55 protein-coding genes, 1 tRNA gene, 1 pseudogene and 1 riboswitch (2 of these 58 cut by a window edge) are annotated in these 55,610 nt (G+C 72.0%); of the genes and pseudogenes, 34 read left to right on the top strand and 23 right to left on the bottom strand.

All coding sequences use genetic code 11. The annotated features are described in order from the left end of the window. The 5 genes from ACFYZJ_RS07765 to ACFYZJ_RS07745 form a co-directional block, all read left to right on the top strand. Positions 1-575, top strand: the 3' portion of a protein-coding gene (locus tag ACFYZJ_RS07765) for a LysR family transcriptional regulator (protein ID WP_388563980.1). 331 nt of this gene lie to the left of the window's left edge; 575 of the gene's 906 nt are visible here — the last part of the coding sequence; its start codon lies beyond the left edge, outside the window; the stop codon is at positions 573-575. A 101-nt stretch (positions 576-676) separates the two neighbouring features. Beyond that, the gene (locus tag ACFYZJ_RS07760) at positions 677-1,249 is read left to right on the top strand and encodes a helix-turn-helix domain-containing protein (RefSeq protein ID WP_388563978.1); all 573 of its coding nucleotides are present in this window, start codon (positions 677-679) and stop codon (positions 1,247-1,249) included. Then, positions 1,246-1,776, top strand: coding sequence for a GNAT family N-acetyltransferase (locus ACFYZJ_RS07755; RefSeq protein WP_388563976.1), 531 nt, complete (start codon positions 1,246-1,248; stop codon positions 1,774-1,776). The genes ACFYZJ_RS07760 and ACFYZJ_RS07755 overlap by 4 nt, the downstream gene beginning before the upstream one ends. Before the next feature lie 42 nt (positions 1,777-1,818). Then, complete coding sequence (locus ACFYZJ_RS07750; protein ID WP_388563975.1) at positions 1,819-2,190, top strand: MmcQ/YjbR family DNA-binding protein; 372 nt, start codon at positions 1,819-1,821, stop codon at positions 2,188-2,190. A 92-nt stretch (positions 2,191-2,282) separates the two neighbouring features. Beyond that, a tRNA-Pro gene (locus ACFYZJ_RS07745) sits at positions 2,283-2,356 on the top strand. A 257-nt stretch (positions 2,357-2,613) separates the two neighbouring features. Here ACFYZJ_RS07745 and ACFYZJ_RS07740 read toward each other — a convergent pair. The 9 genes from ACFYZJ_RS07740 to ACFYZJ_RS07700 form a co-directional block, all read right to left on the bottom strand. Next, positions 2,614-3,930 (bottom strand): hypothetical protein, encoded by a 1,317-nt coding sequence (locus tag ACFYZJ_RS07740; protein ID WP_388563973.1) that lies wholly within the window; start codon positions 3,928-3,930, stop codon positions 2,614-2,616. 225 nt (positions 3,931-4,155) lie between these two features. Beyond that, complete coding sequence (locus ACFYZJ_RS07735; protein ID WP_388563971.1) at positions 4,156-5,367, bottom strand: amidohydrolase family protein; 1,212 nt, start codon at positions 5,365-5,367, stop codon at positions 4,156-4,158. A 132-nt stretch (positions 5,368-5,499) separates the two neighbouring features. Further along, a complete protein-coding gene (locus tag ACFYZJ_RS07730; protein WP_388563969.1) occupies positions 5,500-6,903 on the bottom strand; it encodes a glutamine synthetase family protein in 1,404 nt (467 codons plus the stop codon). Positions 6,904-7,187: 284 nt separating this feature from the next. Next, positions 7,188-7,940 carry a GntR family transcriptional regulator gene (locus ACFYZJ_RS07725; RefSeq protein ID WP_388563967.1) on the bottom strand — a complete coding sequence of 251 codons (753 nt, stop codon included), beginning with the start codon at positions 7,938-7,940 and terminating at the stop codon, positions 7,188-7,190. 191 nt (positions 7,941-8,131) lie between these two features. Next, on the bottom strand, positions 8,132-9,133 hold the full coding sequence (locus ACFYZJ_RS07720; protein ID WP_388563965.1) for a proline racemase family protein: 1,002 nt from the start codon (positions 9,131-9,133) through the stop codon (positions 8,132-8,134). Positions 9,134-9,146: 13 nt separating this feature from the next. Continuing rightward, positions 9,147-10,043: a dihydrodipicolinate synthase family protein gene (locus ACFYZJ_RS07715; RefSeq protein ID WP_388563963.1), complete on the bottom strand. Its 897-nt coding sequence runs from the start codon at positions 10,041-10,043 to the stop codon at positions 9,147-9,149. A 33-nt stretch (positions 10,044-10,076) separates the two neighbouring features. Then, positions 10,077-11,483, bottom strand: coding sequence for an FAD-dependent oxidoreductase (locus tag ACFYZJ_RS07710; RefSeq protein ID WP_388563961.1), 1,407 nt, complete (start codon positions 11,481-11,483; stop codon positions 10,077-10,079). After that, positions 11,473-11,772, bottom strand: a complete 300-nt coding sequence (locus ACFYZJ_RS07705) for a (2Fe-2S)-binding protein (protein ID WP_388563959.1) — start codon at positions 11,770-11,772, stop codon at positions 11,473-11,475. The genes ACFYZJ_RS07710 and ACFYZJ_RS07705 overlap by 11 nt, the downstream gene beginning before the upstream one ends. After that, entirely contained in the window at positions 11,769-12,920 is a 1,152-nt protein-coding gene (locus ACFYZJ_RS07700; RefSeq protein ID WP_388563957.1) for an NAD(P)/FAD-dependent oxidoreductase, read from the bottom strand. Before ACFYZJ_RS07700 ends, ACFYZJ_RS07705 begins: the two co-directional genes overlap by 4 nt. A gap of 161 nt (positions 12,921-13,081) precedes the next feature. On the opposite strand from ACFYZJ_RS07700, the gene ACFYZJ_RS07695 reads away from it, so the two are divergent. The 3 genes and pseudogenes from ACFYZJ_RS07695 (at position 13,082) to ACFYZJ_RS07685 (ending at position 15,847) form a co-directional block, all read left to right on the top strand. Further along, positions 13,082-14,020: an alpha/beta hydrolase gene (locus tag ACFYZJ_RS07695; protein WP_388563955.1), complete on the top strand. Its 939-nt coding sequence runs from the start codon at positions 13,082-13,084 to the stop codon at positions 14,018-14,020. 10 nt (positions 14,021-14,030) lie between these two features. Further along, positions 14,031-14,750: a helix-turn-helix transcriptional regulator gene (locus ACFYZJ_RS07690; RefSeq protein ID WP_388563954.1), complete on the top strand. Its 720-nt coding sequence runs from the start codon at positions 14,031-14,033 to the stop codon at positions 14,748-14,750. A 70-nt stretch (positions 14,751-14,820) separates the two neighbouring features. Next, positions 14,821-15,847 (top strand): annotated as a pseudogene (locus ACFYZJ_RS07685) (aldo/keto reductase). Between the two features lie 341 nt (positions 15,848-16,188). Here the strand turns inward: ACFYZJ_RS07685 and ACFYZJ_RS07680 are convergent. The 3 genes from ACFYZJ_RS07680 to ACFYZJ_RS07670 all read right to left on the bottom strand — a co-directional run bounded on the left by ACFYZJ_RS07680 (position 16,189) and on the right by ACFYZJ_RS07670 (position 19,221). Next, a complete protein-coding gene (locus ACFYZJ_RS07680; protein WP_388563952.1) occupies positions 16,189-16,725 on the bottom strand; it encodes an NUDIX hydrolase family protein in 537 nt (178 codons plus the stop codon). A gap of 145 nt (positions 16,726-16,870) precedes the next feature. Then, entirely contained in the window at positions 16,871-17,560 is a 690-nt protein-coding gene (locus tag ACFYZJ_RS07675; protein WP_388563951.1) for a response regulator, read from the bottom strand. Next, the gene (locus ACFYZJ_RS07670) at positions 17,560-19,221 is read right to left on the bottom strand and encodes an ATP-binding protein (protein ID WP_388563949.1); all 1,662 of its coding nucleotides are present in this window, start codon (positions 19,219-19,221) and stop codon (positions 17,560-17,562) included. Before ACFYZJ_RS07670 ends, ACFYZJ_RS07675 begins: the two co-directional genes overlap by 1 nt. Positions 19,222-19,506: 285 nt before the next feature. Between ACFYZJ_RS07670 and ACFYZJ_RS07665 the strand changes: the two genes are divergently transcribed. The 3 genes from ACFYZJ_RS07665 (at position 19,507) to ACFYZJ_RS07655 (ending at position 22,420) form a co-directional block, all read left to right on the top strand. Continuing rightward, entirely contained in the window at positions 19,507-20,382 is an 876-nt protein-coding gene (locus tag ACFYZJ_RS07665; protein WP_388563948.1) for an ABC transporter ATP-binding protein, read from the top strand. Beyond that, the gene (locus ACFYZJ_RS07660; RefSeq protein ID WP_388563946.1) at positions 20,379-21,257 is read left to right on the top strand and encodes an ABC transporter permease; all 879 of its coding nucleotides are present in this window, start codon (positions 20,379-20,381) and stop codon (positions 21,255-21,257) included. The genes ACFYZJ_RS07665 and ACFYZJ_RS07660 overlap by 4 nt, the downstream gene beginning before the upstream one ends. A 65-nt stretch (positions 21,258-21,322) precedes the next feature. Beyond that, complete coding sequence (locus ACFYZJ_RS07655) at positions 21,323-22,420, top strand: ABC transporter substrate-binding protein (protein WP_388563944.1); 1,098 nt, start codon at positions 21,323-21,325, stop codon at positions 22,418-22,420. A gap of 63 nt (positions 22,421-22,483) precedes the next feature. On the opposite strand, the gene ACFYZJ_RS07650 is transcribed toward ACFYZJ_RS07655, so the two are convergent. Next, on the bottom strand, positions 22,484-23,290 hold the full coding sequence (locus ACFYZJ_RS07650; RefSeq protein ID WP_388563942.1) for a hypothetical protein: 807 nt from the start codon (positions 23,288-23,290) through the stop codon (positions 22,484-22,486). Positions 23,291-23,533: 243 nt separating this feature from the next. Here ACFYZJ_RS07650 and ACFYZJ_RS07645 point away from each other — a divergent pair, with 243 nt between their 5' ends. The 11 genes from ACFYZJ_RS07645 (at position 23,534) to ACFYZJ_RS07595 (ending at position 33,668) form a co-directional block, all read left to right on the top strand. Then, a complete protein-coding gene (locus ACFYZJ_RS07645) occupies positions 23,534-23,656 on the top strand; it encodes a hypothetical protein (RefSeq protein ID WP_388563940.1) in 123 nt (40 codons plus the stop codon). Positions 23,657-23,769: 113 nt separating this feature from the next. Beyond that, positions 23,770-24,654, top strand: coding sequence for a glutathione S-transferase C-terminal domain-containing protein (locus ACFYZJ_RS07640; RefSeq protein ID WP_388563938.1), 885 nt, complete (start codon positions 23,770-23,772; stop codon positions 24,652-24,654). A gap of 87 nt (positions 24,655-24,741) precedes the next feature. Further along, a riboswitch (SAM riboswitch) is annotated at positions 24,742-24,851 on the top strand. A 330-nt stretch (positions 24,852-25,181) separates the two neighbouring features. After that, on the top strand, positions 25,182-26,162 hold the full coding sequence (locus ACFYZJ_RS07635) for an amino acid ABC transporter permease (RefSeq protein ID WP_388563936.1): 981 nt from the start codon (positions 25,182-25,184) through the stop codon (positions 26,160-26,162). After that, the gene (locus ACFYZJ_RS07630; protein WP_388563934.1) at positions 26,159-26,944 is read left to right on the top strand and encodes an amino acid ABC transporter ATP-binding protein; all 786 of its coding nucleotides are present in this window, start codon (positions 26,159-26,161) and stop codon (positions 26,942-26,944) included. Before ACFYZJ_RS07635 ends, ACFYZJ_RS07630 begins: the two co-directional genes overlap by 4 nt. A gap of 77 nt (positions 26,945-27,021) precedes the next feature. Then, positions 27,022-28,047, top strand: coding sequence for an ABC transporter substrate-binding protein (locus ACFYZJ_RS07625; protein ID WP_388563933.1), 1,026 nt, complete (start codon positions 27,022-27,024; stop codon positions 28,045-28,047). Between the two features lie 41 nt (positions 28,048-28,088). Next, on the top strand, positions 28,089-28,592 hold the full coding sequence (locus tag ACFYZJ_RS07620) for a hypothetical protein (RefSeq protein ID WP_388563931.1): 504 nt from the start codon (positions 28,089-28,091) through the stop codon (positions 28,590-28,592). Next, positions 28,570-28,725: a putative leader peptide gene (locus ACFYZJ_RS07615; protein WP_388563929.1), complete on the top strand. Its 156-nt coding sequence runs from the start codon at positions 28,570-28,572 to the stop codon at positions 28,723-28,725. The genes ACFYZJ_RS07620 and ACFYZJ_RS07615 overlap by 23 nt, the downstream gene beginning before the upstream one ends. A 78-nt stretch (positions 28,726-28,803) precedes the next feature. Further along, positions 28,804-30,045, top strand: coding sequence for an LLM class flavin-dependent oxidoreductase (locus tag ACFYZJ_RS07610; protein WP_388563927.1), 1,242 nt, complete (start codon positions 28,804-28,806; stop codon positions 30,043-30,045). A 20-nt stretch (positions 30,046-30,065) separates the two neighbouring features. After that, on the top strand, positions 30,066-31,439 hold the full coding sequence (locus ACFYZJ_RS07605) for an NtaA/DmoA family FMN-dependent monooxygenase (protein WP_388563925.1): 1,374 nt from the start codon (positions 30,066-30,068) through the stop codon (positions 31,437-31,439). After that, a complete protein-coding gene (locus tag ACFYZJ_RS07600; RefSeq protein ID WP_388563923.1) occupies positions 31,436-32,527 on the top strand; it encodes an LLM class flavin-dependent oxidoreductase in 1,092 nt (363 codons plus the stop codon). The genes ACFYZJ_RS07605 and ACFYZJ_RS07600 overlap by 4 nt, the downstream gene beginning before the upstream one ends. After that, positions 32,520-33,668 carry an LLM class flavin-dependent oxidoreductase gene (locus ACFYZJ_RS07595; RefSeq protein ID WP_388563921.1) on the top strand — a complete coding sequence of 383 codons (1,149 nt, stop codon included), beginning with the start codon at positions 32,520-32,522 and terminating at the stop codon, positions 33,666-33,668. Before ACFYZJ_RS07600 ends, ACFYZJ_RS07595 begins: the two co-directional genes overlap by 8 nt. Positions 33,669-33,771: 103 nt before the next feature. On the opposite strand, the gene ACFYZJ_RS07590 is transcribed toward ACFYZJ_RS07595, so the two are convergent. The 5 genes from ACFYZJ_RS07590 to ACFYZJ_RS07570 form a co-directional block, all read right to left on the bottom strand. Further along, the gene (locus ACFYZJ_RS07590) at positions 33,772-35,991 is read right to left on the bottom strand and encodes an NADP-dependent isocitrate dehydrogenase (RefSeq protein WP_388563919.1); all 2,220 of its coding nucleotides are present in this window, start codon (positions 35,989-35,991) and stop codon (positions 33,772-33,774) included. A gap of 104 nt (positions 35,992-36,095) precedes the next feature. Beyond that, on the bottom strand, positions 36,096-36,497 hold the full coding sequence (locus tag ACFYZJ_RS07585) for a DUF4186 domain-containing protein (RefSeq protein WP_388563917.1): 402 nt from the start codon (positions 36,495-36,497) through the stop codon (positions 36,096-36,098). A gap of 48 nt (positions 36,498-36,545) precedes the next feature. Then, positions 36,546-37,628 (bottom strand): mechanosensitive ion channel family protein, encoded by a 1,083-nt coding sequence (locus ACFYZJ_RS07580; RefSeq protein WP_388563915.1) that lies wholly within the window; start codon positions 37,626-37,628, stop codon positions 36,546-36,548. 206 nt (positions 37,629-37,834) lie between these two features. Beyond that, positions 37,835-38,599, bottom strand: a complete 765-nt coding sequence (locus ACFYZJ_RS07575; RefSeq protein ID WP_388563913.1) for a crotonase/enoyl-CoA hydratase family protein — start codon at positions 38,597-38,599, stop codon at positions 37,835-37,837. A 74-nt stretch (positions 38,600-38,673) separates the two neighbouring features. Continuing rightward, positions 38,674-39,636 carry a YbhN family protein gene (locus tag ACFYZJ_RS07570; RefSeq protein ID WP_388563911.1) on the bottom strand — a complete coding sequence of 321 codons (963 nt, stop codon included), beginning with the start codon at positions 39,634-39,636 and terminating at the stop codon, positions 38,674-38,676. Between the two features lie 144 nt (positions 39,637-39,780). Between ACFYZJ_RS07570 and ACFYZJ_RS07565 the strand changes: the two genes are divergently transcribed. The 8 genes from ACFYZJ_RS07565 (at position 39,781) to ACFYZJ_RS07530 (ending at position 47,756) form a co-directional block, all read left to right on the top strand. Then, positions 39,781-41,757 (top strand): ABC transporter ATP-binding protein, encoded by a 1,977-nt coding sequence (locus tag ACFYZJ_RS07565; RefSeq protein ID WP_388564539.1) that lies wholly within the window; start codon positions 39,781-39,783, stop codon positions 41,755-41,757. 170 nt (positions 41,758-41,927) lie between these two features. Next, a complete protein-coding gene (locus tag ACFYZJ_RS07560; RefSeq protein WP_388563909.1) occupies positions 41,928-43,166 on the top strand; it encodes a PP2C family protein-serine/threonine phosphatase in 1,239 nt (412 codons plus the stop codon). Between the two features lie 141 nt (positions 43,167-43,307). Beyond that, on the top strand, positions 43,308-43,991 hold the full coding sequence (locus ACFYZJ_RS07555) for a nucleotidyltransferase family protein (protein WP_388563907.1): 684 nt from the start codon (positions 43,308-43,310) through the stop codon (positions 43,989-43,991). Beyond that, a complete protein-coding gene (locus ACFYZJ_RS07550) occupies positions 43,988-44,278 on the top strand; it encodes a BON domain-containing protein (RefSeq protein ID WP_388563905.1) in 291 nt (96 codons plus the stop codon). Before ACFYZJ_RS07555 ends, ACFYZJ_RS07550 begins: the two co-directional genes overlap by 4 nt. Next, the gene (locus tag ACFYZJ_RS07545) at positions 44,275-45,027 is read left to right on the top strand and encodes a metallophosphoesterase (RefSeq protein WP_388563903.1); all 753 of its coding nucleotides are present in this window, start codon (positions 44,275-44,277) and stop codon (positions 45,025-45,027) included. The genes ACFYZJ_RS07550 and ACFYZJ_RS07545 overlap by 4 nt, the downstream gene beginning before the upstream one ends. Positions 45,028-45,105: 78 nt before the next feature. Beyond that, positions 45,106-46,242, top strand: a complete 1,137-nt coding sequence (locus ACFYZJ_RS07540; RefSeq protein WP_388563901.1) for a molybdopterin-dependent oxidoreductase — start codon at positions 45,106-45,108, stop codon at positions 46,240-46,242. Next, a complete protein-coding gene (locus ACFYZJ_RS07535; protein ID WP_388563899.1) occupies positions 46,239-46,625 on the top strand; it encodes a hypothetical protein in 387 nt (128 codons plus the stop codon). The genes ACFYZJ_RS07540 and ACFYZJ_RS07535 overlap by 4 nt, the downstream gene beginning before the upstream one ends. Positions 46,626-46,703: 78 nt before the next feature. Continuing rightward, positions 46,704-47,756 carry an NAD-dependent epimerase/dehydratase family protein gene (locus tag ACFYZJ_RS07530; RefSeq protein ID WP_388563897.1) on the top strand — a complete coding sequence of 351 codons (1,053 nt, stop codon included), beginning with the start codon at positions 46,704-46,706 and terminating at the stop codon, positions 47,754-47,756. A gap of 9 nt (positions 47,757-47,765) precedes the next feature. Here ACFYZJ_RS07530 and ACFYZJ_RS07525 read toward each other — a convergent pair whose 3' ends face one another. Continuing rightward, the gene (locus ACFYZJ_RS07525) at positions 47,766-48,878 is read right to left on the bottom strand and encodes a sensor histidine kinase (RefSeq protein WP_388563895.1); all 1,113 of its coding nucleotides are present in this window, start codon (positions 48,876-48,878) and stop codon (positions 47,766-47,768) included. After that, the gene (locus ACFYZJ_RS07520) at positions 48,868-49,581 is read right to left on the bottom strand and encodes a response regulator transcription factor (RefSeq protein ID WP_388563893.1); all 714 of its coding nucleotides are present in this window, start codon (positions 49,579-49,581) and stop codon (positions 48,868-48,870) included. The genes ACFYZJ_RS07525 and ACFYZJ_RS07520 overlap by 11 nt, the downstream gene beginning before the upstream one ends. Positions 49,582-49,743: 162 nt before the next feature. Between ACFYZJ_RS07520 and ACFYZJ_RS07515 the strand changes: the two genes are divergently transcribed. From ACFYZJ_RS07515 to ACFYZJ_RS07500, 4 genes are read left to right on the top strand one after another with little or no spacing between them, the layout of a single operon-like run. Next, complete coding sequence (locus ACFYZJ_RS07515; RefSeq protein WP_388563891.1) at positions 49,744-50,448, top strand: glycosyltransferase family 2 protein; 705 nt, start codon at positions 49,744-49,746, stop codon at positions 50,446-50,448. Next, positions 50,445-51,095 carry a DUF2064 domain-containing protein gene (locus ACFYZJ_RS07510; protein ID WP_388563889.1) on the top strand — a complete coding sequence of 217 codons (651 nt, stop codon included), beginning with the start codon at positions 50,445-50,447 and terminating at the stop codon, positions 51,093-51,095. The genes ACFYZJ_RS07515 and ACFYZJ_RS07510 overlap by 4 nt, the downstream gene beginning before the upstream one ends. Continuing rightward, the gene (locus ACFYZJ_RS07505) at positions 51,092-51,811 is read left to right on the top strand and encodes a class I SAM-dependent methyltransferase (RefSeq protein WP_388563887.1); all 720 of its coding nucleotides are present in this window, start codon (positions 51,092-51,094) and stop codon (positions 51,809-51,811) included. The genes ACFYZJ_RS07510 and ACFYZJ_RS07505 overlap by 4 nt, the downstream gene beginning before the upstream one ends. Then, entirely contained in the window at positions 51,808-53,205 is a 1,398-nt protein-coding gene (locus ACFYZJ_RS07500; protein WP_388563885.1) for a glycosyltransferase family 87 protein, read from the top strand. The genes ACFYZJ_RS07505 and ACFYZJ_RS07500 overlap by 4 nt, the downstream gene beginning before the upstream one ends. A gap of 97 nt (positions 53,206-53,302) precedes the next feature. On the opposite strand, the gene sbnA is transcribed toward ACFYZJ_RS07500, so the two are convergent. The 3 genes in view from sbnA to ACFYZJ_RS07485 are tightly spaced (at most 34 nt apart) and all read right to left on the bottom strand, a layout consistent with a single transcriptional unit that may run on beyond the window. Next, a complete protein-coding gene (gene sbnA / locus ACFYZJ_RS07495; protein WP_388563883.1) occupies positions 53,303-54,331 on the bottom strand; it encodes a 2,3-diaminopropionate biosynthesis protein SbnA in 1,029 nt (342 codons plus the stop codon). A 34-nt stretch (positions 54,332-54,365) separates the two neighbouring features. After that, positions 54,366-55,433: a 2,3-diaminopropionate biosynthesis protein SbnB gene (gene sbnB, locus ACFYZJ_RS07490; protein WP_388563881.1), complete on the bottom strand. Its 1,068-nt coding sequence runs from the start codon at positions 55,431-55,433 to the stop codon at positions 54,366-54,368. Then, positions 55,430-55,610 carry the final stretch of a TauD/TfdA family dioxygenase gene (locus tag ACFYZJ_RS07485; protein ID WP_388563879.1) on the bottom strand. 824 nt of this gene lie beyond the right edge of the window, so the window shows 181 of its 1,005 coding nt (coding positions 825-1,005); the start codon falls outside the window, past its right edge — the gene reads right to left on this strand; its stop codon occupies positions 55,430-55,432. Before ACFYZJ_RS07485 ends, sbnB begins: the two co-directional genes overlap by 4 nt.

Raw genomic sequence — 55,610 nt, 5'->3', positions numbered from 1 at the left:
TGGCCCGGCTCGCCGGCAGCGCGCCCGGCATCCGGGTCCGCGTCCAGGACGCGGAGGGCGACGAGAGCCTGCCCATGGTGCTCGACCGGCAGGTCGACGTGGCGGTCGCCGTCGAGTACCGGGGCGCGCCCGACGCCGACGACCCCCGGCTCACCCACATCCCGCTGTACGCCGAGCCCTTCGACGCCGTCGTACCGGTCACCCACCGTCTCGCCGACGCTCCCGAGGTCCCGCTCGCCGAACTGGCCAAGGACCCGTGGATCGGCCCCTACCCCGGCAATCCCTGCCATGACGTGGTGGTCCTGGCCTGCGAGCACGCCGGGTTCCAGCCCCGTCTCGAGCACTCCTCGGACGACTTCCGGGCGGTCGTCGCCCTCGCCTCGGCGGACGCGGGGGTGGCACTGGTGCCCCGCTCGGCCCTGCGCGGCATGGAGCTCACCGGCGTGGTGGTCCGTCCGGTCGACGGTGTCGCACCCACGCGCCGGGTCTTCGCGGCCGTGCGCCGGGGCGCGGAGGAGCATCCCCTGATCCGCCCGGTGCTGGACGCGCTGACGGAGGCCGCGACGGCGAACTGACGGGCCGCTCGTCTCCGCAGACCCGGAACATCCCTGAGTCCCCGCGACCACCGATGTCCACCTCGCTCACCGCTTCCCAGATGTGGGATAAGCTCTCGAATATGGGAAACAATCTCATCGACTCCGTCGACGCCCGGCTCGCGGTCCGGCTCGCCGAGCTACGGGCCGAACACGGCTGGTCGCTGGACGAGCTGTCCGAGCGCAGCGGGATCAGCCGCTCGACCCTGTCCCGCGCCGAGCGCGCCGAGATCAGCCCCACCGCCGCGCTGCTCAACCGGCTGTGCGCCGTCTACGGCACCACGATGTCCCGGCTGCTCAGCCAGGTGGAGGCGGAGCCCGCGCAGGTGATGCGCGCCGCCGACCAGCCCATGTGGCAGGACCCGGCATCCGGCTTCGTGCGGCGGTCGGTGTCCCCTCCGCACCCCGGACTGCGCGGCGAACTCGTCGAGGGCCGGCTCTCGGCGGGTGCCGACATCGCGTACGACCGGCCACCCGTGCCCGGCCTCGAGCAGCACATCTGGGTCCTCGACGGAACACTGCAGGTGACGGCGCAGGACGTGGAACACCGCCTCACCGCCGGCGACTGCCTGCGGATGCGGGTCTGGGGCCCGACCCGGTTCCGCTGCCCCGGGCCGAAGGACGTGCGGTACGCGCTGGTGGTGGTGCTGCCGTGACCGTGATCGACAGACTCGGCGGGGCCGAGGTGCTGGCGTGTTCCGGGGACCTGGCCGATCTGCTGACCGACACCGTGCACAGCGGGGCGTCCATCGGCTTCCTCGCACCGCTGGACCGGGCAGCGGCCCTGGCCTGGTGGAAGGCGCGGGCCTACACGGTCGACGCGGGCGGCCTCGCGGTCTGGGTGGCCCGGGCGGAGGACCGGGTGACGGGCACGGTCGGCCTCGCCTTCCCGGACAAGCCGAACAGTCGCCACCGGGCCGAGCTGGTCAAGCTCATGGTGCATCGCGAGGCCCGCGGCAAGGGCCTTGCGCGCAGGCTGTTGGCCACCGCCGAGCGGGCCGCCGCCGAGGCCGGGATCACCCTGCTCCACCTGGATACGGAGACCGGCAGCCCCGCCGAGTCGCTGTACCGGTCCACGGGCTGGATCAGGGCCGGCTCGATACCGGACTTCGCGGCGACGCCGACCGGCGTCCTGCAGCCCACGACGATCTTCTACAAGCACGTGGCACCGCTCTCCCGCTGACCGGCCGCCCGATTGTCAGTGGCGTTGGCTACGGTGCGAGACATGCCGGACGCCGAAGACGTACGCCGTATCGCCCTCTCCCTGCCGGACAGCACGGAGAAGATCGCCTGGAGCATGCCCACCTTCCGGGTCGCGGGGAAGATGTTCGCCACGCTGCCCGAGGACGAGTCCTCCATGGCGGTGCGGTGCCCCAAGGAGGAGCGGGACGAACTGGTCCTGGCGGAGCCCGGGAAGTTCTGGGTCGCCGACCACGAGGCGCAGTTCGCCTGGATCCGGGTGCGCCTCGCCGCCCTGGAGGACGACAGCGAGCTGCGCGACATCCTCGCCGACTCCTGGCGCCAGGCGGCCCCGCCCCGTCTCCTCGACCACCACCCTGCCCTGGGTCTCCCGCCGGGGGAGGGGCGCAGGGAGTGAACGGCACAAAAAGGGATGCGCGACCACGGCCCTGAGTGCGGTATTGTTTCTGTGCGCGTTGGGCCAGGGGAAACCCCAGGTCAGACGGGCAACGGGACGTGGCGCAGCTTGGTAGCGCACTTGACTGGGGGTCAAGGGGTCGCAGGTTCAAATCCTGTCGTCCCGACAGTGATGTCGGAAGTTTCCACAGATCAGGGGCCCTCTTCGGAGGGCCCCTGATCTGCGTGAGGGAGTGATCCGGGAGCGCTCCACCGTTCCCCGTGCTGCGTGCGCCTCGGCTGCCACGACGGCGATGCCCGGCGACGATGCAGCCCCGGAGCCGGCTTCGTGATCGGCCTCGCCCTCCCGTCGACGGCGGATACGCGGCCCGCTGACACCTCTGCTGCACACGGCGGTGTGCGGGTCCGCTCCACCCCGTCCGGTTCACAGTGTCCAGCCGTGACCGCCGCTGTTGTGGGACAGGGCCAGGACTCCGGTGGTCGCGACGAGGTACCGGGTGAGGCGCCCCTGGCGGAACAAGGCCGCCGATGCCCAGGCGAGAGCCGTGTACCAAGGCATCGTCCATGGCGCTGTGAGGACCCACGCGAAGGCGAGCACGAACGGTACGGCGACCACCGCGGGAGCGTCCGCCGGCACGCGGCGGTGGAGCGCCCAGGCCAGCGCGAGCATCACGAGGGGCCACAGCACGCCGGTGGCGGTCCTGGCCGCGTGAGAACCCACGAGCGAGGCGCTGACCTTCTCGAACACCGCCCACAACGACGGCGTGGAGACCATGTGGGAGGCGGCTGACAGCGGGGCGAGGGCGTGCAGGCCGTACACGCCGTAGAGGACGGCCAGTGTCAGCATGGCCGCGCACGTCAGCCGGGCGGCCCGGCCCCAGGCGCCTGCACGCAGCAACGGCCAGGCCAGTCCGACGCCGAGCAGGGCGGCACTTATCTTGACACCGCAGGCGAGGCCGACCAGCCCCCCGGCGATCAGGTCGTGGTGCCATCGGGTGGCCCTGCGGACGAAGTGGATCGTGCACACGGTCAGGCACGCGATGAGGGTGTCCAGATGCCCGCCCGCCACCAGTACGCCGATCAGGAGCGGGTTGGCGATCCACAGCAGGCCGGCCCGGACCGGATCGTCGGATGTGCGGATCAGCAGATAGCCGGTGCCCAGGAACGCGGCTGCGTTGGCGAGCATCAGCGCCCATATCGTCAGCCATGCCCGATCACCGCCGACGAACGCCGCAGCGGCCTGCCACCACGTTGCGACCGGCCCGTACACGGACGGGGTGTACCGCCACCCCTCGCTGACCAGATGGGCGTAGACGCCGCCCAGTTCGGCGGGTGTCGTCACGTACGGATCGGCGCCGAGCGCGGCGATACGGCCGTACGCCGCGTAACTGGCCATGTCGGATGAGCCGACCGGGGTGAGGTTGGCGACGACCAGCACGGCGAGTGCGCCGGCGCCGAACAGGAGCCGCGGGCGTGGCCTCCAGCCCCGCCCATGCGCATGGAGGAGCCCGAACGTCCCGAGACACGACAGCACGATGGCCGCGTACGTCACCGCCGAGGACACGGTGCCGGGCATGGCCGGCAACCGAAGCCAGGTGATCGGCGCCCTGAGCGTGTTGTGGTTCGGCGCGCTCGCGCCGACCAGCCCGAACAGCACGATGCCCGCAGTGGCCGTCCATACGGCTGCGCGCGGCCGGAACCGGCCGACGACCGTCAGTGCGGGGGAGGGAGCGGTACGCACCCCACCCGCGGTACGCGGAGCCCACTGATTGTTGTCGGTCGTCACGGTCACTCGCTGGTCGCTGTCGGTCTGATTCGTCCGGGCCTGAGGTGGTCGAAGAAACCGCAGGCTAAGCCACACGGCCACCGAGATCCACAACCGGCCCGGGCTTGGAGCCTGGCAGTGGTACGCGGACGAATCAAGCCCGGGGCCCGGCACGGTCGGCCAGTCCACACCGAAGGCATCTCACCGGGGCAGCCCGTACACACGGCAGGCGTTGTCGCGGCCCGTCCACGCGACGATCCGCCGAGCGTCGGGCAGGCTCAGTTCGTCGGCGTCCACCCGGTCCTGGAGCAGCTCTCCCAGGCCCCGCCGGAAGGCCAGCGCGCCGAGCCGGTAGAACTCGGGGATCCCGTAGGCGTCGGAGCTGTACAGGAGTTTGCGGAACGGAGTGATCTCGAGGGCCTCCTCCAGGACCGCCCGGGCGCGGACGGGGCCGACGTGGTGCAGGGTGAGCCCGACGTCGAGGTACACCTGCTCGAACACCGTGGCCAGGAAGGCGGCCTGACGCTGGTAGGGCCAGCAGTGCAGAAGCAACACGGCGATCGTGCCCGAGGTGAGGTGCAGCCAGTCGGTCAGATGGGTGGGGTCCACCCGGTGCATCCTGATGTCGTTGTCCCCGAAGCCGGTGTGCAGTTGCAGGGGCAGCCCGAGGTCCACCGCCGTCCACAGCAGATGCCGTACGAGCACGGGGTCGTCCAGGCGGGGCGGGGCCTGGTGGTCCGCATCGGCTCCGTCGGCGGTGCTGCCGCCGGTGCGTGCCGGGGCCAGCCAGCGCCGTGCCGCCTCGGTGACGTCCCCGTCCGAAGGCCGGCTGGGATCCAGGTCGAATCCGGTGCGGTAGGCGGCGACGGACTTCACCGCCACCGCGCCCCGCTCGTCGACGGCGTTCCGCGCGGCGGCGACGAACGCGGAGGCGTACTGGTCCGGCTCCACTCCCTCGGCTGCCACGGCTTCGGCGACGGCCTCCAGCCGTACGACCTCGTACGCGGCCGCCGCCGGACGACCCGTGGCGGCGGCGAGCTCGGCGGGTGCCGTGAGGCGGTGCGGAGTGAATCCGGTGTCCACGCAGAACACCTCCGTCCCCGCAGCGGCGATGAACCTGCGGTTCACCTCGCGCCATCCCAACTCGGCCCGCCGGGCCAGGTAGTCCGTGACGGGGGCGTGCGGCGGCAGGTCCAGCAGGGGCGCACAGTGGCGTCGGACGGCCACGCCGACGGGGCTGTCGAAGGGCGAGATGCCGCTTCCGGGCCACACGTCCCCTTCGGTGATCAGCGAGTGGAACTCCTCAGAAGTCGGATCGGCGCTGAGGACACCATGACAGTGGTGATCCACGAGGAGCAGACCGGCGAGGGCCTCGTGGACCGGCCCGGTGGCGGGCGGTGGTGAGCTGGTCACGGCTGGGCGGCCTCCTGGGGCGGTCGGTGGGCATCCCTGCCCTGCCTCGGTCAGCGCTTGTCAGCGCTTGTCAGCACCTGTCATCGGTACTTCTCGGTACTTCCGAGCTTCTGGAGTACTTCCCAGTACTTCTCAGTACTTCCACCGGTACGCCGCCGCCACGAGCTCGTCGTCGAGCCCGGCCACGGCGGCGACCTCCCCGAGGCGTACGGCGATCACCGCGTCCGCCAGGACCGGCCCCAGTGCGGCGCGAAGCCGTTCGTCCTCACGGAACCTCCCGACGGACTCCGCCAGCGACGTCGGCAGCCGGCGCACGCCCCGGGCCTGCGCCTCCTCGGCAGTGAACCGTGCGGGGTCGCCCGTGACCTCCTCGGGCAGCGGGGAGGCCGACTCCAGGCCGTCGAGCCCGGCGGTGATGAGGCAACCGAGCGCGAGGTACGGGTTGGCGGCCAGGTCGACCGGCTTCACCTCCAGGTTCGCCGCCCGGCCACGCATCCCCGCCGTGCCGGTGATGACCCGCACCGCGCACTCGCGGGTCTCATGGCCCCACACGGCGAAGACCCCCGCCCACTGCGAGGGTTTGAGCCGCAGATGGCTCGCCGGGCTCGGGGCGGTCACCGCGGTGAGGGCCGGCAAGTGGGCGAGCAGACCGGCGGCGAACGACTCCGCCTCGGCGGTCATGCCGTAGCGACGCTCGCCGTGTGCGTGCAGATTGGCCCCGTCACGCCAGGCGGAGAGATGGACATGGCCGCCGTTGCCGACTCCTTCCGCCAGGACCGCCGGGGAGAAGGAGACCTTCAGTCCATGGCGCTGGGACACGGCCCGGATGGTCTGCCGTACCAGCACACTCCGGTCGGCGGCGGCCACCGGGTCGAGCGCGCCGACCGAGATCTCGAACTGACCGGTCGCGTACTCGGGGTGGATCTGGTCGACATCCACGCCCTGCGCCGCGAACGCGGCCAGCAACTCGGCGGTGTAGTCGCTGAGTTCGACCTGCCGGGTGGCGCTGTAGGCCGGACCTGAGGTCGCGGGGACGAACTCGTCCCCTGGCGCGGCTGCCTGCCCGATGGCCCATTCCACCTCGATGGCCGCCTTGAACGTGATGCCGTGGTCCCGGGCCGCGTCCGTGACGACACGGCGCAGGAAGCTGCGGCTGCACGCCGGATGTCGTTCACCCTCCTGGGTGATCCGGTCGACCGGAGCCCAGGCCCAGCCCGGCTGTCCGGACAGCACCACCAGGTGGTCCAGGTCGGGATACAGGCGAAGATCACCGTCCGGCGAGCCCAGCACGTCGGTGGAGACGATGGAGTCGTTCGCCAGGAAGGTGTCGAACACCGGTGACATGCCCACCCCCCAGGCGGTCGCCGACGCGAGCCGGGCCGTCGGGATGGTCTTCACCCGGCCGATGCCCGCCGTGTCGACGTACGCCAGGACGATGCCGTGCACGCCCCGCGCCGACAGCTCCGTCTCCAGCGCGGTGGCCCGCTCGACATCACCTGGGCGCCCGCCGGGGACGGGGTCGGCAAGGGTGGTCATGTGTCCTCCTCGGCGAGTTGCGAGTTGCGAGTTGCGGGTGGCGGGTGGCGGGTAGCGGGTGGTGAGTTGCGAGTTGCCTGTTGCGGCCCGGCGTCCGCGCACCGGGTCGTGGCGGCGGCGTTCCCGGCCCAGGATGGCGCACAACGACCATGTGGCGCGGGTCGCCCGCGCGATTGGCCCGTGTGTTGCTCTGCCGGCGTTCCGCCGCCGTTCCTCCGCGACGAATACCGGTCGGCCGGCGGGGGCCGACCCGGGCCGCGCGGACGTGATCAGTGTGGACGTGGTCAGTCCCGGTCGCGGTCCCGGGTCCGGTCCTGGCGGCGGTCCCGGGCTCGGTCCTGGTCTCCGCCATGGGCCGCCCACAGGCCGCGTACGTGCCCGAGGTGACGGGTCATCACCGTCCGTACGCCTTCCTCGTCCCGTTCCAGCAGGGCGTCGAGGAGTTCCAGGTGCTCCTGGGCGGAGGCGAGGAGCCGGCCGGCCTCGACGAGCGCGGTGAGCCCGTACAGGCGCGACCGCTTGCGCAGGTCACCGACCACCTCGACGAGGTGCGCGTTGCCGGCGAGGGCCAGCAGGCCGAGATGGAAGCGCGTGTCGGCCTCGACGTAGGCGATGAGATCCCCGGCCGCCGCGGCGGCGACGATCTCCCGGGCGGCCGGGCGCAGGGCCTCCAGCGAGACCCGGTCGGCCGTCCGGGCCAGTGCGACGGTGGTGGGGATCTCGATGAGGGAGCGGATGTGGGTGTACTCGTCGAGCTGCTTCTCGGAGACCTCGGTGACCCGGAACCCCTTGTTGGGGACGGTGTCGACCAGGCCCTCCTTGACCAGGTCGAGCATGGCCTCGCGCACCGGGGTCGCCGAGACGCCGAAGCGGGCGGCGAGCGTCGGTGCGGAGTACACCTCGCCGGGGCGCAGCTCACCCGCGACCAGCGCGGCCCGCAGGGCGTCGGCCACCCGCTCGCGGTAGCTCCTCTTCTTGCCGCCGAGCGTGGGCAGGGCGGGAGCGGTGGAGGGCGCGCTGGGGCGCGGGGCGGCCATGGTGTTGTCTGTCTCCTTGAGCAGTCCTGCTGTGCAATGGGGCTGTGCAATGTCACGCAGCACCGCTCCCAGTCTGCCAGTGCGCGCAGCACCTGTGCTCCAGGGCTCCCGTGTTCCAGTGCTCCCGTGTTCCAGTGCTCCCGTGTTCCAGGGCACCGCGTTCCCGTGTGGGGCAGCCCCGCGTGACGCGACTACAACACGAAGCCCGCCGGGAACGGGTCCTCCGGGTCCAGAAGGTACTGTGCCGTGCCGGTCACCCACGCCCGCCCGGTGAAGCTGGGCAGCACCGCGGGGCGGCCGGCGACCTCCGTGGTCCCGAGCAGGCGCCCGGTGAACCGCGTCCCGATGAAGGACTCGTTCACGAACTCGGTGTGCAGGGGAAGTTCGCGGCGCGCGTGCAACTGCGCCATGCGCGCGCTGGTGCCCGTACCGCACGGGGAGCGGTCGAACCAGCCCGGGTGGATGACCATCGCGTGCCGGGACAACCGGGCGGTGGCTCCCGGCGCGTACAGGTGGACGTGGTGGCAGCCGTGGATCGTCGGGTCCTCGGGGTGGACGGGCTCCTCCTCGGCGTTGATCGCCTCCATCAGCGCGAGCCCCGCGGCGAGGATGTCGTCCTTGCGGGCCCGGTCGAACGGCAGCCCGAACTCCGCCAGCGGCAGGATCGCGTAGAAGTTGCCGCCGTACGCGAGGTCGTAGGTCACCGTGTGCCCGTCGGGCAGGGTTACCTTGCGGTCCAGGCCCACGCAGAACGACGGCACGTTCCTGAGCGTGACCGCTTTCGCGGCGCCGCCTTCGACCGCGACCTCGGCGACGACGAGCCCCGCCGGGGTGTCCAGCCGGATGGTGGTCACCGGCTCGACCGCCTCCACCATGCCCGTCTCGACCAGCACGGTCGCCACCCCGATCGTGCCGTGCCCGCACATCGGCAGATAGCCCGAGACCTCGATGTAGACGACACCCCAGTCACAGTCGGGACGGGTGGGCGGCTGGAGGATCGCGCCGCTCATCGCCGCGTGCCCGCGCGGCTCGTTCATCAGCAACTGCTTGACGTCGTCACGGTGTTCACGGAACCACAGGCGCCGCTCGTTCATCGTGGCGCCGGGGATGGTGCCGATGCCGCCGGTGATCACCCGGGTGGGCATGCCCTCGGTGTGGGAGTCGACGGCGTGCAGGACGAGTTTGCTGCGCATGACCCGCTCCCCCTCACGCGAGCCCGGCCGCGACGGCCTTCTCCGTGGCGGCACGGACGGCGGCCTCCTGGTCGGGTGGCAGCGGCATGCGCGGTGGGCGTACGGGACCGCCGTACCGGCCGACGACGTCCATCGACAGCTTGATCGCCTGCACGAACTCCACTCGGGAGTCCCACCGCAGCAGCGGGTGCAACTGCCGGTACAACGGCAGTGCGGTGTCCAGGTCGCCCGCGACCGCGGCACGGTACAACTGCACCGAGGCGTGCGGGAGGGCGTTGGGGTAACCGGCCACCCAGCCCTTGGCGCCGGCTACCGCCAGTTCCAGGAGCACGTCATCGGCGCCGATCAACAGGTCGAGATCCGGGGCGAGTTCGGCGAGGCGGTAGGCGCGACGGGGATCGCCGGAGAACTCCTTGACCCCGTGGACGAATCCCTCGCCGTGCAGCTTGGCGAGGAGTTCCGGGACGAGGTCGACCTTGGTGTCGACGGGGTTGTTGTACGCCACCACCGGCAACCCGGCCTTCGCCACCTCCTCGTAGTGGGCCAGCACCGACCGCTCGTCGGCGCGGTAGGCGTTCGGCGGCAGGAGCATCACCGACGCGCAGCCCGCGTCGCGTGCCTGCTCGGCCCAGCGGCGGGCCTCCGCCGAACCGTACGCGGAGACGCCGGGCATCACCCGGGCCCCGCCGATCGCGGACACGGCGGTCTCCACGACCCTGGCCCGCTCCTCGGGGGTGAGCACCTGGTACTCGCCGAGCGAGCCGTTGGGTACCACACCGTCGCAGCCGCTCTCCACCAGCCAGGCGCAGTGGTCGGCGAACCTCGCGTGGTCGACGGCGAGTTCCTCGGTGAGCGGAAGCGCGGTGGCGACGAGAACGCCGCGCCAGGGGCGGTGCTGCGGGACGGTCATACGCGGTACCCCATCTCGATGACGTGTGACATGTTACTGGCGGTCCTCTTGCCGGCGGTCCTGCACGGGCTCACCGGCCAGCACCCCGAGCGGTACCGGCCGCGCGAACGGCCTCCGGGCCACCGTGTCCGCGCACCCGGCGATCCCGGCGACCCCGGGCGCGCACATCCGACCCTGGCACCAGCCCATCCCGGCCCGGGTCAGCAGCTTCACCGTCCGCAGATCACCGGCGCCCAACTCCGCGACGGCCTCCCGTACGGTCCCGGCGCGCACCTCCTCGCAACGGCAGACCACGGTGTCGTCGGTGACCTGCTCGGCCCAGCGGGCAGGCGACGCATACGCGTGGTCGAGCGCCGCGAAGAACCCGCGCAGCGCTTCCCGGCTCCGAGCCACGCGCTCCCACTCCCGTGGATCGGGCACGGCTCCGGCGAGCCGCGCGGCGACGGACCGCCCGGCGATGTGCCCCTCGGCGAGGGCGAGCGCCGCGCCACCGATCCCGGTGGCCTCGCCCGCCGCCCAGACTCCCGGGACGTCGGTGCGCTGTTCGTCGTCGACGGCGACGTTCGCCCCGTCGATGCGGCAGCCGAGGGTGTCGGCGAGGTCGGTGTGCGGGAGCATGCCGTGCCCGACGGCGAGGGTGTCGCAGGGGATACGGCGCGCGGTGTCGGCCCGGACCCGTCCGCCTGCGTCGAGCGCGGCGACGGTCACCGCCTCCAGCCGGTCGGTGCCCCGCGCCTCGACCACGGTGTGCCGGGCGAGAACCGGCACCCGGTGCCGCAGCAGCCCGGCCGCGTACGCCGCCGCCTCCACCGCTGTGCCGGGCTGGACGGCCAGGGTTCCGGCGCACCGTACGAAGGCCCTCGGATCGGCCGACTCCACGAGCGCGGCGACCGTCACCCCCGCCGCCGCGAGCCCGGTCGCGACCGGCAGCAGCAGCGGCCCCGTCCCGGCCACCACCGCCCTGCGCCCCGGTACGACGAGTCCGCCCTTGAGCATGGCCTGGGCGCCACCGGCGGTGACGACCCCGGGCAGCGTCCAGCCGGGGAAGGGCAGCACCCGCTCGTAGCCGCCGGTCGCCAGCAGTACGGCGCGGGCCCGTACGGCGACCGGCCGCTCCTGCTCCGGCCCGAGCAGGGCGTGCACGACAAACCCCCCGGACTCCCTTTCCACCCACCACACATGGTGATCCGCCAGGTGGCTGACACGTCCGGCCGCGAGGTGCCCGTCGAGTCCTTCGCGCAGCCGCAGCCAGGTCCGCCACTGGTGGTGCAGGGCCCGCGCGCGCCGCGCCCCGAGCGCGGCGGCGGGCTGCCGGTAGAACTGGCCGCCCGCCTCGGGGGCCGCGTCGACGAGCGTGACGCCTACACCGCGCGCCGCCGCCGCGAGCGCCGCGGCGAGCCCCGCCGGGCCCGCACCGATCACCGCCAGGTCAGTCCGCATGCCCGGTCCCCTCCTGCGTACGGATCACATCGCCCGGCCGCACCGGCACCAGACAAGCGCGCTGGTTCGGCCGGTCGTTCACGGTCACCAGGCAGTCGAAGCACACACCGATCCCGCAGAAGACACCGCGTGGACGGCCCTCGCGCCGGGTGGTGCGCCAGGAGGTGATGCCCGCCGCCCAGAGCGCCGCCGCGACCGTCTGACCGGGCAGCGCCTCGATCTCACGGCCGTCGAAGGTCACCGTGAAGCCGGGCCCCGGCCGGGCTCCGGCCAATTCCAGCGGATTCACCCGGCCTCCCGCTCGAAGCGCTCCGGCCGGAACGGCGTCAGGTCCAGCTCGGGGGCCTTCCCGCTCAGCACCCGCGCGATCGACTGCCCGGTCCCGGTGGCGAGTCCGATCCCGGCCCCCTCGTGACCGCAGGCGTGCAGCAGCCCCGGCACCCGGGGATCCGGGCCGATCGCCGGCAGATGGTCCGGCAGGTACGGCCGGAAGCCGAGATAGGTCCGCATCGCCCGTACCCGCTCCAGGAACGGGAAGAGCCGGGTCGCCCCCGCCGCCAGCGCCCGTACGACCGGCAGGGAGAACGACCGGTCGAAGCCGACCCGTTCGCGGCTCGCCCCGATCAGGACGGGTCCCGCGGCCGTGCTCTCGACGACCGGGGAGGTCTGCAGGGCCGCGGAGTCGCTGGCCACGTCCGCGACATAGTCGGCGGCGTACACCTTGTGCCGCACCCGGCGCGGCAACGGCTCGGTGACGAGCACGAAACCGCGGCGAGGGAGGACCGGCAGGTGCACTCCCGCCAGCGCGGCGAACTCCCCGCCCCAGGTACCGGCGGTGTTGACGACGGCCGGGGCGAGGACGTCACCGTCGGCCGTGCGCACGCCGCGCACGGCCCCCTGTGGTGTGCGCAGCACCTCCCTCACGGTCCGCCCGGTCAGCAGGCGGGCGCCGGACGCCCGTACGAGATGCGCGGCGGCCAGTGTCGGCATCACCTGGCCGTCCTGCGGATACAGCACGCCGCCCGCGAGGCCGGGGGCCAGGTGCGGCTCCAGGTCGTGGAGCCGGTCGGCGGCGATCTCCTCGGCCTCGACCCCGGCGGCCCGTTGACCGGCCGCGAGGTCTTCCAGGGCGGTGAGCGCTTCGGGGGACGCGGCGACCACCACACCGCCCTTGGCCTCGTACTCGATCTCCGGTCCCAGCTCCTCGGCCAGCCGCGTCCACAACCTCACCGAATGCAGGGCGAGTTCGAGCTCGGGCCCCGGGTGCTTGTCGGAGACGAGCACATTGCCCTCGCCGGCGCCGGTCGTGCCGCCGGCCACGGGGCCGCGATCCGCGAGGACGACGTCCATGCCCTCGCGGGCGGCGTACAGCGCACAGGCGGCGCCCACCATCCCGGCGCCCACGACCACGACATCGCAGGTCAGTCGCTGACTCATGGTCAGTACTATGTCACATGGTTCCGTTCCCGGACCAGATGTGCGACGAGCGCCGCCGCGGGCTGGACGGTGGCACGGGGAGCAGTGCGACAGAAGTGTGATCCAGCTCTCCCGGAAACGGTGACAGGGCGTTGTCGCGGACGGCTGCCATGGTCGACCGCATGACGATCACCGATGAGGACTGCCTCGCCGAGACCCTGGCCTTCAGCAAGGAATTCGAGGCCACTGCCGAGAGCCGGCCGGCGCGCGAAGAGACGCCGGACGCAACCGCGCTGGCCACCCTTCGACGCAACCGGCTCGGTGGCGACACGCCGCCGGTGCGACTGCCGCAGGGCGATGACCGCGTCATTGCCGACGGAGTGCGGGTCCGGACGTTCGTGCCCGACCACGTCGACGGGGTGTATCTGCACATACACGGCGGCGGTTGGGCATTCGGCCCCGCGGACGGCCAGGACGAAAGGCTGTGGCGGCTCGCCGAGCAGGCGCGGCTGGCCGTGGTCAGCGTGGAATACCGCCTCGCGCCGGAACACCCGTTCCCCGCCGGACCCGACGACTGCGAAGCGGCCGCCCGGTGGCTGGTGGACCACGCCGCAGCCGAGTTCGGCACCGAACGGCTGCTGATCGGGGGTGAATCGGCCGGTGCCCACCTGAGCGTCGTGACATTGCTACGCCTGCGCGACCGGCACGGCATCACCGGTGCGTTCCGGGCCGCACACCTGCTGTTCGGCCCCTACGACCTGTCGATGACACCGAGCCAGCGATCCTTCGGAGGAAAGCGACTGCTGAGCAACACCGTGACGCTGCGGCGCACCTATGAGCTGTTCACACCCGGCATGAGCGCGGAACAACGCCGTGACCCGGAGGTCTCACCGCTGTTCGCCGACCTTGCCGGTCTGCCACCCGCCCGGATCGTCGTCGGCACCGAGGATCCGCTGCTGGACGACTCGCTGTTCCTGGCCGCGCGGTGGCAGGCGGCAGGCGCGCCTGTGCGGCTCGGGGTCGTCGCCGGCGCCATGCACGGCTTCACCCTGTTCCCGCTGACCGTCACCGAGCGGGAACTGCGGCGCGAGCGGGACTTCCTGTCCACCGCGGGACGGTAGCGTCGCCGGAATGAACCGCACTGCCCGGCTCTACGCACTGGTGGAAGAATTGCGCGCGACGGCACCGCGGCCGCTGACGGTCGCGGCGCTCGCCGCGCGGTTCGAGGTGAGTACGCGCACCGTGCAGCGCGACCTCCAGGCGCTGATGGAGACCGGTGTCCCGGTGCGCAGCGCACCCGGGCGAGGCGGGGGCTGGACGATCGACCCGCAGATGACCCTGCCCCCGATCCACTTCACCGCCGACGAAGCCTCGGCACTGGCCGTCGCCCTCGCCGCGGCCGACTCCTCCGCCCCGTACGCCGACGCGGCCCGCACGGCTGCTCAGAAGATCGCGGCCTCGATGACGGACCCCGCCTCGGCGGCGGCACAGGAACTCGCCGCACGGATCGTCACGCTGCCCTCGCCGTCCGACCCCACGGTCCGCAGCGCGGTGGAACAGGCTCTCACCACCAGGACGGTGCTGCGGCTGTCCTACGTCGACGCAGCAGGACGCCAAACCAACCGCGTGGTGGAACCGGCCGGACTGCTCGCCGCCGACGGCCGGTGGTACCTCATCGCCTGGTGCCGCACCCGACAGGCCGGCCGGGGCTTCCGGCTGGACCGCATCACAGCAGCGGCTCCCACCACGGAGCAGGCACAGCCCCACGACCTGACCGAACTCCTGCGTGACTCGGCCGCAGCCGGTGCGGCGCCGCCCACCACGCTGGCTCCACTCACTCGATTCGCTTGACTTCAAGCGCACTTCAAGCTGAAGACTCCCGATCGAACCCGCACCCGCGGGCCGCGACGGGAGGCGCACCGTGAAGTACCGGACGATCGGCACGGACCCGCAGACACGCCGCCGGGTGAGCGCCCTCGCGCTCGGCGCGATGCTGTTCGGCTCCCGGACGGACGAGAAGACCTCCTTCGCCGTCCTCGACCGTTACGTCGAGGCCGGCGGGAACTTCATCGACACGTCCGACAACTACGCCTACTGGATCGACGGGGGCCAGGGCGGGCAGAGCGAGGAACTGCTCGGCCGCCGGCGCCGCAGCCGCGGCATCGGCGACGAGATCGTGATCGCCACCAAGCTCGGCGCCCGCCCGCTGGCCCCCGGAACGACCTACGTCGACAACCCCGAGGGCCCGTCGGCGAAGGTGATCCGGGAGTCCGCCGAGCGCAGCCGGATGGGGGTACCGCCCGCGCGAGCGTAGCCGAGCGTGGGGGAGCCTCGGCGTGGACCGGCTCGACCTGCTGTACGCGCACATCGAGGACCGCACGGGGGCACCGCTGCGCGAAACCGTCGAGGGGTTCGCCGAACTGGTGACGGAGGGCACGGTCGGTCTGCTCGGCGTGAGCAACCACGCTATCTGGCGGGTGGAGCGCGCCCGCGCCCTCGCGGCCGCGGCCGGGCTGCCCGGCTACGAGGTGCTGCAGTATCAGCACAGCTATCTGCGCCCGCGCACCGACGTGCCGGACGCCTTCTTCCCGGACGGCAGCCTCAGCGTCACCACGGCGGAACTGATCAGCTATCTGCGCGCCGAGCCGGGCCTGACCCTGGTCGCGTACTCACCGCTGCTGAAGGGCGCCTGCGCACGCCGGGACGTCCCGCTGTCCCGGGACTTCGACCACCCGGGCACCCCGGCGCGGCTCGCGGTGCTGCGGGAGGTGGCGCGGGAGACCGGGGCGAGCGTCAACCAGGTGGTGCCGGCCTGGCAGATCGGCGGTGACGTGCCGGTGATTCCCCTGGTCGGGGCCTCGTCGGTGGCGCAGCTGGAGGAGAGCCTGGCGGCGGTGGACCTCGAACTGACGGCGGAGCAGCGGGCGCGGCTGGACGCGGCGCACTGAGACGCGACACCACCGATGACGCGGCCGCCGGCCCGGCACCACAGGGGCGCACGGCCGACGGCGCGTCGCTCAGGACCGACGGTCATCAGGACCGACAGTCCTCGCGGCAGGCAGTCCTCAGGACCGACAGTCCTCAGGACCGACAGTTCTCAGGACCGACAGTTCTCAGGACCGACAGTTCTCAGGACCGACAGTTCTCAGGACCGACAGTTCTCAGGACCGACAGTTCTCAGCACCGACAGTTCTCAGCACCGACAGTTCTCAGCACCGACAGTCCTCAGCACCGACAGTCCTCAGCACCGACAGTCCTCAGCACCGACAGTCCTCGCGGCAGGCAGTCCTCAGGACAGACATCCGATGTGCGCCAGGGCCTGCTTGAGCAGGACGCCCTGGCCGCCGGGCATCTCGTTCTGGACCACGGCCGAGGCGGCCTCCTGGGGGCTGAACCACTCCAGGTCCAGCGCGTCCTGGCGGGGACGGCAGTCGCCGGCCACCGGGACGATGTAGGCGAGGGCGACCGCGTGCTGGCGGGGGTCGTGGAACGGGGTGATCCCCAGTGTCGGGAAGTACTCGGCGACGGTGAAGGGCTGCAGGGAGGGCGGGACGCGGGGCAGCGCCACCGGTCCGAGGTCCTTCTCCAGGTGGCGCAGGAGGGCGTCCCGGACCCGTTCGTGGTGCAGCACCCGCCCCGAGACGAGGGTGCGGCTGACGGTCCCGTCGGGCCCTATCCGCAGCAACAGTCCGATGCTGGTCACTTCACCGCTGTCGTCGACGCGCACGGGCACGGCTTCCACGTACAGGATCGGCATGCGGGCTCGCGCCAGCTCGAGCTCGTCGGGAGTCAGCCAGCCGGGCGTGGTTTCGGTCGTGTCAGGCATTGCCCGATCGTAAGGTCAACACCCCGGCATCGGCCGCGTGTCTCACCAGGTCAGACGCAAGTCACACCCACGGCACGTCCTCGGCCGTCCGCTCGGCCCGCTTTCCCGGACGGGCGAAATCAGGTCGGTGACGGCAGGGCGACCGTCAGGTGACGATGCGGTACAGGTGCTCCGGCCGCCCCGTCGCCCCGTACCGGAGTTCCAGCCGGACCATGCCCTCCTTGACGAGGTAGGACAGGTACCGCTGCGCCGTCGCCCGGGAGACCCCGGTGAGTTCGGCCGCCTCGGCCGCCGACACGGGACCGTGGGCGGAGCGCAGCGCCTGGTGGACGAGGGTCAGTGTGGGCGCGGAGTGCCCCTTGGCCGGCACCCGCGGTACGGCGGGCGGCCGGGTGGCGCTGAACAGGGCGTCCACGTCGGCCTGGTCGGTCTCGGCGGCCGGTCCCAGCGCGTGCACGCGGTGCTGGAGCTCGCGATAGGCGGTCAGCCGCCCGGCGAGGTCGGGGGAGCCGAAGGGCTTGACGAGGTATCCCACGGCGCCCAGTTTCATGGCGGTGCGGACCGACTCGATGTCCCGGTCCGCCGTGATCATGAACGCGTCCGGCCGGGAGCCGCCCTCGTCGCCGGTGAGCCGGCGCAGCACATCGAGCCCGCTGCCGTCCGGTAGGAAGATGTCGAGCAGCAGCAGGTCCGGGTGCAGGGTGCGCACCGCCTCCAGGGCCTCGGCCACGGTCGCCGCCTCGCCGACCACCTCGAAGCCCTGGACCCGGCTCACGTACTCGCAGTGGATGTGGCTCACCCGGAAGTCGTCGTCCACGACCAGGGTTCGGATCATCAGCGGTCGCCTCCCACCGGCAACGCCGTCGTGAACAGTGCGCCCTGTGGCGCGGGTGCCGTGTCCGGCAGCGGCAGGACGACGGTGAAGACCGCGCCCGGGCCCTCGCTGACCGAGACCGTGCCGCCGTGCCGCTGCACCAGCCGGTGCACCAGGGCGAGCCCCAGGCCGCGCCGGGCGGTGCCCCGCTCCGGCCGGGTCGACCAGCCGTCCTCGAAGATGGCCTCGACGGCGCCCGGCGGGACCCCCGGCCCGGTGTCCGCCACCCGCACGGTCATCTGGTCGGGGCCCTCGATGAGGGTCAGGCACACCTCGCGGCCGCCCGGCGGGGGCGGTCCGTCCGCCGCGGCGTCGACCGCGTTGTCCAGCAGATTGCCCACGATCGTCAGCAACCGGCGCAGATGTGGCGGGTCCTGGCCGAGCGCGGAGTCGTCGTCGAGCACGATCCGCACCCCGCGCTCGGCGGCGACCGTGGTCTTCGCCACGATCAGCCCGACCATCAGCGAGTTCCCGATCCGTCTGCGCACCGACTCGGTCAGTGCCTGCCCGGCGCCGGCTGACCCGACGGCGAACTCGTAGGCCGCGTCGTGGTCGCCGATGTCCAGCAGCCCGGCCAGGGTGTGCATCCGGTTGGTGAACTCGTGCTGCTGGGCCCGCAGCGCGTCGGTGAGCCCGCGCACGGAGTCCAGCTCGCGCAGCAGTCCGATCAGCTCGGTGCGGTCGCGCACGGTGACCACGGCGCCGAGCTCACGGCCGCGCAGCGTGACCGGCATGCGGTTGACGACCAGGCAGTGCTCGTCGGTCAGGACGCTGACGTCCGTGCCGGTCAGGGTGCCGTCCAGGGCGCGGCGCAGCCGGCCGTCGGGCAGCATCTCCTCCAGGGTGCTGCCGAGCGCGGTGCCGAGCCCGAGCAGCCGCCGGGCCTCGTCGTTCACCACGGTGACCCTGCCGTCGGGGTCGAAGGCGACCACGCCCTCCCGGATGCCGTGCAGCATCGCCTCGCGGTCCTGGAACAGTCCGGCGATCTCCTCCAGTTCCAGACCGAAGGTGGTCCGCTTCAGCCGCCGTGCCAGCAGATACGCGGCCGCGGAGCCGAGCGCGGTGGCGATCGCGGCGTACAGGCCGAAGGTGGGCAGCTCACGCCACAGCTCGCCGAGCACGTACCGCTCCGGCAGTCCCGCCGACACCTCGCCGACCAGCTTGCCCGACGGCCCGTACAGGGGAGCCTTGGCATTGGCCGACCGCCCGGTGGCGCCCTGGTCGCTGCCGACGCGCGGACGGCCGTCCAGCACCTCGATCGGCTCGTTCACCGGTTCGCCGATCAGCTGCGGCATGGGGTGCGAGTGGCGGACGCCGCGCAGGTCGAGCACCACCACGTACGACGCCCCCGAAGCCTTCCGGATCCGGTCGGCGACGCTCTGCACCACGCCGTCGTCGGGGCCGTACTCGAGGGCTTGCCGGATCTGCGGCTCCGCGGCCGTGGTCCGCGCGATGGCCAGCGCGCGCTGTTCGTAGGAACGGTCGAGCTCGCTCCGCTGTGCGAACGCGAACAGCACGAAGCCGATCGCGCCGGTGAGACCGAGGATGAACAGCTGGTTGGCGAGGATCCGGGCGGAGAGCTTCCCCCTGCCGCCGCGGGTGATCCAGGTACGGATGGGCATCACCGGTGCCTCTTGCCCCTGTCGTACGTCGTGCCGGGCCCGGCCCCTGCGCCGCACCCGCGTGGCGCGATTGTGCCTGATGGCCGGAATCCTGCCCAGCCCCGTTTCACTGAGCAGAACGAGCAGAACTCCGGGTTACGCGGCTATCGCGGGATACCTGTGAAACAGCGACGTAACACCGGGTGGCCCCTAGCGTCTGCCTTCACCCGCTCCCGACGAGGTGCGGAACTCGACCCGACGAGGTGCGGAGCTCGCCCCTCGAGGCGTGGAAGGAGACGGCCCCCCATGGCTTCGCGAAACGATGTCGCGAAGAGCCCGATCACCGGTACGGCGACCGCAGGCGCAGCAGCGCGTGAGGATGCGCGCATCGAGATCTCCGGGCTCACCAAGCGATTCCTGACCCCTGCCGGTGAGGTGTTCACGGCGCTGCAAGACGTGTCGTTCACCGTGGAGCCGGGCCAGTTCTGCGCGGTGGTCGGCCCCACCGGCTGCGGCAAGTCGACCACGTTGAGCATGGTGTCGGGGCTCGACCGGCCCAGCGAGGGCTCGGTCAAGGTGGGCGGCCGTGAGGTGGACGGCATCACCGACGGCGTCAGCTTCATGTTCCAGGCCGACGCCCTGCTGCCCTGGAAGACCGTGCTCGGCAACGTGCTGATGGGCCCGGTCTTCCGGGGCGTGCCCAAGCAGCGGGCACATGAGCAGGCTCGTGACTGGCTGCGCCGGGTCGGCCTCTCGGGGTTCGAGGACCGCTATCCCCACCAGCTCTCCGGCGGTATGCGCAAGCGCGTGGCGATGGCCGCGGCCCTGATCAACGAACCCAAGATCCTGATCATGGACGAGCCGTTCGGCGCCCTCGACGTGCAGACCAAGGCGATCATGTCGACCGAGCTGCTGGCCCTGTGGGAGCAGATCCGGCCGTCCGTCGTCTTCATCACCCACGACCTCGACGAGGCCGTGGCACTCGCCGACCGCGTCGTCGTCATGACGTCGAGCCCCGGATCGGTCAAGGCGGTCTTCGACATCGACCTGCCCCGCCCGCGCGGCTCGGTCCAGGAGATCCGCTTCGAGCCCCGCTTCATCGAACTGCAGCACCAGATATGGGACACGCTGCGCGAGGAGGTGGAGCGCGCCTACGCACGCACCGCAGGAGGTAAGGCATGACCACGACGTCCACCGCTCCCGCCGCTCCGGTCAGCGGCGGCCAGGTATCGGCCGCTGCCGCCGCCAGAAGCGCCGCACGACGCCGCGTCGCACTGGTGTGGGCGGGCCGCATCGGCCTCGCGGTCGTCGTCATCGGCGGCTGGCAGGCGTTCACCACCTGGGGGATCGTCGACCCGTTCTTCTTCGGGCAGCCGTCCGGCATCGCCAAGCGGCTGGTCGACCTCTTCCAGAACGGCACCGAGTTCGGGTCCTTCTACTCGAACATATGGACGACGATCCAGGAGGCGCTCGTCGGCTTCGCCCTGGGATCCGTCACCGGAGTGATCTTCGGCGTGGCGCTGGGCCAGAGCCGCTTCCTCTCCGATGTGCTCGGCCCCTACATCAAGATGGTCAACGCGATCCCGCGGATCGTCCTCGGCTCGATCTTCATCGTCGCCTTCGGTATCGGCGTGACCCCGAAGATCCTGCTGGCCGCGGTGCTGGTGTTCTTCATCGTCTTCTTCAACGCCTTCCAGGGCGTCCGCGAGGTCGACCGCAACATCCTCGCCAACGCCAAGGTGCTCGGCGCCTCGCAGATGCAGATCATCCGCCACGTCATCGTGCCGTCGGCGCTCACCTGGATCATCGCCAGCCTGCACAGCGCCTTCGGCTTCGCCATCGTCGGCGCGCTGGTCGGCGAGGTGCTGGGCGCACAGAGCGGCCTCGGCCTGGTCATCAAGACCGCCCAGAACAACTTCGACCCCGACGGCGTGTTCGCGACGATGCTCGTCATCTCGGTCATCGTGCTCGGTGCCGAGTGGCTGATCAGCAAGCTCGAGCACCGGCTGCTGTCCTGGCGCCCCCCGTCCCCGTCCGAGGCGTCGAACGCCCTCTGACTCCGTTCCTCCCCATCCCCTCCGCTGTTCCCCTGTCCCACCCCAGAAAAGGAATGTGGCCAGCCATGTCAAGACGATCCGCCACCGTCGCCGCCTCCCTCCTCACCGTCCTCGCCCTCGGCACGGCCACCGCCTGTTCCAGCGGCTCCCACAGCGGCTCCCAGAGCGTCGGCAGCTCCGGCGGCGTGCCCACGGTGAAGCTCATGGTCGGCGGCATCGACAAGCAGATCTACCTGCCCTACCAACTCGCCCAGAACCTCGGTTTCTACAAGAAGTACGGCGTCAATGTGGAGCTGAGCACCGAGCAGGACGGCGGCGTCGGCGCCGAGGACGCCATGGCCTCGGGCCAGGTGGACATGGCCGGCGCCTGGTACAACCACACGATCGAGTTCCAGGCCAAGGGCAAGGCGGTCGAGGACGTGGTCCAGCTCTCCGGCGCGCCGGGCGAGCGTGAGATGTGCACCAAGAAGTCGGGCGTCACCTCGGCCGCCGACTTCAAGGGCAAGACCCTCGGCGTCACCGACCTGGGGTCGGGCACCGACACCCTCACCCAGTTCCTGGCCGCCAAGAAGGGCGTCAAGACCAGCGACTTCCACCGGATCGGGGTCGGCGCCGGCTCCACCGCCATCGCCGCGCTGCAGAACGGCAAGGTGGACTGTGTGATGACGACACAGCCGACGGTGGCCGCGATCGAGAAGAAGGGCGTCGGTGCCTCCGCGATCGACCTGGCCACCACGCAGGGTGCCACGGCGGCGATGGGCGGTGCCTTCCCCGCGGCCAGTATGCTCGCCCGCACCGACTGGGTGAACCAGAACAAGGCCACCGTGCAGAAGGTCGTCGACGCGCTCGTGGCCACCATGCATTGGATCAACACGCACAGCGCGGCCGACATCGCCGACAAGCTGCCTCAGTCGTTCGTGCAGAACCAGCTCGTGACCAAAGCCGACTACATCTCGGCCCTGACCGAGGACAAGGGTCAGTTCCTCCCGGACGGCATCATGCCGGCCGGCGGTCCGAAGACCTCACTCGCGACGGAGAAGTTGGTCGGCAACGTGAAGGGTTCGGTGGACCTCGGCAAGACGTTCACCAACGACTTCGCCATCCAGGCCAACAAGACCGAGGGATTCAAGACCACCACGACCCCCGCGGGGGCGGACGGCTGAGCCTGCCACCGACACGACGTCGCCCCGCCTGACCGCACCAGCGGCAGGCGGGGCGGTGCCATGTCAGACTGCGGCCGAGTCGCTCCCGACGTCGCGTCGCGAGACCGCCAGGTAGGCCACGAATCCGAGGATCGCGACCGTCCACGACAGGGTGACCGGGCCCAGACCCCAGTCCAGCCCGCCGCGCCTGTGGGGCAGGGCCATCCAGTCGGCGATCGACGCACCGAGTGGGCGGGTGATGACGTACGCGGACCAGAACGCGACCACCGGGCCGAGCAGACCCCCGCGGTGGGCGACCGCCGGCACAGAGATGGCGACGGCGTACAGAGCGACGGACCCCAGGTAGCCGAGGCCGATCGTCGCGCTCAGGTCGCCCGCGGCCGTGCCGAGCGCGAACGTGGCGAGCACGGCAGCCCAGTAGAACGCCTCGCGGCGCCGGGTGGAGATGCTGTGGATGGACAGGGTCCGCTCGCTCGCGTACCACAGGGCGAAGACGGCGGCCAGCGCCGCCAGGAACAGCGGCGTGGAGAGCGTGTAGGGCACGTGGAGGCCCACGTGCAGAACGTCGGCGGCCATCGTGCCGAACACGCTGACCATGACGATGGCCGTCCAGTAGATCCAGGCCACGTACCGGCGGACCGCGAACTGCAGGACCAGGGACCCGAGGAAGGCGAGGGTGCCGAGACCGACCGCGGGGATCGGGCCGAGCAGATGGCCCAGGTAGTCGGAGGCGGTCTCGCCCATTCCGGTCGTCAGAACCTTGATGATCCAGAAGTAGACGGTCACTTCCGGCACCTTGTTCGCCATCCCGCGTATCCGGGCGTGGGTGTGGGCGTCGGGTCGGTCATCAAGGACGTGCTCAGTGCTCATGACACGCACGATGACATGGCCATCTGCCGCTTTCCCAGGGGCCTTTGCCATTGCTTTGGGGCTTGATGTGCATGAGTTGCCACAGCGGCCCCGGAAGCTGAAAGCGACCTGAACACGAGGAGGGGAACCCGTGAGTCTCGCCCCTCGGCAGCCACCCTCTCACACTGCGGACCTCCCCCTTGACGCGGGCCGGAGCCGGATCGACACTCCAAGGGAGATTTCCTAGTGAACAGGTAGGGAAACATGGGGCGCCTGGAGCCGGTCGTCAGCCGTGTTCACCGCACGCGCCGGCAGTCCCTGCTGCTGACCTCCCGCCGTCACATCGATCTGCTGCGCGTCTGCAGCGCGAGCAGCCGCCGGCGCTGAACCGGCGGGGCCACGCCGCGCCCCCGCCACCCCGCGCCGTTCGCGTCGTGGAGCGCGCCTGCCCGTGGGCCACCACCCCCACACCCCCGCGTCCCAGAACCCCCGGGAGAGACATGTCCGCCCATGCCCTGACCGCACTCCCGTCCGCACAGCAACTGCCCGCCTTCCGCGGCCGGATCGGCTGTGACCCGCGCAGCGGCCACTACGCCGTACCGCGCCGCTACCGTCTCCACCTGTCCCCGGCCTGTCCGCACTGTCTGCGGATAGCCATCACACACAGCCTGCTCGGCCTCGACGACGTCTGCCCCGTCACGCTGCTGCCCGCGGTGCCCGACGGACCCGGCGGCGAGTACTCCGCGCTGCGTCCGCTGTACGAGGCCAGCGCACATCGCTACCCGGGAGCCGCCCTGGCGCCCGTGCTCAGCGACGACTGGTCGGGCCGGATCGTCAGCACCCACGCCCCGGACATCATGCGCGACCTGGCGCGGCACTTCGGCACGGACCGCCCCGCGCTGTATCCGCAAGGGGCGGACGTCGAGATCGAGGGCGTCCAGCGGCTGTGCGAGCAGGGCATCGACGCGGCCGCCCAGCGTGCCGGATGCGTCGACGCGGATCCGGAGGAACGGGACGCCGCGCTCACCTCGCTGCTGTGCACCCTGCGGTCACTGGAGGGACGGCTCGCCCGGCAGGACCACCTGCTCGGCGACCGGCTGACCGCCGCGGACGTGGAGGTGTGGGTCAGCCTGGTGCAGCTCGACACCGTGCACCGCTGGCACCTGGACGCCGCCGCGGTGCACCGCGTCGCCGGCCACCCGCACCTGTGGGCGTACGCCCGTCGGCTGACCTCCCACCCCGCCTTCGGTGGACACCTCGACCTCGAGGGCATCGCCCGGCGGCACCACGCGCACTGCCGGGGACTGGAGGCCGCCGGCGCGGCGGTGCAGATCCTGGACTGGGCCGCGCACATGCCCAACAGGACCGGCGCCGAGTCGGGTTGATGGGCGAAGGGCATCTCCGTCCATGTATCACCTGGTGGACGGGCGTTGACATCGCCTCCGGCGCCCGTATTCACTTACGGGCCAAGAGGTCATGAGCGTCAGCGTCAAGCCCTGGCTCGCTGACCGGCAACCCTCGCACCGCGGTGGGGTGCCCCAGGTGACGACCCGACCGGATGACGTTTCGGTAAGCGCGAGGCCCCACGGGCCGGAAGAGTGACGGTGACGGCGATGGACGCAGCTTCGAGGACGGCCGCTTCGCGGCTCCGCGGCTGCGTCCTGCTCTGCGCGAACCGTTCCGTCGACCTGCTCCGCGTCAACAGCGCACTGTGTACCACCCCGGGCTCTGCCCGCTGTCACGACTGACGGCCTTCTGAATCCCTGAGGCGCACCGCCGCCGTGGTGTGCCCGCGTTCCGTCCAGTCCCCGGTCCCGTGCGCTTTCCACCCCTCGTCACGCCGGCGGCTCCTGCCGTTGCGCCGGTGTCGTCGTACGCGCATCCGGGGTGCCCTCCCCAGCTGGAGCCTGCCATGCCCGAGTCCTCCGGCGCCGCCGTGTCCCTCGCAGCGGCGCCGTCCGCCGACACCCCGTCCCCACCCGCGACCGCCCAGCGGGTACTGCCCCTGCGCAGGCCGGGCCGCTGGATCGCCACGGCGATCGTGCTGGTCCTCGTGGCCCAGTTCGTCCACGGACTGGTGTCCAACCCGTTCTACCAGTGGGACCGCTTCGCCTACTGGTTCCTGCGCCCCACCATCCTCGACGGACTGCTCATCACTCTCGAAGTCACCGCCCTCAGCGCGGTGTTGGGCCTGCTCGGCGGAATCGTGCTCGCACTGGCCCGGCTGTCGAGGAGCCCGGTCCTGCGCGCGGTCAGCTGGACGTATGTGTGGGCGCTGCGCTCCATACCGCTGATCGTGGTGCTGATCTTCCTCTACAACTTCAGCGCCCTGTACAAGACGCTGAGCGTCGGTGTGCCCTTCGGCCCCGCCTTCTTCAGCTTCGACGAGTCCCGGCTCGCCACCGACATGGTCGTCGCCGTCGTCGGACTGAGCCTCAACGAGGCGGCCTACGCGGCGGAGGTGGTCCGCGGCGGCATCCTCTCCGTCGACCAGGGCCAGCACGAAGCGGCCGCCGCGCTCGGTCTGCCCAAGGGCCACCAGTTCCGGCGGATCGTCTTTCCGCAGGCCCTCAGGTCCATCACCCCGAACTACGTCAACCAGCTGATCGGCCTGGTCAAGAGCACCTCGCTGGTGTTCTACGTGTCGTTGCTGGACCTGTTCGGCTCCGCGCAGACCATGGGCAGCACCTACCCCGGCGACATCGTGCCGCTGCTGCTGGTGGTCACCGTCTGGTACCTGATCCTGACGAGCCTCGTGTCCGTCGTCCAGTTCTACGTCGAGCGGTACTACGCCCGCGGCGCCACCCGCGCGTTGCCGCCGACCCCGTTGCAGAAGCTCCGCACCGGTCTCGCCGATCTGCGGGCCCGTGCGCGCAGGGAGGCCGCCATATGACCACCGAGACGCTCCAGACCCGCCCCGCCGCCATCCAGGTGCACGACGTCCACAAGGCGTTCGGTGCGCACCAGGTGCTGCATGGCGTGGAGTTGACCGTACGGCCGGGGGAGGTGACCGTGGTCCTCGGCCCGTCCGGCTCCGGCAAGTCCACCCTGCTGCGGGTGATCAACCACCTGGAGAAGCCCGACCGCGGCTATGTCAGCGTGGGGGGCGAACCCGTCGGCGTACGCCGCCACGGCGACCACCTCAAGGAGCTGAGCGAGCGGGTCATCCTGGGCCAGCGCAGCCGCATCGGCTTTGTGTTCCAGAACTTCAACCTCTTCCCGCACCTGACCGCGCTGGAGAACGTCACCGCGGCGCCGGTGGCGACCGGCAAGCTGACCAAAGCCCAAGCCCGGGACCTGGCCCTCCAACTGCTCGGCAGGGTCGGGCTCGCCGACAAGGCCGACGCCTACCCGCGGCAGCTGTCCGGCGGCCAGCAGCAGCGCGTGGCCATCGCCCGCGCGCTCGCCCTGCGGCCCGGCGTGATCCTCTTCGACGAACCCACCTCCGCCCTCGACCCAGAACTCGTCGGCGAGGTGCTGGCCGTCATCAAGGACCTGGCCGGCGGCGGCACCACGCTGGTCATCGTCACCCACGAGATCGGCTTCGCCCGTGAATGCGCCGACCGGGTGGTCTTCATGGACGACGGCCGGATCATCGAACAGGGGCCGCCCGCCGAGGTCCTGGACAACCCGCGGCACGAGCGGACCCGGGACTTCCTGAGCAAGGTGCTCTGAACCCGCCGGTTCCGCTTCCGCTCCACAGCCTCCCCCCACGCCCCAACACCTCCACCGCTCACCGGACAAGGACAGCCATGCCCACCCTCAGTCTTCGCACCCGACTCCTGCGCGGCCTCACCGCAGGCACCGCCGTCGCCTCCCTCGCCGCCGGACTCGCCGCGTGCGGGGGCAAGAGCGACGCCGCCACCACCACCGACAGCGCATCCTCCGGCACGGTCACCGTGGGGCAGCTCTCCAACGGCGCCGCCACGCAGACAGCCCTGAAGGTGTCCGAGGTGAAGTCCCTGAACGCCGAACTGCCCGCGGCCATCCGCAAGAGCGGCAAGCTGGAGATCGGCGTGGGCGCCCTGCCCTCCGGCTTCGCGCCGCTGGCGTACGTGGGCAGCGACCAGAAGACCCTCACCGGCGCCGAGCCCGACTTCGGCCGCCTGGTGGCCGCGGTCCTCGGCCTCAAGCCCGAGCTGAAGAACTTCACCTGGGAGAACCTGTTCGTCGGCATCGACAGCGGCAAGGTCGACGTGGCCTTCTCCAACGTCACCGACACCGAGGAACGCAAGAAGAAGTACGAGTTCGCCTCCTACCGGCAGGACAACCTGGCCTTCGAGGTGCCGAAGAAGAGCACCTGGAACTTCGGCGGCAACTACGAGAACCTCGCCGGCAGGACCGTCTCCGTCGGCTCCGGCACCAACCAGGAGAAGCTGCTCCTGGAGTGGAAGGCCAAGCTGGCCAAGGAGGGCAAGAAGCTCACCGTCAAGTACTACCCGGACCGCAACGGCACCTATCTGGCGCTGTCCAGCGGCAAGATCGACGCGTACTTCGGCCCCAACCCCGGTATCGCCTACCACATCCGGCAGGTCGCGAACACGCCCCAGGCGACCCGCAACGCGGGCGAGTTCTCCGGTGCCGGCGAGTCCCTGCAGGGCCTGATCGCGGCGACCGCGAAGAAGGACAGCGGACTCGCGAAGCCGCTCGCCGACGCCATCAACCACCTGATCGAGAGCGGCCAGTACGCCAAGTGGCTCGCCGCCTGGAACCTGTCCAACGAAGCCGTCGCCAAGTCCGAGGTCAACCCGCCCGGGCTGCCGCTCGACAACTCCTGATCACCCGCCGCACCCCGACACACCGAAGGGAGCCCGCCACCGTGGCACTCGAGACCGCGGTCCGCGGTGGCGGAGGCCTGGACGCGCCGGCCACGCGCCTCCTCGACAACCCCGTGTGGGCCGCCCTGGCCGGCCCGCACGCCGACTCGGCCGAGCGCGTCGGAGACGCCGCCCGCCATCCCGCGGACGTCCACGCCTTCGCCGCCCTCGCCGATCCGGACGACCAGCGCGCCTGGGCCGACCCGCGCCGGCTGCTCGGCCCCGGACACCCCGTACGCCTCAAGGGAGTCGACGCCGTCCCCGACGGCTGGGAGACCGTCGGCGGCGGGCACGGCGTCCAACTCGTCGACACCTCACCACGCGCCGAGGAGGCCCCGAGGCCGTACGGCCCGGGCCATCACGACGTCCCCGAGATGCTCTACCTGGTCTCCCGGACCAGACCGGGACCGTTCCTGGCCCGTACCGCGGCTTCACCCTGCGCCGCCGCACGACGATCCTCCGGGTCCGCCCCGGCAGGAACAGATGACGCGGGCAGGGCGTTGTGAAGGAGGAGATGTGCACGGCGCAGTCCCACGGACGGAGGTGACGGACGTGACACGTGTACCGAGTGTCGTCCGCCTCCACTCCCGGCCCCACATCGATCTGCTGCGCGTGGCCGCCGCGCTCTGTTGCTCCTGACCCGGTTGCCCCCTCCGTCACGCCCGCCCGTGCGCGTGGCCGGCGTCCTCACACCGACCTTCAGGAAGGCACCCACTCGTGTCCTCGACTTCCCCTTCCCTTCTGCACCTCGCCGTCGCCCTGGACGGCACCGGTTGGCATCCCGCCTCCTGGCGCGAGCCAGTGGCCCGGCCCCGGGACCTGTTCACGGCCCCGTACTGGGCCGACCTGGTCACCGAGGCCGAAGGCGGTCTGCTCGACTTCGTGACCATCGAGGACGGGCTCGGCCCCCAGTCCTCGCACTTCCTCGACCCGGACGAGCGCACCGACCAGGTCCGCGGACGCCTCGACGCCGTCCTGATCGCCTCGCGCGTCGCTCCGCTGACGCGGCACATAGGCCTGGTGCCGACCGCGATCGTCACCCACACCGAGCCGTTCCACCTCTCCAAGGCGATCGCCACCCTCGACTACGTCAGCACGGGCCGCGCGGGCGTACGCGTGCAGATCACCGCCCGCCCGAACGAGGCCGCGCACTTCGGCCGCCGTACGATCCCCCGCATCGAGGCCTACGACAGCCCGGACACACAGGAGTTGCTGACCGGCCTCTTCGACGAGGCCGCCGACTACGTCGAGGTCGTGCGGCGCCTGTGGGACAGCTGGGAGGACGACGCGGAGATCCGGGACGCCGCCACCGGCCGCTTCATCGACCGGGACAAGCTGCACTACATCGACTTCCAGGGCAAGTACTTCGACGTCAAGGGCCCCTCCATCACACCCCGACCGCCCCAGGGCCAGCCGGTCGTCACCGCTCTCGCCCACCAGACCGTCCCCTACCGTCTGGTGGCCCGCCAGGCCGACATCGGCTTCGTCACCCCCCACGACGCCGACCAGGCCCGAGGCGTCGTCGCCGAGATCCGCGCCGAGCAGAGCGCCGCCGGGCGGGCGGAGGAGCCGCTGCACGTCTTCGGTGACCTGGTGGTCTTCCTCGACGACGATCCCGGCGAGGCCGCCGCCCGCCGCGAGCGCCTCGACACCCTCGCCGGGTACCCGTACACCAGCGACGCCCGCATCTTCACCGGCACCCCCGCCCAACTCGCCGACCTCCTGCAGGAGTTCCAGTCGGCCGGCCTCACCGGCTTCCGGCTGCGGCCCGCCGTCCTCGGCCACGACCTGCCGCGGATCACGCGAGGTCTCGTGCCCGAACTCCAGCGCCGGGGCGCCTTCCGGAGCGCCTACGAGGCCGACACCCTGCGCGGGCTGCTCGGCTTCGCCCGCCCCGCCAACCGATACTCCCCCAGGCTCTCGGCTTCGCTCGAGCCCGGGGGGACCCCCATCGCCTGAGCCGGAGGGACGTCACCACCATGACCAAGCCGCTGAAGCAGATCCACCTGGCCGCCCACTTCCCCGGCGTCAACAACACCACCGTGTGGAGCGACCCGCGGGCCGGCAGCCACATCGAGTTCAGCTCCTTCGCACACTTCGCGCGGACCGCCGAACGCGCCAAGTTCGACTTCCTGTTCCTCGCCGAGGGCCTCAGGCTCCGTGAACAGGGCGGAAAGATCTACGACCTGGACGTCGTGGGCCGCCCCGACACCTTCACCGTGCTCGCCGCGCTCGCCGCCGTCACCGACCGGCTCGGCCTGACCGGCACCATCAACTCCACCTTCAACGAACCGTATGAGGTGGCCCGCCAGTTCGCCAGCCTCGACCACCTCTCCGGCGGTCGCTCGGCGTGGAACGTCGTCACCTCGTGGGACGCCTTCACCGGCGAGAACTTCCGCCGCGGCGGCTTCCTGCCGCAGGAGGAGCGCTACTCGCGCGCCAAGGAGTTCCTGGCCACGGCGAACGAGCTCTTCGACTCCTGGCAGGGGGACGAGATCGTCGCCGACCAGGCCACCGGGACGTTCCTGCGCGACGCGAAGGCCGGCGCCTTCGTCCACCAGGGCAAGCACTTCGACATCCACGGCCGGTTCAACGTCCCGCGCAGCCCCCAGGGGCGCCCGGTCATCTTCCAGGCGGGCGACTCCGAGGAGGGCCGCGAGTTCGCCGCCTCCAGTGCCGACGCCATCTTCAGCCGGCACGCCACCCTTGAGGCGGGCCAGGCCTTCTACACCGACGTCAAGAGCCGTCTGGCCAAGTACGGCCGTCGACCGCACCAGTTGCTCATCCTGCCCGCCGCGACCTTCGTCCTCGGCGACACCGACGCGGAGGCCGAGGAGCTGGCCCGCGAGGTGCGCCGGCAACAGGTCAGCGGCGCCACGGCCATCAAGCACCTGGAGTTCGTCTGGAACCGGGACCTGTCGGCGTACGACCCGGACGGCCCGCTGCCCGACGTCGACCCGAACGTGAGCGAGGAGCACATCTCCCGCGGCCGTGCCCAGGTGCGCATGTACCGCGACCCGCTGGCCACCGCGCGTGAGTGGCGGGAGCTGGCCGCCGCCAACAACTGGTCCATCCGCGACCTCGTCATCAACACCGGCAACCGGCAGACCTTCGTCGGCTCCCCGTCCACCGTCGCGAAGACCATCAACGAGTTCGTCCAGGCCGACGCGTCCGACGGCTTCATCCTGGTCCCGCACATCACCCCGGGCGGTCTGGACCCGTTCGCCGACAAGGTCGTGCCGCTCCTGCAGGAGCAGGGGGTCTTCCGCGCCGACTACGAGGGCACCACCCTGCGCGACCACCTGGGCCTGGCCCACCCCGACGAGGCGCGCGACGAGCGGGCGGCGTCGTGAAGTTCCTCGCCATCACCCTGATCGTGCACCGCCCGGACCCGGTCACGGGCGTGCTCAAGCCGACCCACGACCGCTTCCGCGAGGTCCTCGACGACGCCCTGCTCGCCGAGGAGCTGGGCTTCGACGGCTTCGGCGTGGGGGAGCGGCACGAGCGGCCGTTCATCTCCTCCTCGCCGACCGTCGTGCTCAGCCACGTCGCCGCCCGCACCCGGCGCATCCGGCTCTTCACCGCCGTGACGACGCTCAGCCTGCTGGACCCGGTCCGCGCCTACGAGGACTACGCGACGCTGGACCATCTGTCCGACGGACGGCTGGAACTGATCATCGGCAAGGGCAACGGCGCCGCCCAGCGCGAGCTGTTCCACGTCACGCCCGAGGACCAGTGGGACCGCAACGCCGAGAGCTACGAGGTGTTCCGGCAGATCTGGCGGCAGGACAGGGTGACCGCCGACACCCGCTTCCGCCCGCCGCTGAAGGACGCCGAGGTGTGGCCGCGGCCCTACCAGCGGCCCATCCGGGTCTGGCACGGCAGCGCCACCAGCAAGGAGTCGGTCGACCTCGCCGCCCGCTACGGCGACCCGCTGTTCTCGGCCAACGTCACCAACCCCATCGAGCCGTACGCCGAGTTGATCCGCCACTACCGCGAGCGCTGGGAGCACCACGGCCACGATCCGGCGAAGATCGCAGTCGGCGCGGGTACGGCGGGCGTCTGCGTCGCGCCCACCACCCAACAGGCGCTGGCGGCCTACCGGCCCGTCTTCGAGGCCAACCTGGCCTTCTTCAAGAAGGCCGGCCTGCCCGTGGTCTTCGAGACGCTCGAGGACTTCGTCGAGCGCAGCTCGGCCCTGATCGGCAGCCCGCAGCAGGTCATCGACAAGGTGCACCGCTACCACGAGCAGTTCGGGCACACGGTGGTCCATCTGCACGCGGACGCCAGCGGCCTGACGACCAGTCAGCACCGCAGGTCCCTGGAGCTCTTCCAGTCCGCGGTCGCCCCGGTGCTTCGCCGGGAGATCCCGGACCCGCCGTTCACCTGGGGACCGGTGCTTCCGGCACAACAGGTCGACGAGGAGCCCGCTCGTGTCTGACATCCCCCTCGGCGTCCTCGACCTGGTCCCCGTCCCCTCCGGATCCACCGCGGCGGACGCCCTGCGCAACTCCATCGACCTGGCCCAGCAGGCCGAACGCCTCGGTTACGCCCGCTACTGGTTCGCCGAGCACCACCTCAACCCGGGCGTCGCGGGCACCTCCCCGGCGGTCGTCCTGGCGCTGACCGCCTCCGCGACCTCGACCATCCGGCTCGGCTCCGGCGCCGTCCAGCTCGGGCACCGCACCGCGCTGTCCACGGTCGAGGAGTTCGGTCTGATCGACGCGCTGCACCCCGGCCGCCTCGATCTGGGCCTGGGCCGCTCGGGCGGCAGCCCGCCCGGCGAGAGGACCACCCCGGTCGCCACGGCGACCCCGGTCGTCGACGGCCGCGCCCCGAACGGCCTCCTCATCCCGCCCCGCTTCTCCTTCGAGCGCCTCCTCGGCTCGCCCCGCATCGCCCTGCAGCGCAGGCTGCTCCTGCTGCCGAACGCCGCATCGCAGGACTACGCCGAGCAGATCGACGACATCCTCGCGCTGCTGGCCGGCACCTACCGCTCCCCGGAGGGCGTCGAGGCGCACGTCGTGCCGGGGGAGGGCGCCGAGGTGGAGGTGTGGATCCTGGGCAGCAGCGGCGGGCAGAGCGCGGAGGTCGCGGGCGCCCGCGGTCTGCGCTTCGCGGCGAACTACCACGTCAGCCCCGCCACGGTGCTGGAGGCGGTGGACGGCTACCGGTCGTGGTTCCAGCCGTCCGAGTTCCTCGACAAGCCCCACGTCAGCGTCTCGGCCGACGTGGTCGTCGCCGAGGACGACGAGACGGCACGCGAACTCGCCACCGGCTACGCCCTGTGGGTGCGCGGCATCCGCACCGCCGAGGGCGCCATCCCGTTCCCGACGCCGGACGAGGCGCGCGCCCACCGGTGGAGCGACGAGGACCGGGCGCTGGTCCAGGACCGGGTCGACACACAGTTCGTCGGCTCGCCCGGCCGGGTGGCGGACCGGCTGGAGCAGCTCCAGGAGGCCACCGGCGCGGACGAGTTGCTGATCACGACGATCACGCACGACCACGCGGACCGCGTGAGGTCGTACGAACTGCTCGCTCGGGAATGGCGGCGACGGGGTCACTCCTTCCGGACCGGCTGATGCTCAAGAGCCCCTTCGGAAGACGACCGGAACGGCACTGCCCCCGTCCGGGACGGGTCCCGGACGGGGGCAACGGAGTGGGGAGGGGCTCACGCCCCTCCGGTCAGCTCAGGGACGCCAGCGCCTCGTTCCAGGTCGCCGACGGGCGCATGACCTCGGCCGCCTTCGCCGGGTCGGGCTGGTAGTAGCCGCCGATGTCGGCCGGCTTGCCCTGGACGGCGATCAGCTCCTCGACGATCTTCTGCTCGTTGGCCAGCAGCGTCTCGGCGAGCGGGGCGAACGCCTTGGCCAGCTCCGCGTCGTCGGTCTGCTTCGCCAGCTCCTGCGCCCAGTACAGGGACAGGTAGAAGTGGCTGCCGCGGTTGTCGATGCCGCCGACGCGACGGGTCGGGGACTTGTCCTCGTTGAGGAAGGTCGCCGTGGCGCGGTCGAGGGTGTCGGCCAGGACCTGGGCCCGGGCGTTGCCGGTGACCTTCGCGTACTGCTCCAAGGACGGCACCAGGGCGAAGAACTCACCGAGGCTGTCCCAGCGCAGGTAGTTCTCCTTGACCAGCTGCTGGACGTGCTTCGGGGCGGAGCCGCCGGCGCCGGTCTCGAACAGGCCGCCGCCCGCCATCAGCGGGACGACCGACAGCATCTTGGCGCTGGTGCCCAGCTCCAGGATCGGGAAGAGGTCGGTCAGGTAGTCGCGCAGCACGTTGCCGGTGACGGAGATGGTGTTCTCGCCGCGGCGGATGCGCTGCACGGACAGCTTGGTCGCCTCGACGGGGGACAGGATACGGATGTCCAGGCCCTCGGTGTCGTGCTCCGGCAGGTACTGCTTGACCTTGGCGATCAGGTTGGCGTCGTGGGCGCGGGTCTCGTCCAGCCAGAAGACGGCCGGGTCGCCGGTGGCGCGGGCGCGGGTGACGGCCAGCTTCACCCAGTCCTTGATCGGGGCGTCCTTGGTCTGGCAGGCGCGGAAGATGTCACCGGCGGAGACCGTCTGCTCGATGACCACGTTGCCGCTGCCGTCGACCAGGCGGACCGTGCCCGTGGTCGGGATCTCGAAGGTCTTGTCGTGGCTGCCGTACTCCTCGGCCTTCTGCGCCATGAGGCCGACGTTCGGGACGGAGCCCATGGTGGCCGGGTCGTAGGCACCGTTGGCCTTGCAGTCCTCGATCACGGCCTGGTAGACGCCCGCGTAGCTGGAGTCCGGCAGGACCGCGAGGGTGTCGTGCTCCTGGCCGTCCGGGCCCCACATGTGGCCGGAGGTGCGGATCATGGCCGGCATGGAGGCGTCGACGATCACGTCGGACGGGACGTGCAGGTTGGTGATGCCCTTGTCGGAGTCGACCATGGCCAGGTCCGGGCCCTCGGCGAGCTCGGCGTCGAAGGAGGCCTTGATCTCCTCGCCGTTCGGCAGGGCCTCGAGGCCCTTGAAGATGCCGCCCAGACCGTCGTTCGGGGTCAGACCGGCCGCGGCGAACGTCTCGCCGTACTTCGCGAACGTCTTCGGGAAGAAGGCGCGCACCACGTGACCGAAGATGATCGGGTCGGAGACCTTCATCATCGTGGCCTTCAGGTGCACGGAGAACAGGACGCCCTCCTCCTTGGCCTTGGCGACCTGCGCCGTGAGGAACTCGCGCAGGGCGCCGACACGCATCACGGAGGCGTCGACGACCTCGCCCTCGAGGACCGGCACGGACTCGCGCAGCACGGTGGTCGAGCCGTCGTCGCCCTTCAGTTCGATGCGCAGCGAACCGGCCTCGGAGATCACCACGGACTTCTCCGTGGAGCGGAAGTCGTCCACGCCCATGGTCGCCACGTTCGTCCTGGACTCGGGGTTCCAGGCGCCCATGCGGTGCGGGTGGGTCTTGGCGTAGTTCTTGACCGAGGCGGGGGCGCGGCGGTCGGAGTTCCCCTCGCGCAGCACCGGGTTCACGGCGGAGCCCTTGACCTTGTCGTAACGGGCGCGGATCTCCCGCTCCTCGTCGGTCTTCGGCTCGTCCGGGTACTCCGGCAGCGCGTAGCCCTTGCCCTGCAGCTCGGCGATGGCCGCCTTCAGCTGCGGTACGGACGCCGAGATGTTCGGCAGCTTGATGATGTTGGCCGCCGGGGTCTTGGCCAGCTCGCCCAGCTCGGTCAGGTCGTCGTTGATCCGCTGGTCCTCCTCCAGGTACTCCGGGAAGACCGCGAGGATGCGCCCGGCCAGCGAGATGTCACGGGTCTCGACGGCGACGCCCGCCTTCCCGGCGTAGGCCTTGACCACCGGCAGGAAGGAATACGTCGCCAGGGCCGGGGCCTCGTCAGTGTGCGTGTAGATGATGGTCGAGTCAGTCACCGGGTGCTCCGCTCCACGTCTGCAACATTGCTCGACATCAAGATATCTCGTAGGCGGACCCCGCTCGACAGTGGCCTGCGCCACGGACGCCTCCGGCGCCGATCTCAGCAGGCCGCCGCCACCTCGCGCTCGATCCACCGGCAGATCACGTCCACCACGTAGGCGCGCTCCGCGCGGCTCAGCTCGCGCCCCGTGGGGATTCCGTGCCAGCGCTTCAGGCAGGTACGGCAGCAGGTCGCGGTCGCGTGCTGGGCGACGAAGACCGGGTGGCCCCGGTAGGGAGTCTGCTTCCCGTCCTTGTACGGCTCGGCCGGCGCCAGCCGCTTGGCGACCAGGTCGTAGGCGTGCCACCGGATCGTGGCGGCACCCTTCAGCCGGGCGGTGGCCAGGTCACGCCCGCGCAGGTGGAACTTCGCGCGGAACGGGTGGCCCGCGATCGCGTCCAGCTTCTGGTCGAGCCAGGAGGAAGCCGGAGGGGGAGTCGGGGGTCGCGGCGAGGACATCATGCTCCGTCGAGCATAGAACCGCCCGCTCCCCGACTCCGTCCAGCCGCGCTAACCGGCCTCGGTCAGCCTGTCCTCGCCGCTGCGCTGCGGCGGTATGACGGCCGAGCCCTGCTGGAGCGCCACCGTCCGCGTCGGCGCCGGAATGCGGATGCCCTCGGCCCGGTACCGCTTGTGCAGGCGCTTGATGAACTCGTGTTTGATCCGGTACTGGTCACTGAACTCACCGACGCCGAGGATCACCGTGAAGCCGATCCGGGAGTCGCCGAAGGTGTGGAAGCGGACGGCCGGCTCATGGTCCGGGACCGCTCCGGCGATCTCCGTCATCACCTCGGCGACGACGTCGATGGTGACCTTCTCGACGTGCTCCAGGTCGCTGTCGTAGGCGACACCGACCTGGACGAGCACGGTCAGCTGCTGCTCGGGACGGGTGTAGTTGGTCATGTTCGTCTTGGCGAGCTGACCGTTGGGGATCACGACCAGGTTGTTGGAGAGCTGGCGGACGGTCGTCTGCCGCCAGTTGATGTCCACCACATAACCCTCCTCGCCGCTGCTCAGCCGGATGTAGTCGCCGGGCTGGACGGTCTTGGAGGCGAGGATGTGGATGCCCGCGAAGAGGTTCGCGAGGGTGTCCTGGAGGGCCAGCGCCACTGCGAGACCGCCGACACCCAGTGCGGTGAGCAGCGGCGCGATGGAGATGCCGAGCGTCTGCAGCACCACCAGGAAGCCGATGGCCAGGACCAGTATCCGCGTGATGTTGACGAAGATCGTGGCCGATCCCGCCACTCCGGACCGGGACTGTGTGACCGTCCGCACCAGGCCGGCGATCACCCGGGCCGCCGAGAGGGTGACCACGAAGATGAGCAGCACGGTCAGGCTCTGGTTGACGTGACGCTGGACCGTCCGCGTCAACGGCAGCACCGCGGCCGCGGCCGCCGCGCCGCCCGCGATCGCCGCCCACGGCACCACCGTGCGCAGCGCGTCCACGATCACGTCGTCACCGCTCCAGCGGGTGCGCTTGGCGTGCTTGGCCAGCCAGCGCAGCAGCGTGCGCGACGAGAACGCCGCCAGGAAGCCCGCGGCCAGCGCGATCCCGGCGAGGATGAGGTCGTCCAGGGTCACAGCGCGGTTCACCGGTCACCTCCCGCACGGGAGAAAAGGCCCCAGGGCCGGAAGTGAGGAATCGTCACCTTGCCACCTGCTCGAATCATGGATTGCACGATCACATCCGGACAGGTGTTCGCCGTCCGGAGTGAGGATTCATCCTGCCGCATGAGTGTGACGTCCCCTCACCGGGACGGCGGGAAGCGGACATTGGCGGCGCGACATTCGCCCGGTGGTCAGGTGTCCGAGAACGATCCGTGCCGCCCCGCGCCCGCCGCGAAGCGCGCCGGACCCTCCAGGCCCCGGGCCAGTACGCCCATGCCGTACCGGAGCTCGACGCCCAGGGCCGCCCGCTCGTCCAGCCCTTCCTGGTCGAGCACCGAGGCCCGGTCGCCGCGCAGGCAGGCCTGCGGGAAGCCGGCGATCGCCGCGGCCAGTTCCTCCGCCTCGGCGCGGGCCCGGCCCGTCGGCACGACCCGGTTGGCGAGCCCCATCTCCTGCGCCTCCCGGGCCGGCACGGGACGGCCGGTGAGGATCATGTCCATCGCCCGGCTGGTGCCGATCAGCCGCGGCAGCCGGACCGTCCCGCCGTCGATGAGCGGCACGCCCCAGCGGCGGCAGAACACCCCGAACACCGCGTCCTCCTCGGCCACCCGCAGGTCGCACCAGAGCGCCAGTTCGAGACCTCCGGCCACGGCGTGCCCCGCGACGGCCGCGATCGCCGGCTTGGACAGCCTCAGCCGGGTCGGGCCCATCGGACCGTCGCCGTCCTCGGCGACCCGGTTGCCGCGCCCGGTGCCGATCGCCTTCAGATCGGCACCCGCGCAGAACGTCCCGCCCTCCCCCCACAGCACCGCCACCCGCGCCGTCTCGTCCGCCTCGAACTCCCGGAATGCGGCGGCCAGTTCGGCGGCCGTCGGCCCGTCCACCGCGTTGCGGGCCTCGGGGCGGGAGAGGACGACCGTGAAGACGTGCCCCTGACGTTCGACGCGGACCGGCATCGGCTGCCCCTTTCGGACGGCTCCTGGGAGTGAGAGGTCCTGACGTTACTCCCGAGTACGCCGGCCGTCCCGGGTCAGATCACCCTCAGCCGCACCAACGCCCCCAGCGTCAGCGCCCCCGGCAGCAGCGGCAGCCACACGGTGATGATCCGGTACGCCAGAACCACCGCCGTCGCCACGGCCGCCGGGCCGCCCGCCGCGACCAGGGCGACCACCAGGGCCGCCTCCACCGAGCCGATGCCACCCGGGGTGGGGACCACGGCGACCGCGACCGTCGCCGCCAGATACGCCACCGCCATGTGCACGGGCGGCACCGGAAGCGACAGCGCCCGCCCCACCGCGGCGAGCCCGGCCGCCTGCAGCGCGGGAAAGGCCAGCGAGCCGCCCCACAGGGCGAGAGCCCGGGCGGGGCGGGTGTGCACCGAGCGGGCCTCGCAGAGCGCCGTCCGCAGGAAGGACCACGCCGCCGTCCGTACCCGCCGCACCAGCAGCAGCACCACCACCGCGACGCACACCACCCCGGCCGCCGCGAGGAGGAGCGGCCCGACGGCCGAGGCGGGCACGAGACCGCCGAGGTGGAGGGCGTCCGGGAAGGCGATCAGCAGCGCCAGCAGCAGACCGACCCGGGTGACCGACTCGGCGAGCAGATACAGCGCGAGCGCCGCCGAGGAGCGGGCGAGCGGCACCCCGCACACCGTCATGAACCGCAGGTTGACCGCACCGGCGCCGAGACCCGTGGGCAGCAGGTGGTTGGCGGCGCCCGCCGCGAACTGGGTGGCGAGCAACCGGCGCAGAGGCAGCCGCTGCACCACCGCGCCCTGCCGGGTGAGAGCCGCCGCGACCCAGGTCAGACAGGTGGTGCCGGCCGCGGCCACCAGCCACGGCCACTCGGCCGCCCGAAGATGGCCGAAGCCCTCGGCGAGCACCGAGCGGTGCCGCACCGCGACCACGGTCACGAGGACGAGCGGGAGCAGACACAGCGCCTGGCGGACCGGAACACGTCTGGGGAGTCCCTGAGGGAGACGCAGGACAGTCACACCGGCAGAGGTTCTCCGCACCGCGCCAACGCCAGGTTGCGTGCGCGAGGACGGCGGCTGACACGCCGGGCAAGGCGCGGGAGAATCCACGCGCCGCTCATTGACCTCAACGATGCTCGAGGTTCTACCGTCGGTCCCATGAGCATGGAGACCACCGCCTGGCAGCAGCTGCACAGTGTCATGACCGCGCAAGCGGAGCACCGCCCCTTCGCCCGCGCCACGCTGCGCCGCATCGGGGCGTTCGCCCGTCCGCACCGACGGCGCATCGCCCAGTTCGTCGTGGTGAGTGTGCTGACCGCACTCCTCGCCGTCGCCACGCCCGTGCTCGCCGGCCGCGTCGTCGACGCGATCGTGTCGCACGGCGACCGTGGCACGGTCGTACGGCTGTCGACGCTCATCGCCGTCATCGCGCTCGCCGAGGCGGCGCTCGGGCTCCTCGGCCGCTGGCTCTCGGCCACGCTCGGGGAGGGGCTCATACTCGATCTGCGGACGGCTGTGTTCGATCATGTGCAGCGCATGCCGGTCGCGTTCTTCACACGTACTCGTACGGGAGCGCTCGTCAGTCGTCTCAACAACGACGTCATCGGCGCCCAGCGGGCCTTCAGCAACACGCTGTCCGGGGTCGTCGGCAACGTGGTCACGCTGCTGCTCACGCTCGCCGTGATGCTGACCCTGTCCTGGCAGATCACCCTGCTCGCCCTGGTCCTGCTGCCGGTCTTCGTGGTCCCGGCCCGGCGCACGGGCCGCCGCATGGCCCGGTTGCAGCGGGAGGCCGCGGGCCTCAACGCGGCCATGGGCACCCGGATGACCGAGCGGTTCTCCGCGCCGGGCGCGACGCTGGTGAAGCTCTTCGGGCGGCCCGCCGAGGAGTCCGCCGAGTTCGCGGCGCGCGCCCGGCGGGTGCGGGACATCGGGGTGCGCACGGCGATGGCGCAGTCCGCGTTCATCACCGCGCTCACCCTCGTCTCGGCGCTGGCACTCGCCCTGGTCTACGGCCTCGGCGGCTGGTTCGCCCTGCGCGGTTCGCTGCAGGCGGGGTCGGTCGTCTCCCTCGCCCTGCTGCTCACCCGGCTCTACGCCCCGCTCACCTCCCTCGCCGGGGCGCGCGTCGAGGTCATGAGCGCCCTGGTCAGCTTCGAGCGCGTCTTCGAGGTGCTGGACCTCAAGCCGCTCATCGAGGACAGGCCGGACGCCCGGCAGGTCCCCGACGGACCGGTGGCGGTGGAGTTCGAGGACGTCCGGTTCGCCTATCCGGCGGCCGACAAGGTCTCCCTCGCCTCCCTGGAGGAGGTGGCGACCCTGGACACCCGCGGTGGCGCCGAGGTCCTGCACGGTGTGTCCTTCCGCGCCGAAGCCGGGCAGACCGTCGCCCTCGTGGGCTCCTCCGGAGCCGGGAAGTCGACCATCGCCGCCCTGCTGCCCCGGCTGTACGACGTGGACGAGGGTGCCGTCCGCGTCGGTGGCGTCGACGTCCGAGAGATCGGCGCCGCGTCGCTGCGCGCGACCCTCGGCATGGTCACCCAGGACGGTCACCTGTTCCACGACACGGTCCGCGCCAACCTCCTGCTGGCCCGCCCGGACGCCACCGAGGAGGAGCTGTGGGACGTACTGCGCCGGGCCCGCCTCGACGACCTCGTACGCTCCCTGCCCGACGGGCTCGACACCGTCGTCGGCGAGCGCGGCTACCGCCTCTCCGGCGGCGAACGCCAGCGGCTGACCATCGCGCGCCTGCTGCTGGCCCGGCAGCGCGTCGTCATCCTCGACGAGGCCACCGCCCACCTGGACAACACCTCCGAGGCGGCCGTCCAGGAAGCCCTGACGGAGGCGCTTCAGGGCCGCACCGCCGTGGTCATCGCCCACCGGTTGTCCACCGTGCGGGCCGCAGACCTGATCCTCGTGGTCGAGGCCGGGCGGATCGTGGAGCGGGGCACGCACGAGCAGCTCCTCGCGGCGGGCGGCAGGTACACGGAGCTGTACCGGACCCAGTTCGAGAGGACGGTCCCACGGTTGGAGCCGCAGTCGGAGCCCGGGTCGGGGCCGCAGACGGAGCCGCGCACGGGGGCGCGGACGGAGACGGCGGCGCAGACCCGGCCGGACACGGCGGCGGAGGCTGTGGCATAGGCCCCGACGGTTCTGTGGCGGTGGCACGAAGCCCGGGGCCCCGCGGCCGTGGCACGAAGCCCGGGGCCCTGCGGCCGGTGCCGTCGCCCTCGCGGTGGGCGCCCGACCTGCGATGACCGTAGCGTTGAGGGGCGGGCACCAGGGGAGGGGCGGGAAGGGAGACGGTGACGATGCAGGACATCGACTACGCGGCCCTGTTCGCCGCCACACCGAGCCCCTACCTGGTGCTGGGCACCGACCTCGTCATCGTGGAGGTCAACCAGGCCTACCTGGACGCGACCAGGCGGACGCGCGAGGACCTCATCGGACGGCACGTCTTCGACGCCTTCCCGGACAACCCGAACGACCCCGACGCCGACGGCGTGCGGAACCTGAACGCCTCGCTGCACCGGGTCCTGGTCAGCCGGCAGCCCGACACCATGGCGCTGCAGAAGTACGACATCCCGATCATGGGCCACCCCGGGGTCTTCGAGGAGCGGTGGTGGTCCCCGGTCAACACGCCGATCCTCCGGCCGGACGGCAGCGTGGGCTCGATCATCCACCGGGTGGAGGACGTGACGGAGTACGTCCAGACCCACAACGCGCGCAAGTGGCGGCTGTCGGACAAGCTGAACGAGCGCGAGGCCCTGGAGGCCGAGCTGTACGCGCGGGCGCGCGAGCTGCAGCGGCTGAACGAGGAGCTGCGCCAGGCCCACCGGCGGGAGCGCGTGGTGGCCCTCACCCTGCAGGAGGCCATGCTTCAGTCTCCCGACCTCGCCCACCACGAGAACGTCGCCGTGCGCTATCTGCCCGCCACCGGCTCGCTGAACGTGTGCGGTGACTGGTACGACCTGGTCGACCTGCCCGACGAGCGCTTCGCGGTGGCCGTCGGCGACGTCGTCGGCCACGGCCTGGAGGCCGCGGCCGTCATGGGCATGCTCCGCAGCGCGCTCAGCGCGGCCACCCGCGCCCTGGAGCGGCCCGCGCAGGCCCTGGAGGTGCTGGGCCTGTACGCCCGCTCGGTCGAGGGCGCGCTGAACACCACCGTCGTCAAGGTGATGGTGGAACCCCGCAGCCAGTTGCTCATCTACAGCAGCGCGGGTCACCCGCCACCGATTCTCGTCCATGCGGACGGCAGCTGCGAGGTGCTGGACCGGGCCACCGACCCGCCGCTGGGCGCCCGGCCCCAGCATGTGCCCCGGCCTCAGGCCGGCCAGACCTACACCCCCGGCGACACCCTCGTGCTCTACACCGACGGGCTGATCGAACGCCGCGACCAGAGCATAGAAGCGGGCCTGGACCGCCTGAAGGAGGTCCTGTGCCGCGAGTGCTCACTCAGCCCGGAACGCCTCGCCGACACCCTGCTGGCCCGGCTGGGCGTGGCGGGCGGCGCTCGCGACGACATCGCCCTGGTCGTCGCCCGGCTGTGACCCCCCAGGCCCCGTCCGCCCCACGGAGGGTGGCGCGGACGGCTCTGTGTCGAGAAGGGAGTACCGGGTACTCAGACGGGCACGGAGAGCTGCCCGGGAGCGACGGCACCGGGCACTGCCCGGGACGGTGATGGAGTGGCCATGACACAGCACGGGGATCACGCGGCCCCTGCCAGGCGATCGGAGGTGCGTGAACTGCGTCCGGCGACGACGAATTCCGAACGGTCCGGTCCGCATCCGGGGGAACGGGAACTGCCGCACGACCGCCATCAGGCGATCCTCGAGGCGACCAAACGGGTCGGTGCCGTGCTGAAGAGCAAGGGACACACGTTCGCACTGGCCGGAAGCGTGGCCGTCTACGCCCACGGCGGCAGTCAGAACCTGCAGCACGACGCCGACTTCTGCGTGCGTCCCGAGGACGCCGAAGCGGTGGCGGACACGCTGAGCGAGGCCGGGCTGACCGTCTACCGGCCGCCGGAGGACTGGCTGCTCAAGGCCAAGTGCTTCGACCAGGACATCGACGTCATCTTCGAGCTGGCGCACCGCCCCGTCACCACGGACATGCTCGCCCGGGCACAGGAGCTCTCCGTCGCCTCGGTGCGCATGCCCGTGCTGTCCCCCACCGACCTGCTGTGGAGCCTGATCGCCGCCTTCTCCGAGCACCACTGCGACTTCGGCGCGGTCCTGCCCGTCGCCCGCGCGCTGCGGGAGAAGGTCGACTGGGAGCGGGTACGGCAGGACTGTGGGGACGAACCCATGCCCGCCGCCTTCTTCTTCCTCCTCGAACGCCTGAACGTCATAGCGCCGCGCAAGGAGGCACCATGACCCAGCACGGCGGAGAGCAGGCACCACCCGGTGCCGCACCCGCTCTGAACACGGAGTACCGCGTCGCCCACCTCCTGGAACACCTGGCCGGGGGACACCCCGGAGAGCTGGGGGTCCGGGTCGAGGTGCGCGGCGAGGCGGTGCTGCTGACCGGCACGGTCGCCTCCGCCCGGTGCCGGGACGAAATCCTCGGCATGGTCCGCGAGGAACTGGCCGGGATCCCGGTCCACTACGACATCGTCGTCGCGGACGCCTCGTCTCCCGACCAGGCGGAGGAGCTCACATGATCCGCGTGGCAGCCGTCGGGGACATCCACATGGGAGCCGACAGCCAGGGAGTGCTGCGGCCCGCGTTCGAGTCCCTGCCCGAGTGCGCCGACCTGCTGCTGCTGGCCGGGGACCTCACCCGCCACGGCACGCCCGAGGAGGCCCGTGTGGTGGCCCGGGAGATCCAGGACCTCGCGGTCCCGGTCGTGGCGGTGCTGGGCAACCACGACCACCACGACGAGCGGCCGGAAGAGGTCACCGCCATCCTCCGGGACGGCGGAGCGCGGGTCCTCGAAGGAGAGGGGACCGTGGTGCAGGCCGGGGGCTCACGCGTCGGCGTGGCCGGCACCAAGGGGTTCTGCGGCGGATTCGTCGGCCGCAGCGCGGGGGAGTTCGGCGAGGCACTGATGAAGGAGTTCGTGCGGACCTCGCGCCGCTCGGCCGACGCCCTGCGCAAGGCCCTGGAGGAGCTGGGAGAGCAGGGCTGCGACGCGCGGATCGCGCTCACCCACTACTCGCCCGTGCCGGAGACGCTGGCCGGCGAACCCCTGGAGATCTACCCGTTTCTCGGGACCTATCTGCTGGCCGAGGCGATCGACACGGCCGGCGCGGACCTCGCGGTGCACGGACACGCGCACGCCGGCACGGAACACGGCATGACCACCGGCGGCGTCAAGGTCCGCAACGTCGCCCAGCCGGTCATCGGGCGGGCCTTCCGCGTCTACCACCTGCGGACGAGGGAACCGGCGGGCGCCGGCGCCCCCGGCTGAGCACCGGCCCCCGGACGTCCTTGTTCCGTAAGGTGCTCGGGCGTTCCGGGGCGGGCCCGCGGCCGGTGTCATGGGCCCATGGAACAGCGTTTCTCTCCGCCCGTCTTCCGGGGCAGGCTGCATGACGCCCGTACGGCGACCTCGATCGGCCGGTGGCTCGGTGCGGCGTTCGCGGTGTGCTTCGTCACCGGCCTGGTCAGCCACGTCCTGCAGCACCCGCCGCACTGGCTCGCCGACCACCTGCCGAGCCGCCCGGTGTGGGGCTACCGGCTCACCCAGGGCCTGCACGTGGCTTCCGGCATCGCGGCGCTCCCGCTGCTGCTCGCCAAGCTGTGGACGGTGTATCCGCGGCTGTTCACCCGGCCGCCGGTGCGGTCGGTGCGGCACGCGCTGGAGCGGCTGTCGGTGGCGGTGCTGGTGGCCACGGCCGTCTTCGAGCCGGTCACCGGGCTGCTGAACATCGCGCAGTGGTACCCCTGGCCGTTCTCCTTCGTGCCCGCGCACTACGCGGTGGCCTGGCTGCTGACCGGGGCGCTGGTCCTGCACCTGGCGGTCAAGTACCCCGAGATCCGGGCGCATTGGAGCCGTCGCTCGCCGGGGACGCTCGCGCTGCCCGCGCCGGACGCCCTCGACCGGCGCTCGCTGCTGGCCGCGGTGGGGGCGGCGGCCGGAGCGGTCACGCTGACCACGGTGGGCCAGGCCCTCACCCCGCTGGAGGACCTCGACCTGCTCGCGCCCCGCCACCCGGACCACGGCCCGCAGGGCCTGCCCGTCAACAGGACGGCCGCCGCGGCCGGAGTGGGCCGGATCTCCGTCGCGCAGTGGCGCCTGGTCGTCTCCGGACCACGTCCCTACGCACTCACGCTCGACGACCTGCGCGCCATGCCCCAGCACGAGGCGGTGCTGCCGATCGCCTGCGTGGAGGGCTGGAGCAAGTCGGCGCACTGGACCGGCGTACGCATGACGGACCTGCTCCGACGGGCGGGCGCGCCGCCGCACGCCGGGGTGCGGGTGGTGTCGTTGCAGACCCGGGGCGGATACGGGGTTTCCGAGATGGGGCAGGTGTACGCCCACGACCCGCTGACCCTCCTGGCGCTGCGCCTGAACGGGCGGGAACTCACGCCCGACCACGGCTTCCCGGCCCGGGTCATCGCCCCGAACCGGCCCGGTGTCCTGCAGACCAAGTGGGTCGGCCGGCTGGAGGTCCTGCTGTGATCCGCCGGGTGACGGGCGTGGTCGGTGTGCTGCTCATGGGTGTGGGAGCGGCCCTGCTGCCGGACGCGGGCGACCTGACGGGCGTGCTGCTGTGGCTGGGCGGGGCCGCCCTCCTGCACGACCTGCTGATCGCCCCGCTGGTGCTGGCTGCCGGGTGGCTGCTGGTGCGTGGCCGGGCCCGTGGGCCGGTACGCGGCGCGTTGCTGACCGCCGGCGCCCTGACGGCGGTCGCGCTGCCGGTGCTGCTGCGCCCCGGGAAACCGGCCAACTCCTCGGTGCTCCCGCTGGACTACCCGCGTGACTGGTTGCTCGCGCTGGCGGGCGTGGTCGTCGGCACGGCCATGGTGGCGCTGCTGCGCGCCCGGCGCGGGCGGCGGCAGTGAGGCGCAGCGGCCTTACGAACCCCTGACGTGCCGGCTCCGCACGGCCCACCGGCCCGTCCCCGGCCGTACGGTCGGCTCATGCTGATCCTGGTCACCGGAGGCGCGGGCTTCATCGGCTCGCACATCGTCACCGCCCTCGCCGGCGCCGGGCACACCGTTCGCGTGCTCGACGCCCTGCTGCCCGCCGCCCATCGCACGGCCCCGCCGATCCCTGAGGGCGTCGACCGTCGACATGCCGACGTCCGAGACGCGGCGGCCGTGGCCGACGCCCTGCGCGGCGTCGACGCCGTCTGTCACCAGGCCGCGATGGTCGGTCTCGGCAAGGACCTCTCGGACGCCCCCGCCTACGTCGGCTGCAACGACCTCGGCACCGCCGTGCTGCTCGCGGGCATGGCCGAGGCCGGGGTACACCGCCTGCTGCTGGCGAGTTCCATGGTGGTGTACGGCGAGGGGCGGTACGAGTGCGCCGGGCACGGTGTCGTACGGCCGGGGCCGCGCCGCGTGGCGGACCTGGAGGCGGGGCGCTTCGAACCGCCCTGCCCGGTGTGCGGCGAGCCGCTCGCGTCCGGCCCGGTGGACGAGGACGCCCCGGCCGACCCGCGCAACGTCTACGCGGCCACCAAGCTGGCCCAGGAGCATCTGGCCGCCGCGTGGGCGCGGGCGACCGGCGGCCGGGTCGCGGCGCTGCGCTACCACAACGTGTACGGGCCGGGCATGCCGCGCGACACCCCCTACGCGGGAGTCGCCTCCCTCTTCCGCTCCGCGCTCGCCCGCGGTGAGGCTCCGCGCGTCTTCGAGGACGGCGGGCAACGGCGGGACTTCGTCCACGTACGGGACGTCGCGGGGGCCAACCTCGCGGCCCTGACCGGGCTGGAGCACCTGCCGCAGGGCACCGCCCGGGCGTACAACGTCGGCAGCGGCGAGCCGCACACCGTGGGGGAGACGGCGACGGCACTCGCCGCGGCGTACGGCGGCCCGATGCCCGTCGTGACGGGGGAGTACCGGCTGGGCGACGTCCGCCACATCACCGCCTCCTCGCGCCGGCTGCGCGAGGAGCTGGGCTGGCAGCCGGAGATCCGCTTCGCGCAGGGAATGGAGGAGTTCGCGGCGGCACCCTTGCGTGCCGGCTGACGGGCACGCTCAGCCCGCCGCCGGCAGGCGGACCTCGAAGCGACAGCCGCCCGGTACGTTGCGCACCGCCGCGTGGCCCCGGTGAGCCTCCACGATGCCGCGCACGATGGCGAGCCCCAGGCCCGCGCCGGCCGGCGGGGTGCGCGCGTGGGTGCCGCGCCAGCCGGTGTCGAAGACGCGGGGCAGGTCCTCCGGCGGGATGCCGCCGCAGCCGTCGGTCACCGACAGCACCACGCAGTCCTCCTCCCGCCTCGCGGACACCGCCACCGTGCCATCGGCGGGCGTCCGGTGGATCGCGTTGACCAGCAGGTTCGCCAGCACGCGGGACATCTCGCGGCCGTCCACCTCCACCGGCACCGGCTCGACACCGTCCCCCACAAGCCGTACGCCGTGCTCTTCGGCGAGCGCGTCGGCGCCCGCCATCGCATCGCCCACCAGGTCGTACGCCGACATCCGGGTGGGCGTCAGGCCGAGAACTCCCGCCTGGATACGGGACAGTTCGAAGAGGTCGCCGACCATGTCGCTGAGCCGTTCCACCTCCGCGCGGATCCGGGCGTGGTAGAGCCCCGGGTCGGCGACCATACCGTCCTCCAGCGCCTCGGCCATCGCCCGCAACCCGGCCAGCGGTGTGCGCAGGTCGTGCGACATCCAGGCGACCAGCTCACGGCGCGAGGCCTCCAGGGCCCGCTCCCGCTCCCGGGAGGCGGCGAGCTTGGCACTGGTGGCGGCGAGCTGGCGGCTCAGCTCGGCGAGTTCGGCAGTGGGTGCGGCCTCGGGCGGGGTGAAGGGGCCGCCGTCCCCGAGGGCGCGGGTCGCCTCGGCCAGGGCCCGGCTGCCCCTGACGACGCTGCGGCCCAGGACGAGCGCCACCACCAGGGAGACGACCGCGGCCATGGCGCACACGGTCGTCACGACCCACAGGTCGTGGTCCGACAGGAACATCGCCCAGGCCACCAGGAGGGTGCCCCCGAGCATCGCCGCGATCGTGACGGCCGCGACCACCGCCAGCGACAGCGCGACCGAACGGCGTCGCAGCAGCCGCAGGGCGACCGCGCCGGCCAGCCCGGCGGCCGCCGCACCCGCCGCCGCGTAGAGCACGATGAGCAGCGCGTCACCCAGCATCGCCGGCACCGTCCCGTCCCGGGGGAGGGTCGAACCGGTAGCCCACGCCCCACACCGTGCTGATCAGCCGGGGCCGCGCCGGGTCGTCCTCGACCTTCTCCCGCAGCCGCCGTACATGCACGGTCACCGTCGAAAGATCGCCGAACTCCCAGCCCCACACCCGGTGCATCAACTCCTCCCGGCTCATCGCCCGCCCCGGGTGCCGCAGGAAGAACTCCAGCAGGTCGAACTCCCGTATGGTCAACGCCAGTTCCGAGCCGTGGCGGGTGGCCCGCCGACCCGCGGGGTCCAGGGTGAGCGCACCGGCCCGCAGCCACGGCCCGGCCTCCGGAGCGGCCGACGCCCCGGCGCGGCGGAGCACCGACTCCACCCGCAGCACGAGTTCACGGGGGCTGAACGGCTTGGTGACGTAGTCGTCCGCTCCGACCTCCAGGCCCAGGATGCGGTCCTCCTCGTCGCCGCGCGCGGTCAGCATGATCACGGGAAGCGGGCCGTCCTCACGGATGCGGCGGCACACCTCGAGACCGTCCATGCCGGGCAGCATCAGGTCGAGCACGACCAGGTCGGGCGGCTCCGCCGCGGCGTGGGCCACGGCGCCGGGACCGTCGGCGGCCAGCTCGACGGCGAACCCCGCCCGGGCCAGATAGCCGGCCACGACTTCGGAGACGGTCGGGTCGTCGTCCACGACGAGTACGCGTTTCACGCCACCGAGTCTCGCACCGGCGGCGCCGCCCGGCAGGCGGGGCGACGGCCCCGACCGCGGCCGTCAGCGATTCGTAAGATCCTCGGCGCGAGGTCCGGACGTCAGGGATCCGTAAGATCGCCAAATCCCTTATGTCCCTTTTGTGTTCGTAGGGTGAGAAGGGTGATCGAGACCTCTCCTCCCCGTGTCGACATCGTGCTGCCCTGCCTCGACGAGGCCGAGGCGCTGCCGTGGGTCCTTGCCCGCATCCCCTCGGGCTGGCGCGCCATCGTGGTCGACAACGGCTCCACCGACGGCTCCGCGGACATGGCCCTGGGTCTGGGGGCGTACGTCGTCCACGAGCCGCGCCGCGGTTTCGGCGCCGCCTGCCACGCGGGCCTTTCCGCCGCCACCGCCGACGTCGTCTGCTTCTGCGACTGCGACGCCTCCCTCGACCCCAGCCTGCTGCCGGCGGTCGCCGGGCCCGTCCTCGACGGCTCCGCCGACCTCGTCCTGGGCCGCCGAAGGCCCACCACCCCCGGGGCCTGGCCGCCGCACGCCCGACTGGCCAACCTCCAACTGGCCCGTCTGGTCCGCCGCCGCACCGGGCTGCGCCTGCACGACCTCGGCCCCATGCGCGCCGCCCGCCGGACGGGACTGCTGTCGCTGGGCCTGACCGACCGGCGTTCCGGCTACCCGCTCCAGATGCTCCTCCGCGCGGCGGACGCGGGCTGGCGGGTACGGGAGACGGACGTGCCGTACCACCCGCGCACGGGCCGCTCGAAGGTCACCGGCACCTGGCGCGGCACATGGCAGGCCGTACGGGACATGCGGGCCGTCCTCGACGAGCGACCGGCGCTCACGACCGCCCCGGGAGCCGGACGATGACGCCCCCGGCCACGGGGCCGGTCGCGCTGCTGGTCATCGCCAAGGAGCCCGTACCGGGGCGGGTGAAGACCCGGCTGACCCCGCCCTACACGCCCCACGAGGCGGCCGCCCTCGCCGAGGCCGCGCTCGCCGACACCCTCCGCGCGGTGCTCCGGGCCCCCGCCCGGCGTCGAGTCCTCGTCCTCGACGGTGCCCCCGGCCCCTGGCTGCCGCCCGGTTTCGAGATCGTCCCGCAGACGTCCGGCGGCCTCGACGAGCGGATCGCCGCCGCCTTCGCCCGGTGCGCCGACGGCCCGGCGTTCCTGGTCGGCATGGACACCCCTCAGCTGACCGCCGACCTGCTCGCCGACGTGACCTCGGGGGGATACGACGCCTGGTTCGGTCCGGCCGCCGACGGAGGGTTCTGGGCGCTCGGCCTCGCCGAACCGGGCCGCGCCGGAAGCCTCGTACGAGGCGTCCCGATGTCCACCGACCGCACGGGCGCGCTCCAGCGCGCCCGGCTCACCGCGGCGGGGCTGAAGGTGCGCGACCTGCCGGTGCTGCACGATGTGGACACCGCCGCCGACGCCGTCCGGGTCGCCTCCTGCTGCCCGCCCGGCTCCCGTTTCGCGGCTGCCCTGGACCGGCTCGCGGGGGCCGCGCGGTGAGCGAGACGACGTATGCCCCGGCGCACCCCGCCGATCAGTGGGCACCCGCGCATCAGGGCGAGCCCTGGGCGGACGACCCCTACGCCCGCGCCCTGCGCCTCGGCCGCGGTCCTCTCTTCCTGCGCCGCATGTCCCGGGGCGCCGACGAGGAACTGCTGCCCCTCGACGTCGAGCGCTGGTGCGCCGCGCCGGACGCCGCCGACATGAGCGTGCTGCGCCGCTGCACCGGCCCCGTCCTGGACGTCGGCTGCGGACCCGGACGGCTGGTGGCCGCCCTCGCGGCCCGGGGGCTCCCGGCGCTCGGCGTGGACGTCAGTCCGGCCGCCGTGGCCAGGACCCGGCGCGAGGGCGGCGCCGCCGTGCGACGGTCCGTGTTCGACCGCCTGCCGGAGGAGGGGCGCTGGGGCACCGTCCTGCTGATGGACGGCAACGTCGGCATCGGCGGCGACCCCGTGGCCCTGCTCGCCCGCCTGCGCGCCCTGGCGGCCCCCGGCGGCACTTTGGTGGCCGAGGCCGCCCGGTCCGATGTGCACGAGCGTTTCACCGCCAGAGTCGAGGACGCGGGGGGCCGGCACGGACGCTCCTTCCCCTGGGCCCGCCTCGGCACCAGTGCGCTGCTCCGTGCCTCCGACGCCACCGGCTGGGTGCTCACCGGCCGGTGGACGGCACAGGACCGCACCTTTGTGGAACTGCGCCGGCCGAAACGGAAACCATGACCGACACCACCACCCGGCGGGAGCCGGTCCGCGCCCCCACCTCGAAGGACCGCACGAGCTCGGCCGTGACCGCAGTCCTCCTCGCCGCGCTCACCGCCGCCGTCGCCGCCACCGTCCGCGCCGGCGACAACCTGAGCCACTCCGGGCGTCTCCTGGCCGGTCACGCCGTCGCCTGGGCGTTGTTCGGGGCGGCCGTGTGGACGGTGCGCAAGGTCCACGCACGCACCGCGACCGTCCTCGTCCTGGCCGGCTCCGCCGCCGTCGCCCTGGCCGCGTTGGCCGCACCGCCCCGTACCAGCGACGACATGTACCGCTACGCGTGGGACGGCCGGGTCCAGGCCGCCGGGATCTCTCCGTACGCCCACCCACCCGCCGCACCACAGCTCGCCCGGCTGCGCGACGACTGGCTGTTCCCCGCCCAAGGGTCCTGCCGGGGCTGGGGACTTCACCGCACCGGGAGCGGGCTGTGCGTCCGGATCAACCGACCCACCGTCCCGACCATCTACCCGCCCGTCGCCGAGGGCTGGTTCCTGGCCGTCCACGCGCTCTCCCCGCCCGGCAGCCGCCACAAGCCGCTCCAAGTCGGCGGCGCCGTCCTGGCGTTCGGCACCACCCTGGCCCTGCTGGCCGTACTGCGCCGGCGCGGCGACCCGCGGCGGGCACCCGCCCGGGCCGCGCTGTGGGCCTGGTGCCCGGCCGTCCCCTTGGAGGCGGTCGACAACGCCCATGTCGACACCCTCGGCGTCCTGCTCACCGTGCTCGCGCTCGGCACCGCGACCGCCGGAACCCGCCGAGGTGCCCTCCTCGGCGCCGCCATCGCCGTGAAGCTGCTGCCGGTACTGGCGCTGCCCGGAGCCCTGTCCGGGGAGCGCCGCGCGGCCCGCGTCCTGCGCACCCTGGCGGCCGCGCCGACCGTCGTCGCGCTCGCCTACCTTCCGTACGTCACCGCGTCCGGCACCGGCGTGCTCGGCTACCTCCCGGGCTACCTCCAGGAAGAGGGATACGAACCCGGAGACGTACGCCGTTTCGCGCTGCTGCGTCTGCTGCTGCCGGACACCGCCGCGGAGGTGGCCGCGGTGGTCCTGCTCGCGCTGACCGCCCTGTATGTGTGGCGCAGAGGCGACCCTGCCCGCCCGTGGCGCGGTGCACTGCTGCTGACCGGCAGCACGCTGCTCGTGGTCTCGCCCGACTACCCGTGGTACTCCCTCCTCCTGATCGCCCTGGTAGCGCTCGACGGGCGCTGGGAGTGGCTGACGGTCACCCTCGCGGGCACGGTTCTCTACCTCGCGGGTCGGCTCCTGCCGGGTTTGCCCGTCCAGGCGGTCGCCTACGGCGCGGCGGCCGTGGCCGTCACGCTCGGCGCTCGCCTGCGCGCCGCACGGGGACACGGCTGAACTCGTCGTGCCGATGAGCACCTCGCAGAGCCGACAGCCCCGGACAGCGGCGCCGACGACCCCTCATCCGGGCAGCGGACGCCGCTGAGGCGCCGCGCTACGACTTCGGCCGACGGCCCGTCGTGCGCGTCATGCTCTCGCTCCCCGTGCGAGAACCGGTGGTCACCTCCTCGGAGTCGATTATGTGTTCGCCGTACAGGTCATGCAGCCAGTTGGCCTGGTAGATCGTGTCGAGATAGCGCTCGCCGAGGTCCGGTGCGATGGCGACCGCGGTGAGGTCCCCGGTGCCGTGCCGGGACAGCCAGTCCATGGCGCCGCTGACCACCGTCCCGGTGGACCCGCCGAACAGGAACCCGCGCCGGGCCAGCCGGTGGCAGGCACGGATGGTGTCCGCCTCCTCGACCCGGATCACCTCGTCGACATACGACTCGTCGAGCAGCGGCGGGCGCATGCTCATGCCCAGGCCGGGGATCATCCGGCGGCCCGGCTCGCCGCCGAACGCCACCGATCCCACGGCGTCCACGGCGACGATGTGCACCGGCCGGTGCCACTGGCGGAAGTAGCGCGCGCAGCCCATCAGGGTCCCGGTGGTGCCCGCCCCGACGAACAGCACGTCGAGGCGTGGGAACTGGGACGCGATCTCCGGAGCGGTCTTGCGGTAGTGCGCGCGCCAGTTCCCCGGGTTGGTGTACTGGCTGAGCCACACGTACCGGTCGTCGGCGGCACACAGCGCCCGGACGTACTCGATCCGCGCGCCGAGGAACCCGCCGTTGGCGTCCAGGTCGGAGATGACGTGCACCTTGCTGCCCAGGGCCTCCATCAGCAGCCTGGTCGACAGGTTGCAACGGGAGTCCGTCACACACAGAAACCGGTAGCCCTTGCTCGCGGCGATCATGCTGAGCGCCACGCCCAGGTTTCCCGACGAGGACTCGACCAATATCGAATCCGGCGTCAGGAGGCCGTCCTTCTCGGCGGCTTCCACCATCTCGGTCGCGGCCTTCAACTTGATCGAACCGGCGAAGTTGAAGCCCTCGCACTTCAGGTAGAGGGGGTGGCCGAAGATCGACCGCAGGTCGACGTAGAGCTGGCTCTCGTTGAAGGCATGGGGGGCGGAGATGACAGGCACGGTGGCCTCCTGATGCCAGGGCTGAGGGATGCCTTCAGCCGTAGCGGCGCAGATCGTGGAAGAAGTGGTCGATGAGGTGGAGGTGTCCGGAGCGCGCCACTTCGTCGTAGACGTACTTGCCGACGGCGAGGTCGAGGACGCCGAGTCCGAAGGGCGAGAAGATCACCGTCCGGTCGTCCGGCAGGCTCACCCGTCCGGCCATGACGTCGTCGAGGGTGCCGTCGATGAAGTCGCGGCCGCCCGTGAGCTGCTCGGTCAGATGGGGGGAGGTGTCGGCCTTCAGACAGTGCTCGACGTCATCGACGACGTTGGCGGACGCGAGCAGGACCTCGGGGGCGAGGTCACGCAGGGACACGTGCAGGACCAGGGGGTGGTGCGAGAACCAGGCCGGGTCGGTGACGTGGGGTTTGCCGGCGACGGTGGCGAAGACGACCAGGTCGCTGGAGCGGATCAGGGCCTCGGCGCTGTCGTGGACCGTGACCTCGCCGCTCGCCTCCGCCTGCTCCAGGTAGCCGCGGAAGCCGGCGGTGCTGTCGGCGGACAGGTCGTGCAGGCCGATCGTGTCGAAGGTCCAGCCGGTGCCCGCCAGGAAGGTGTGGATGTAGCGGGCGATCAGGCCGGTGCCGAAGAAACCGACCCGCCTCGGGCGGGACCGGCCACGGCTGAGCCGGTCGGCCGCCAGCGCCGCGGACGCCGCGGTCCTGGTGGCGCTGATGATGGAACTCTCCAGACAGGCGAACGGGTAGCCCGTCTCGTGGTCGTTGAGGATGAGCACGGCGGAGGCCCGGGGCAGCCCGGCCGAGACGTTGGCCGGGAAGCTGGAGATCCACTTCATGCCGTCGACAGGGTTGGGACCGCCGATGGAGGCCGGCAGCGCGATGATCCGGGAGGTCGGACGGTCCGGGAAACGCAGGAAGTACGACGGGGGATTGACCGAATCGCCGGCGCCGTGCAGCCGGTAGGTGGCCTCGACCAGGTCCACGACCTGCTGTTCGCGCCCGTCGAGTGCCTGCTGCACCTCGGCGCCGGAGATCACCGCGAAGGTGGGGGTTGCCGGGTGGCCGGGCGTGGGCTGGGCGGCGGGGGACGACAGAACGGTCATCGCCGGGTCACCTCCGGGGTCGGGCAGCAGTCGGCCAGGCGGCGCGGCTCGGCCATGGCGACCAGCACCTGGCGGTCCCCGGTGTAGGCCTCCCTGCTGTGTGCGGTGCGGATGTTGTCGACCAGCATCACGTCGCCCGCCTGCCACGGCTCGCGACGCGTGTGCTGCTCGTAGGTG

The organism is Streptomyces sp. NPDC001848, from assembly GCF_042891915.1.
GTDB lineage: Bacteria > Actinomycetota > Actinomycetes > Streptomycetales > Streptomycetaceae > Streptomyces.
The sequence above is the reverse complement of the archived record's forward strand: the minus strand, read 5'-3'. Positions and strand labels throughout refer to the sequence as shown.

Bases quoted from the DNA above. Each gene is read 5' to 3' on its own strand.
- ACFYZJ_RS07760 (WP_388563978.1), top strand. From the start codon at position 677: ATGGGAAACAATCTCATCGACTCCGTCGACGCCCGGCTCGCGGTCCGG.
- ACFYZJ_RS07750 (WP_388563975.1), top strand. From the start codon at position 1,819: ATGCCGGACGCCGAAGACGTACGCCGTATCGCCCTCTCCCTGCCGGAC.
- ACFYZJ_RS07730 (WP_388563969.1), bottom strand. From the start codon at position 6,903: ATGACCACCCTTGCCGACCCCGTCCCCGGCGGGCGCCCAGGTGATGTC.
- ACFYZJ_RS07725 (WP_388563967.1), bottom strand. From the start codon at position 7,940: ATGGCCGCCCCGCGCCCCAGCGCGCCCTCCACCGCTCCCGCCCTGCCC.
- ACFYZJ_RS07720 (WP_388563965.1), bottom strand. From the start codon at position 9,133: ATGCGCAGCAAACTCGTCCTGCACGCCGTCGACTCCCACACCGAGGGC.
- ACFYZJ_RS07715 (WP_388563963.1), bottom strand. From the start codon at position 10,043: ATGACCGTCCCGCAGCACCGCCCCTGGCGCGGCGTTCTCGTCGCCACC.
- ACFYZJ_RS07710 (WP_388563961.1), bottom strand. From the start codon at position 11,483: ATGCGGACTGACCTGGCGGTGATCGGTGCGGGCCCGGCGGGGCTCGCC.
- ACFYZJ_RS07700 (WP_388563957.1), bottom strand. From the start codon at position 12,920: ATGAGTCAGCGACTGACCTGCGATGTCGTGGTCGTGGGCGCCGGGATG.
- ACFYZJ_RS07695 (WP_388563955.1), top strand. From the start codon at position 13,082: ATGACGATCACCGATGAGGACTGCCTCGCCGAGACCCTGGCCTTCAGC.
- ACFYZJ_RS07690 (WP_388563954.1), top strand. From the start codon at position 14,031: ATGAACCGCACTGCCCGGCTCTACGCACTGGTGGAAGAATTGCGCGCG.
- ACFYZJ_RS07680 (WP_388563952.1), bottom strand. From the start codon at position 16,725: ATGCCTGACACGACCGAAACCACGCCCGGCTGGCTGACTCCCGACGAG.
- ACFYZJ_RS07675 (WP_388563951.1), bottom strand. From the start codon at position 17,560: ATGATCCGAACCCTGGTCGTGGACGACGACTTCCGGGTGAGCCACATC.
- ACFYZJ_RS07670 (WP_388563949.1), bottom strand. From the start codon at position 19,221: ATGCCCATCCGTACCTGGATCACCCGCGGCGGCAGGGGGAAGCTCTCC.
- ACFYZJ_RS07665 (WP_388563948.1), top strand. From the start codon at position 19,507: ATGGCTTCGCGAAACGATGTCGCGAAGAGCCCGATCACCGGTACGGCG.
- ACFYZJ_RS07660 (WP_388563946.1), top strand. From the start codon at position 20,379: ATGACCACGACGTCCACCGCTCCCGCCGCTCCGGTCAGCGGCGGCCAG.
- ACFYZJ_RS07655 (WP_388563944.1), top strand. From the start codon at position 21,323: ATGTCAAGACGATCCGCCACCGTCGCCGCCTCCCTCCTCACCGTCCTC.
- ACFYZJ_RS07650 (WP_388563942.1), bottom strand. From the start codon at position 23,290: ATGAGCACTGAGCACGTCCTTGATGACCGACCCGACGCCCACACCCAC.
- ACFYZJ_RS07645 (WP_388563940.1), top strand. From the start codon at position 23,534: ATGGGGCGCCTGGAGCCGGTCGTCAGCCGTGTTCACCGCACGCGCCGG.
- ACFYZJ_RS07640 (WP_388563938.1), top strand. From the start codon at position 23,770: ATGTCCGCCCATGCCCTGACCGCACTCCCGTCCGCACAGCAACTGCCC.
- ACFYZJ_RS07635 (WP_388563936.1), top strand. From the start codon at position 25,182: ATGCCCGAGTCCTCCGGCGCCGCCGTGTCCCTCGCAGCGGCGCCGTCC.
- ACFYZJ_RS07630 (WP_388563934.1), top strand. From the start codon at position 26,159: ATGACCACCGAGACGCTCCAGACCCGCCCCGCCGCCATCCAGGTGCAC.
- ACFYZJ_RS07625 (WP_388563933.1), top strand. From the start codon at position 27,022: ATGCCCACCCTCAGTCTTCGCACCCGACTCCTGCGCGGCCTCACCGCA.
- ACFYZJ_RS07615 (WP_388563929.1), top strand. From the start codon at position 28,570: ATGACGCGGGCAGGGCGTTGTGAAGGAGGAGATGTGCACGGCGCAGTC.
- ACFYZJ_RS07605 (WP_388563925.1), top strand. From the start codon at position 30,066: ATGACCAAGCCGCTGAAGCAGATCCACCTGGCCGCCCACTTCCCCGGC.
- ACFYZJ_RS07585 (WP_388563917.1), bottom strand. From the start codon at position 36,497: ATGATGTCCTCGCCGCGACCCCCGACTCCCCCTCCGGCTTCCTCCTGG.
- ACFYZJ_RS07575 (WP_388563913.1), bottom strand. From the start codon at position 38,599: ATGCCGGTCCGCGTCGAACGTCAGGGGCACGTCTTCACGGTCGTCCTC.
- ACFYZJ_RS07565 (WP_388564539.1), top strand. From the start codon at position 39,781: ATGGAGACCACCGCCTGGCAGCAGCTGCACAGTGTCATGACCGCGCAA.
- ACFYZJ_RS07560 (WP_388563909.1), top strand. From the start codon at position 41,928: ATGCAGGACATCGACTACGCGGCCCTGTTCGCCGCCACACCGAGCCCC.
- ACFYZJ_RS07555 (WP_388563907.1), top strand. From the start codon at position 43,308: ATGACACAGCACGGGGATCACGCGGCCCCTGCCAGGCGATCGGAGGTG.
- ACFYZJ_RS07550 (WP_388563905.1), top strand. From the start codon at position 43,988: ATGACCCAGCACGGCGGAGAGCAGGCACCACCCGGTGCCGCACCCGCT.
- ACFYZJ_RS07545 (WP_388563903.1), top strand. From the start codon at position 44,275: ATGATCCGCGTGGCAGCCGTCGGGGACATCCACATGGGAGCCGACAGC.
- ACFYZJ_RS07540 (WP_388563901.1), top strand. From the start codon at position 45,106: ATGGAACAGCGTTTCTCTCCGCCCGTCTTCCGGGGCAGGCTGCATGAC.
- ACFYZJ_RS07530 (WP_388563897.1), top strand. From the start codon at position 46,704: ATGCTGATCCTGGTCACCGGAGGCGCGGGCTTCATCGGCTCGCACATC.
- ACFYZJ_RS07525 (WP_388563895.1), bottom strand. From the start codon at position 48,878: ATGCTGGGTGACGCGCTGCTCATCGTGCTCTACGCGGCGGCGGGTGCG.
- ACFYZJ_RS07510 (WP_388563889.1), top strand. From the start codon at position 50,445: ATGACGCCCCCGGCCACGGGGCCGGTCGCGCTGCTGGTCATCGCCAAG.
- ACFYZJ_RS07500 (WP_388563885.1), top strand. From the start codon at position 51,808: ATGACCGACACCACCACCCGGCGGGAGCCGGTCCGCGCCCCCACCTCG.
- sbnB (WP_388563881.1), bottom strand. From the start codon at position 55,433: ATGACCGTTCTGTCGTCCCCCGCCGCCCAGCCCACGCCCGGCCACCCG.